At 64.6% G+C, this 57,178-nt stretch carries 49 protein-coding genes (2 of these 49 cut by a window edge); 26 read left to right on the top strand and 23 right to left on the bottom strand.

The genetic code is table 11. From position 1 onward, the window contains the following. From ACFSQT_RS13380 to ACFSQT_RS13360, 5 genes are all read left to right on the top strand, one after another. Window positions 1–144, top strand: partial view of an APC family permease gene (locus ACFSQT_RS13380; RefSeq protein WP_379019249.1) — the 3' portion only. It extends 1,305 nt beyond the left edge of the window; only the last 144 of its 1,449 coding nucleotides appear in the window; its start codon lies off the left edge, out of view; it ends in the stop codon at window positions 142–144. Window positions 145–208: 64 nt separating this feature from the next. Next, window positions 209–1,696 (top strand): aldehyde dehydrogenase, encoded by a 1,488-nt coding sequence (locus ACFSQT_RS13375; protein ID WP_379019247.1) that lies wholly within the window; start codon window positions 209–211, stop codon window positions 1,694–1,696. Window positions 1,697–1,948: 252 nt separating this feature from the next. Then, the gene (locus ACFSQT_RS13370; protein WP_379019245.1) at window positions 1,949–2,803 is read left to right on the top strand and encodes a MetQ/NlpA family lipoprotein; all 855 of its coding nucleotides are present in this window, start codon (window positions 1,949–1,951) and stop codon (window positions 2,801–2,803) included. Window positions 2,804–2,892: 89 nt separating this feature from the next. After that, window positions 2,893–3,981, top strand: coding sequence for a methionine ABC transporter ATP-binding protein (locus ACFSQT_RS13365; protein ID WP_379019243.1), 1,089 nt, complete (start codon window positions 2,893–2,895; stop codon window positions 3,979–3,981). After that, window positions 3,962–4,618 (top strand): methionine ABC transporter permease, encoded by a 657-nt coding sequence (locus tag ACFSQT_RS13360; protein ID WP_379019241.1) that lies wholly within the window; start codon window positions 3,962–3,964, stop codon window positions 4,616–4,618. The genes ACFSQT_RS13365 and ACFSQT_RS13360 overlap by 20 nt, the downstream gene beginning before the upstream one ends. A gap of 148 nt (window positions 4,619–4,766) precedes the next feature. Here ACFSQT_RS13360 and ACFSQT_RS13355 read toward each other — a convergent pair whose 3' ends face one another. From ACFSQT_RS13355 to ACFSQT_RS13340, 4 genes are all read right to left on the bottom strand, one after another. Further along, window positions 4,767–5,897 carry an aminomethyl transferase family protein gene (locus ACFSQT_RS13355; protein WP_379019239.1) on the bottom strand — a complete coding sequence of 377 codons (1,131 nt, stop codon included), beginning with the start codon at window positions 5,895–5,897 and terminating at the stop codon, window positions 4,767–4,769. Between the two features lie 54 nt (window positions 5,898–5,951). After that, complete coding sequence (locus tag ACFSQT_RS13350) at window positions 5,952–6,728, bottom strand: ABC transporter substrate-binding protein (RefSeq protein ID WP_379019237.1); 777 nt, start codon at window positions 6,726–6,728, stop codon at window positions 5,952–5,954. 116 nt (window positions 6,729–6,844) lie between these two features. Beyond that, a complete protein-coding gene (locus tag ACFSQT_RS13345) occupies window positions 6,845–8,584 on the bottom strand; it encodes a hydantoinase B/oxoprolinase family protein (RefSeq protein ID WP_379019235.1) in 1,740 nt (579 codons plus the stop codon). 1 nt (window position 8,585) lies between these two features. Next, on the bottom strand, window positions 8,586–10,670 hold the full coding sequence (locus tag ACFSQT_RS13340) for a hydantoinase/oxoprolinase family protein (protein ID WP_379019233.1): 2,085 nt from the start codon (window positions 10,668–10,670) through the stop codon (window positions 8,586–8,588). 220 nt (window positions 10,671–10,890) lie between these two features. Here ACFSQT_RS13340 and ACFSQT_RS13335 point away from each other — a divergent pair, with 220 nt between their 5' ends. The 5 genes from ACFSQT_RS13335 (at window position 10,891) to ACFSQT_RS13315 (ending at window position 17,249) form a co-directional block, all read left to right on the top strand. Next, window positions 10,891–11,718 (top strand): ferredoxin--NADP reductase, encoded by an 828-nt coding sequence (locus ACFSQT_RS13335; RefSeq protein WP_379019231.1) that lies wholly within the window; start codon window positions 10,891–10,893, stop codon window positions 11,716–11,718. A 150-nt stretch (window positions 11,719–11,868) separates the two neighbouring features. Further along, on the top strand, window positions 11,869–12,918 hold the full coding sequence (gene deoC, locus ACFSQT_RS13330) for a deoxyribose-phosphate aldolase (protein WP_379019229.1): 1,050 nt from the start codon (window positions 11,869–11,871) through the stop codon (window positions 12,916–12,918). 53 nt (window positions 12,919–12,971) lie between these two features. Then, window positions 12,972–15,344 (top strand): aldehyde dehydrogenase family protein, encoded by a 2,373-nt coding sequence (locus ACFSQT_RS13325; protein WP_379019227.1) that lies wholly within the window; start codon window positions 12,972–12,974, stop codon window positions 15,342–15,344. Window positions 15,345–15,645: 301 nt separating this feature from the next. Next, window positions 15,646–16,377: an SDR family oxidoreductase gene (locus ACFSQT_RS13320; RefSeq protein WP_379019225.1), complete on the top strand. Its 732-nt coding sequence runs from the start codon at window positions 15,646–15,648 to the stop codon at window positions 16,375–16,377. A gap of 26 nt (window positions 16,378–16,403) precedes the next feature. Beyond that, window positions 16,404–17,249: a fumarylacetoacetate hydrolase family protein gene (locus tag ACFSQT_RS13315; RefSeq protein WP_379019223.1), complete on the top strand. Its 846-nt coding sequence runs from the start codon at window positions 16,404–16,406 to the stop codon at window positions 17,247–17,249. 163 nt (window positions 17,250–17,412) lie between these two features. Here ACFSQT_RS13315 and ACFSQT_RS13310 read toward each other — a convergent pair whose 3' ends face one another. The 6 genes from ACFSQT_RS13310 to ACFSQT_RS13285 form a co-directional block, all read right to left on the bottom strand. Continuing rightward, entirely contained in the window at window positions 17,413–18,411 is a 999-nt protein-coding gene (locus ACFSQT_RS13310; protein WP_379019221.1) for an ABC transporter ATP-binding protein, read from the bottom strand. A 61-nt stretch (window positions 18,412–18,472) separates the two neighbouring features. Further along, window positions 18,473–19,534 carry a Gfo/Idh/MocA family protein gene (locus ACFSQT_RS13305; protein ID WP_379019219.1) on the bottom strand — a complete coding sequence of 354 codons (1,062 nt, stop codon included), beginning with the start codon at window positions 19,532–19,534 and terminating at the stop codon, window positions 18,473–18,475. Next, the gene (locus ACFSQT_RS13300) at window positions 19,531–20,370 is read right to left on the bottom strand and encodes a carbohydrate ABC transporter permease (protein ID WP_184872882.1); all 840 of its coding nucleotides are present in this window, start codon (window positions 20,368–20,370) and stop codon (window positions 19,531–19,533) included. The genes ACFSQT_RS13305 and ACFSQT_RS13300 overlap by 4 nt, the downstream gene beginning before the upstream one ends. Before the next feature lie 10 nt (window positions 20,371–20,380). Beyond that, window positions 20,381–21,310, bottom strand: coding sequence for a carbohydrate ABC transporter permease (locus tag ACFSQT_RS13295; RefSeq protein WP_379019217.1), 930 nt, complete (start codon window positions 21,308–21,310; stop codon window positions 20,381–20,383). Window positions 21,311–21,549: 239 nt separating this feature from the next. Further along, window positions 21,550–22,809, bottom strand: a complete 1,260-nt coding sequence (locus ACFSQT_RS13290) for an ABC transporter substrate-binding protein (RefSeq protein WP_379019215.1) — start codon at window positions 22,807–22,809, stop codon at window positions 21,550–21,552. A gap of 2 nt (window positions 22,810–22,811) precedes the next feature. Continuing rightward, on the bottom strand, window positions 22,812–23,771 hold the full coding sequence (locus ACFSQT_RS13285; RefSeq protein WP_379019213.1) for an N-acetylmuramic acid 6-phosphate etherase: 960 nt from the start codon (window positions 23,769–23,771) through the stop codon (window positions 22,812–22,814). Between the two features lie 198 nt (window positions 23,772–23,969). Here ACFSQT_RS13285 and ACFSQT_RS13280 point away from each other — a divergent pair, with 198 nt between their 5' ends. The 6 genes from ACFSQT_RS13280 to ACFSQT_RS13255 all read left to right on the top strand — a co-directional run bounded on the left by ACFSQT_RS13280 (window position 23,970) and on the right by ACFSQT_RS13255 (window position 31,095). After that, a complete protein-coding gene (locus tag ACFSQT_RS13280; protein ID WP_379019211.1) occupies window positions 23,970–24,851 on the top strand; it encodes a glucosamine kinase nucleotide-binding domain-containing protein in 882 nt (293 codons plus the stop codon). Beyond that, window positions 24,848–25,630, top strand: a complete 783-nt coding sequence (locus tag ACFSQT_RS13275) for a GntR family transcriptional regulator (RefSeq protein WP_379019209.1) — start codon at window positions 24,848–24,850, stop codon at window positions 25,628–25,630. The genes ACFSQT_RS13280 and ACFSQT_RS13275 overlap by 4 nt, the downstream gene beginning before the upstream one ends. A gap of 14 nt (window positions 25,631–25,644) precedes the next feature. Next, entirely contained in the window at window positions 25,645–26,679 is a 1,035-nt protein-coding gene (locus ACFSQT_RS13270; RefSeq protein WP_379019432.1) for an SIS domain-containing protein, read from the top strand. Next, window positions 26,676–27,848, top strand: coding sequence for an N-acetylglucosamine-6-phosphate deacetylase (gene nagA, locus ACFSQT_RS13265; protein WP_379019207.1), 1,173 nt, complete (start codon window positions 26,676–26,678; stop codon window positions 27,846–27,848). Before ACFSQT_RS13270 ends, nagA begins: the two co-directional genes overlap by 4 nt. A 9-nt stretch (window positions 27,849–27,857) precedes the next feature. Continuing rightward, entirely contained in the window at window positions 27,858–28,967 is a 1,110-nt protein-coding gene (locus ACFSQT_RS13260) for an NAD(P)/FAD-dependent oxidoreductase (RefSeq protein ID WP_379019205.1), read from the top strand. A gap of 76 nt (window positions 28,968–29,043) precedes the next feature. Continuing rightward, window positions 29,044–31,095: an ABC transporter ATP-binding protein/permease gene (locus ACFSQT_RS13255; protein WP_379019203.1), complete on the top strand. Its 2,052-nt coding sequence runs from the start codon at window positions 29,044–29,046 to the stop codon at window positions 31,093–31,095. A gap of 171 nt (window positions 31,096–31,266) precedes the next feature. On the opposite strand, the gene ACFSQT_RS13250 is transcribed toward ACFSQT_RS13255, so the two are convergent. The 5 genes from ACFSQT_RS13250 to ACFSQT_RS13230 form a co-directional block, all read right to left on the bottom strand. After that, window positions 31,267–32,781, bottom strand: coding sequence for a malonate--CoA ligase (locus tag ACFSQT_RS13250; protein ID WP_379019201.1), 1,515 nt, complete (start codon window positions 32,779–32,781; stop codon window positions 31,267–31,269). A gap of 183 nt (window positions 32,782–32,964) precedes the next feature. Continuing rightward, complete coding sequence (locus ACFSQT_RS13245) at window positions 32,965–33,711, bottom strand: GntR family transcriptional regulator (protein WP_379019199.1); 747 nt, start codon at window positions 33,709–33,711, stop codon at window positions 32,965–32,967. Window positions 33,712–34,097: 386 nt separating this feature from the next. Then, window positions 34,098–34,775, bottom strand: a complete 678-nt coding sequence (gene rpe, locus ACFSQT_RS13240; protein ID WP_379019197.1) for a ribulose-phosphate 3-epimerase — start codon at window positions 34,773–34,775, stop codon at window positions 34,098–34,100. 177 nt (window positions 34,776–34,952) lie between these two features. Continuing rightward, window positions 34,953–38,816, bottom strand: a complete 3,864-nt coding sequence (locus ACFSQT_RS13235; RefSeq protein ID WP_379019195.1) for a DUF7929 domain-containing protein — start codon at window positions 38,814–38,816, stop codon at window positions 34,953–34,955. 10 nt (window positions 38,817–38,826) lie between these two features. Beyond that, window positions 38,827–40,797, bottom strand: coding sequence for an NHL repeat-containing protein (locus ACFSQT_RS13230; protein ID WP_379019193.1), 1,971 nt, complete (start codon window positions 40,795–40,797; stop codon window positions 38,827–38,829). Between the two features lie 491 nt (window positions 40,798–41,288). Between ACFSQT_RS13230 and dnaK the strand changes: the two genes are divergently transcribed. The 6 genes from dnaK (at window position 41,289) to ACFSQT_RS13200 (ending at window position 47,339) form a co-directional block, all read left to right on the top strand. After that, window positions 41,289–43,205, top strand: a complete 1,917-nt coding sequence (gene dnaK / locus ACFSQT_RS13225) for a molecular chaperone DnaK (protein ID WP_379019191.1) — start codon at window positions 41,289–41,291, stop codon at window positions 43,203–43,205. Window positions 43,206–43,419: 214 nt separating this feature from the next. Then, window positions 43,420–44,550 (top strand): molecular chaperone DnaJ, encoded by a 1,131-nt coding sequence (dnaJ, locus tag ACFSQT_RS13220; RefSeq protein WP_379019189.1) that lies wholly within the window; start codon window positions 43,420–43,422, stop codon window positions 44,548–44,550. A gap of 206 nt (window positions 44,551–44,756) precedes the next feature. Further along, window positions 44,757–45,359, top strand: coding sequence for a phospholipid N-methyltransferase PmtA (gene pmtA, locus ACFSQT_RS13215; RefSeq protein WP_379019187.1), 603 nt, complete (start codon window positions 44,757–44,759; stop codon window positions 45,357–45,359). Window positions 45,360–45,524: 165 nt separating this feature from the next. After that, complete coding sequence (locus ACFSQT_RS13210) at window positions 45,525–46,121, top strand: NADPH-dependent FMN reductase (RefSeq protein ID WP_379019185.1); 597 nt, start codon at window positions 45,525–45,527, stop codon at window positions 46,119–46,121. A 41-nt stretch (window positions 46,122–46,162) separates the two neighbouring features. After that, on the top strand, window positions 46,163–46,876 hold the full coding sequence (pyrF, locus tag ACFSQT_RS13205) for an orotidine-5'-phosphate decarboxylase (RefSeq protein WP_379019430.1): 714 nt from the start codon (window positions 46,163–46,165) through the stop codon (window positions 46,874–46,876). A 175-nt stretch (window positions 46,877–47,051) separates the two neighbouring features. After that, window positions 47,052–47,339: a DUF1330 domain-containing protein gene (locus ACFSQT_RS13200; RefSeq protein ID WP_379019183.1), complete on the top strand. Its 288-nt coding sequence runs from the start codon at window positions 47,052–47,054 to the stop codon at window positions 47,337–47,339. Between the two features lie 32 nt (window positions 47,340–47,371). Here the strand turns inward: ACFSQT_RS13200 and ACFSQT_RS13195 are convergent, their stop codons facing one another. Then, window positions 47,372–48,118: a GntR family transcriptional regulator gene (locus ACFSQT_RS13195; protein ID WP_379019181.1), complete on the bottom strand. Its 747-nt coding sequence runs from the start codon at window positions 48,116–48,118 to the stop codon at window positions 47,372–47,374. Window positions 48,119–48,295: 177 nt separating this feature from the next. On the opposite strand from ACFSQT_RS13195, the gene ACFSQT_RS13190 reads away from it, so the two are divergent. The 4 genes from ACFSQT_RS13190 (at window position 48,296) to ACFSQT_RS13175 (ending at window position 50,306) form a co-directional block, all read left to right on the top strand. Further along, window positions 48,296–48,856, top strand: coding sequence for an autotransporter (locus tag ACFSQT_RS13190; protein WP_379019179.1), 561 nt, complete (start codon window positions 48,296–48,298; stop codon window positions 48,854–48,856). Between the two features lie 208 nt (window positions 48,857–49,064). Continuing rightward, window positions 49,065–49,385: an ArsR/SmtB family transcription factor gene (locus ACFSQT_RS13185; RefSeq protein WP_379019177.1), complete on the top strand. Its 321-nt coding sequence runs from the start codon at window positions 49,065–49,067 to the stop codon at window positions 49,383–49,385. Next, window positions 49,382–49,846 carry an SRPBCC family protein gene (locus ACFSQT_RS13180; protein WP_379019175.1) on the top strand — a complete coding sequence of 155 codons (465 nt, stop codon included), beginning with the start codon at window positions 49,382–49,384 and terminating at the stop codon, window positions 49,844–49,846. The genes ACFSQT_RS13185 and ACFSQT_RS13180 overlap by 4 nt, the downstream gene beginning before the upstream one ends. Window positions 49,847–49,889: 43 nt before the next feature. Next, window positions 49,890–50,306 carry a GFA family protein gene (locus tag ACFSQT_RS13175; RefSeq protein ID WP_379019173.1) on the top strand — a complete coding sequence of 139 codons (417 nt, stop codon included), beginning with the start codon at window positions 49,890–49,892 and terminating at the stop codon, window positions 50,304–50,306. Between the two features lie 23 nt (window positions 50,307–50,329). Here ACFSQT_RS13175 and ACFSQT_RS13170 read toward each other — a convergent pair whose 3' ends face one another. The 7 genes from ACFSQT_RS13170 to ACFSQT_RS13140 form a co-directional block, all read right to left on the bottom strand. Further along, complete coding sequence (locus tag ACFSQT_RS13170) at window positions 50,330–51,388, bottom strand: D-alanine--D-alanine ligase family protein (RefSeq protein WP_379019171.1); 1,059 nt, start codon at window positions 51,386–51,388, stop codon at window positions 50,330–50,332. Window positions 51,389–51,521: 133 nt separating this feature from the next. Further along, entirely contained in the window at window positions 51,522–52,397 is an 876-nt protein-coding gene (locus ACFSQT_RS13165; RefSeq protein ID WP_379019169.1) for an SMP-30/gluconolactonase/LRE family protein, read from the bottom strand. After that, entirely contained in the window at window positions 52,397–53,035 is a 639-nt protein-coding gene (locus tag ACFSQT_RS13160) for a 2-dehydro-3-deoxy-6-phosphogalactonate aldolase (protein ID WP_379019167.1), read from the bottom strand. Before ACFSQT_RS13160 ends, ACFSQT_RS13165 begins: the two co-directional genes overlap by 1 nt. Beyond that, a complete protein-coding gene (locus tag ACFSQT_RS13155) occupies window positions 53,032–53,991 on the bottom strand; it encodes a 2-dehydro-3-deoxygalactonokinase (protein ID WP_379019165.1) in 960 nt (319 codons plus the stop codon). The genes ACFSQT_RS13160 and ACFSQT_RS13155 overlap by 4 nt, the downstream gene beginning before the upstream one ends. Then, window positions 53,988–54,755, bottom strand: coding sequence for an SDR family NAD(P)-dependent oxidoreductase (locus ACFSQT_RS13150; protein ID WP_379019163.1), 768 nt, complete (start codon window positions 54,753–54,755; stop codon window positions 53,988–53,990). Before ACFSQT_RS13150 ends, ACFSQT_RS13155 begins: the two co-directional genes overlap by 4 nt. Before the next feature lie 219 nt (window positions 54,756–54,974). Then, entirely contained in the window at window positions 54,975–56,324 is a 1,350-nt protein-coding gene (locus ACFSQT_RS13145) for a putative bifunctional diguanylate cyclase/phosphodiesterase (RefSeq protein ID WP_379019161.1), read from the bottom strand. Between the two features lie 148 nt (window positions 56,325–56,472). Then, window positions 56,473–57,178, bottom strand: partial view of a GtrA family protein gene (locus tag ACFSQT_RS13140; protein ID WP_379019159.1) — the 3' portion only. 1,115 nt of this gene lie beyond the right edge of the window; 706 of the gene's 1,821 nt are visible here — the last part of the coding sequence; its start codon lies beyond the right edge, outside the window — the gene reads right to left on this strand; its stop codon occupies window positions 56,473–56,475.

Here is a 57,178-nt window from a genome sequence, read left to right as displayed (position 1 = left end):
CTGTCGGGCGCCAGCGGCTTCCTCGGCGTGTTCCTGCCGGGACTGGTGCTGATTGCCGCAATTGTCGGACTGCTGCTGGCAAGCGCGCTGAAGAGCCGCGATCCGGTCGCCTTCGAAAATCTCGGCCAGCCGCTGAAGGATTGAGCGAAGCCGGAGGGCGCGTATCACGCCACCCTCTGGTGCATGTTTCCCAGGGAGTCCGTCGCCAATGATCAGCCAGAACGCCATCGACACGCTGCGCAAGACGGAGATCGGCGCGCGGGGCCTGTTCATCGATGGCGCACACACCGATGGCATGAGTGGCGCGAGCCTGCCGGTCACGTCGCCGATCGATGGCCGGCCCTTCGCCAGCATCGCCGACGGCAATGCCGCCGACATCGACCGCGCCGTGAAGTCAGCACGCAAGGCGTTCGAGAACGGTTCGTGGTCGCGCTCGGCACCGGCCTTTCGCAAGAAGGTGCTGACAAAACTCGCGGAGCTGATCGAAAAGCATGCCGACGAACTGGCCGTGCTCGGTGTGCGCGACAACGGCACCGAGATCGGCATGGCCTACAAGGCCGAACCGCTGTCGGCGGCGGGCACCATCCGCTACTACGCCGAGGCGATCGACAAGATCTATGGCGAGATCGCGCCGACGGCCGACAATGTGCTCGGGCTGATCCACAAGGAGCCGCTCGGCGTCGTCGGTGTCATCGTGCCGTGGAACTTCCCGCTGATGATCGGCGCCTGGAAGATCGCGCCGGCTCTGGCCGCCGGCAATTGCGTGGTGGTCAAGCCGCCGGAGATCGCTTCGCTGACGCTGCTGCGGCTGGCCGAATTGGCAAGCGAGGCCGGACTTCCCGCCGGTGTGCTCAACGTCGTCACCGGGCGCGGCGCGGTCACCGGTGAAGCGCTCGGCCTGCATATGGATGTCGACGCCATCGCCTTCACCGGCTCGGGGCCGGTCGGCCGGCGGCTGCTCGAATATTCCGCGCGTTCCAATTTGAAGCGCGTCTTCCTCGAACTCGGCGGCAAGTCGCCCAACATCGTCTTTGCCGACGCCCCTAGCCTGAAACAGGCGGCTGTGGTCTCGGCCAACGGCATCTTCCGCAATTCCGGCCAGGTCTGCGTCGCCGGCTCGCGCCTGCTCGTTCAGGCATCGGTCTATGACCGCTTCATGGACGAGCTTGTCTCGGCGACCACGCGGCTGAAAGTCGGCGATCCACTCGATCTCTCGAGCGACATCGGCGCGGTGTCGAGCGCCGAACAGCTGGACAAGAACCTCGGTTTCGTCGCCAGGGCGCAAGCCGAAGGCGCCCGGCTGGTCACCGGCGGCGAACGCATCTTGGCCGAGACCGACGGCAGCTACATGGCGCCGACGATCTTCGAGAACGTCACCCAAGACATGCAGCTTGCCCGCGAAGAGGTGTTCGGGCCGGTGCTCGGCGTCATGCGCTTCGAGACCGAGGAGGAAGCGGTGCGCCTTGCCAATTCGACCGTCTATGGGCTTGCCTCGGCGGTGTGGACCGCCAACCTTTCCACCGCGCATCGCATGGTGCGCGCCATCAATGCCGGCGTCGTCCACGTCAACACCTATGGCGGCGCCGACATCACCGTGCCGCTCGGCGGCGTCAAGCAATCCGGCTTCGGCCGCGACAAGTCGCTGCATGCGCTGGAGAAATATTTGGAACTGAAAACGGCATGGATCGCACTTTGAGATCGGTGACAGTGCTGGTCTTTCTCCTAATCTGACCTTCCCGCCAGGCACGCGCAGGATCGCTCCAATCCACCGCGGTCGATCCGGCGGCGTCTTGTGCTCACGCTCTTGAAATTTTTGAGAGAATATTCCCGGCTTTGACGAGAACGGCGAAACGCGTTCTTTGATAAAATCGATAGAATTTCTGAGGATGTGACCAAGGCTCGGCAAATCCGCCCGGCTGCCATGACTTCACAACCGGAGAGATCAATCATGACTGACTTCAGAAACACTTTGCCATCTTCCCCCTGGTCAACCCTCAACCGGCGCAGTGGCCTTGCCTTGCTGTTTGCATCGGCCGTCGCGATCGGCAGCCTGATGGCGCCGCAGGCTTCGTTCGCCGAAGACAAGAAGGCGATCAAGGTCGGCATCATCAGCGGCGAGGACGAGGATGTCTGGCGCGTCGTTGTCGCGCAGGCGGCCGAAAAGGGCCTGGCCATCGAGACCGTGGTGTTCAACGACTATACCCAGCCCAACGAGGCGCTGGAGCGCGGCGAGATCGACGCCAACGCCTTCCAGCACCAGCCTTATCTCGACAACCAGATCAAGACACAAGGGTACCACATCGTGCGCGTCGGCTATACCGGCGTCTGGCCGATCGGCCTCTACTCGAAGAAGTACACCAAGGTCGCCGACCTGCCCGAGGGCGCTGTCATCGGCGTGCCGAACGATCCATCCAATGAAGGCCGTGCGCTGCGCGTGCTGCAGAACGAGGGCGTGATCAAGCTGAAGGACGGCACCGGCATTCTCGCCACCACCGCCGACATCGCTGAGAATGCCAAGAAGGTGGTGATCAAGGAGCTCGACGCCGGCATCGTCGGCCGGTCGGTCGAGGATCTCGACGCCGCCGTGGTCAACACCGACTGGGCGCTGAAAAGCGGCCTGACGCCGGAAAACCGCATCGCGCAGGAGCCTATATCAGACAATCCCTACCGCAACTTCATCGCTGTGAAGGTCGGCAATGAGAACGAGGCCTGGGTGAAGACGCTGGTGGCATCGTACCAGAACGAGGCGGTGAAGGCCGAATTCGACAAAGTCTACAAGGGCACCGGCCTCAGCGCCTACTAAAAGATATGCGGGCGCCGACAGGCCTGCTTTGACGGAGAGAGCGGTCCGCGCAACGCGCGGACCGCAATCGTATTTTTGGGGATCCGCGCATGAACCAGCATTTTACCGCAGCCGCCGTGGCCACGGACCCGCCGGGCGCAACACCGCAGGACGTGGTGCGCCTTGTCGACCTGAAACGCCGCTTCGGCGCGACGGCCGCACTCGACGGCGTCTCGCTGACGGTGCGCAAGGGCGAGATCCTCGGCATTATCGGGCGCAGCGGCGCCGGCAAATCGACGCTGATCCGCTGCCTGAACGGGCTGGAGCGGCCCGATTCCGGCGAGGTGTTCATCGAGGGGCGCGAGATCAGCCGGCTGGGCGAGCGCGACCTGCAGCCACTGCGGCGGCGTATCGGCATGATCTTCCAGCATTTCAACCTTTTGTCGGCCAAGACCGTCGAGGACAATGTGGCGCTGCCGCTGAAGATCGAGGGCCGGCCGAAGGCCGAGCGGCTGCAGCGCGCCGCTGAACTGCTTGACCTCGTCGGCCTGTCGGAGAAGGCAAAAGCCTATCCGCCGTCGCTGTCGGGCGGTCAGAAGCAGCGCGTCGGCATCGCCCGGGCGCTTGCCGCGCGCCCGGCGCTGCTGTTGTCGGACGAAGCCACCTCGGCGCTCGACCCGGAGACGACGCGTTCCATCCTTGCGCTGCTGAAAGACATCAACCGGCAGCTCGGCCTGACCATCCTGCTGATCACCCACGAGATGGAGGTGATCCGCTCGATCGCCGACCGGGTGGCGGTGATCGATGCCGGGCGCATCGTCGAGGAAGGGCCGGTGTGGTCGGTATTTGCCGATCCGCGGTTGGACATCACGAGAAGCCTGCTCGGCGCCATCCGGCCGCAACTGCCGAGCGAACTGGCAGCCCGGCTGGTACCGGCGGCCGGCACGGAGACGATCCTGCGCGTCGACGTGGCCGGCGAGGCGGCGCGAGGTCCTTTGCTGTCCGACCTTGCCACGGCTGTTCCGGGCTCCTTCCGCCTCGTCCATGGCGGCATCGACCACATCCAGCAGCAGCCTGTCGGCACGCTGTTCCTTTCTGTCCCTGGCAGCGATGCAAGCCATCTCGCTGCCGTCGTCACATTCCTGAAGGCCCGCCAGGCGCGGGTGGAGGTGCTTGGCCATGTCGCCAATCCTGTTTGAGCTTCTGCTGCGTTCGATCTGGGAAACCGTGCTGATGACGGCCGCCTCCGGCCTGATCTCGCTGGTCTTCGGCCTGCCGCTGGGGCTGGCGTTGATCGCCACCGAACGCGGCGGCATTGCCGAGAGCCCGTGGGTGAACCGTGCGCTAGGCGCCGTCATCAACGGCTTCCGGTCGGTGCCGTTCATCATCCTTTTGGTGGCGCTGATCCCGGTGACGCGGCTGATCGTCGGCACTTCGATCGGCACATGGGCGGCGATCGTGCCGCTGTCGATCGCCGCCACGCCCTATTACGCGCGCATCGCCGAAGTGTCGCTGCGCGAGGTCGACCACGGGCTGATCGAGGCGGCGCGGGCCATGGGTGGCAACCGCTGGACGATCATTCGCGAGGTGCTGGTGCCCGAAGCGCTGCCCGGCATCGTCGCCGGCTTCACGGTAACGCTGGTGACGCTGATCGGCGCTTCGGCCATGGCCGGCGCCATCGGCGCCGGCGGGCTCGGCGATCTCGCCATCCGCTACGGCTATCAGCGTTTTGAGACCAGCGTCATGATCGCGGTGGTCATCGTGCTGATCATCCTGGTCTGCGGCATACAGTGGGCCGGCGACCGGCTGGTGGCAAGACTGGATCGGCGGGGGTGATCGAGCCGGCTAACTAGGCTCGATGGGATGGGCGAGGCTCCGCGACTTCGTCATCCACGGGCGAAGCAGGAGCGAAGCGACGCAGCGCAGACCCGTGGATGACGAAGCGACAGGGGTTTCCGCCAATCGCCAAGGCATACAATCCGTCCTAGCCCCTCAGCCTGACACCTTCCGGGTCAAAAAACGGGATCGGCGCCACGACCGCGCGGGTCGGCTTGCCGTCGATGTCGATGCTGAGTTCGGTGCCGACAGCCGTAAACGGCAGCCGCAGATGCGCGGTCGCCAGCACCTTGACGAGCGAATAGCCGTGGTCGCTGTAGGTGACGATGCCGGCATCCTCGCCATCGGCCAGAACCCTGGCATCGGTTGCGGCCGGCTTTTCACCGTCGAGGATCAGCCCGACCCATTGCTCGTCGAGGCCCTTGTCGCGGACCTTGAGCAGGGCTCCGCGGCCGACGAAATCGCCCTTGTCGAACTTGATCCAGCGGTCGAGGCCGACATGAAACGGCGTGCGGCTCTCGTCCATGTCGATGCCATGCGCAGGATAGGCCTTTTCCAGCCCAAGCGTGAACATTGCCAGCACGCCGTAAGGCTTGAGGCCAAAGTCACGGCCGGTCCGCATCAGTGCGTCCCAGACCGAAGCCGCCTCGTCGGCGGGCACGAATAGTTCGAAGCCGAGCTCGCCGGTCACGCCGGTGCGCGAGATCATCACCTTCGTCTCACCAAGGCGCCCGGAGGTGAACGACCAGCGTTTCAAGCCGTCCAGGTCGGCATCCGAGATCAACGCCTTCAGCAGTTCGCGCGAGCGCGGGCCCTGGATGGTCGGGAAGGCGATGGCGGCGGTGATGTCGGTGACATAGGCTTTCCGCCCCTCAGCATGATGCTGCAGCCGGGGCAGCATCTTCAGGCGATTGACCGAGCCCGTCACCAGCATGAAATGCTGCGGCGCCAGACGGAACACGGTGAGGTCGTCCATGATGCCGCCATCCTCGCGGCAGACGGTGGAATAGCGCACCTGGCCCGGCTTCATCGCGGCCGCGTCATTGACGATGACATGGTTGACCAGCGCCTCGGCGTCCGGCCCCTTGATGTCCATCTTGCCCATGGTGCTGAGATCCTGCACGCCGACATTCCTGCGGGTGTTGAGGTGCTCGTCGGCAATGCCGGAGTAATATTTGGCCGAGATGAAATCGCCGCCGACCCGACCCATTGTCGCGCCCAGCCCGACGATGCTGCTGTAGAAGGGGGAGCGCCGCTCAGCCAAGAAAGTCTCCATCATTCACAAAAAATCGGCAGCGCCAGACGGCGCCGCCGACGTGGGTTGGTGCCGGGATCAACTCCCGTAGACGTCGAAGGAGAAATATCTGTCGTTGATTTCCTTGTACTTTCCATTGGCGCGCAGCGCATCGATGGCGGCGTTGAGCTTGTCGGCCAGCTCCTTGTCGCCCTTCTGCAGCGCGATGCCGACGCCGGGCCCGTGAATGGCCGGATCGGCCGTCAGCGTGCCCAGCAGCTTGCAGCAGGCGCCGTCTGGTTTCTTCAGCCATTCGGTCAGGATAATCGAGCCGTCCATCATCGCGTCGAGGCGGCCATTGGCCATGTCGGTGCGGGCGTCGTCGCCGGTCGGATAGGCCTTGACCGTCGAGCCTGAGTATTTCTGCTCGGCGAATTTCTGGTGAATGGTCGCGGTCTGCACGCCGAGCGCCTTGCCTTTCAGGTCGTCCGGCGAGGTGCCCGCGATGGTCGAATCCTTCGGCACCGCGATGGCCGGCGGCGTCTGGTAGTATTTATGGGTGAACTCGACCTTCTCGGCCCGCTCCGGCGTGATGGTGATGTTGATGATCGCATCGAACTTGCCGGCTTGCAGCGCCGGGATCGAGCCGTCGAAGTCCTGCACGGTGAACTCGCACTCGGTCTTCATCTCAGCGCACAGCGCCTTGCCGAGGTCGATGTCGAAGCCGCCCAGCGTGCCGTCGGCATTGGCGTAGTTGAAGGGCGGATAGGCGCCCTCGGTGCCGATCCTGAGCTTCTTGTCCTGGGCGCCAGCGGCCCCCGCAGCGAGAACCAGGGCGACCGAAGTAGCGAGCACGAGACGACCGAAAAGACGCATGTCCGAGATCTCCGTTGACCGGAGAAGTCTACGGTCTTTCGTGACCCCGGCGGAGACGGAAACGACATGTCATGCGCCGATCACGGCGCAGCGAGCGAGCCAAGCCGCCGGCAGTGTTAGCCGGCGCGCAGCTTGTCCGTTGCTTTCCGGTCGACGGCGAGCTCACCTGCCGACAGGACAACGCCGAATTTTGTGCTGGCTTCCTCTGGCGTATAGTACCCCAGCGCCACGTCGCGCAGCACCAGATCGGTATCGCGCTGCAACGGATCGCCATAGCCGCCACCGCCCGGCGTGCCGACGCGCACGCGGTCGCCTGCCTTCAGGGCGATGTCCTGCTCCTTGGACAGATGCGGCGGGACGTGCTCGTCGCCATTGCGGAAGACGGTCACCGTGTTGACCGCGCCGTCCTTGCCGCCGAGCGCGCCCTGCGGGCCGAAACGGCCATGGTCCATGACGAAGGAGGCGCGGGCATCGCCGCGCAGGATCTCGACCTCATAGGCGAGGCCAAAACCGCCGCGATGCTTGCCGGCGCCGCCCGAGCCCTCGCGCAAGGCGTAGTGGCGGTAGAGCACCGGGAAGGCCTGCTCCATGATCTCGACCGGCGGCGATTTGGAGATGCCGATGGTCGAGCAGCCATTGGTCAGGCCGTCATGGCCTGAATTGCCGCCATAGCCGCCACCGGAGATCTGGTACATGACGTAGTCGCGGCCGCGCGCCGGGTCGTTGCCGCCAAGCGCGAAATTGCCGCTGGAGCCGGCGGGGGCCGCCGTCACTTTGTCCGGCAGCGCCTGCACCATCGCCGCGAACACCGCCTCGGCGATGCGCTGCGACACCTCGGCGGCGCAGCCGGAAACCGGCCGCGGATATTTGGCGTCGAGGAAAGTGCCTTCCGGCCGCCTGACGATCAGCGGCTCGAAGGCGCCGGCGCTGATCGGCACGTCCGGGAAAATGTGGCGCATGGCGAGATAGACCGAGGACAGGGTGGTTGCCAGCACGCTGTTCATCGGCCCGGCGCACGGCTTTGACGAGCCGGCAAAGTCGAAGGCGAGCGTGTCGCCCTGTTTCTGAACGGCCAGCGCGATGGTCAGCGGCTCGTTGACCACCCCGTCGGAATCGACAAAGGCCTTGGAATGGTAGGTGCCGTCGGGGATGGCCGCTATGTTGGCGCGCATCTGTTCGGCGGCGCGGCGGCGCAGTTCGGCGATCGCCTCGACTACAGTTTCGTCGCCGTAACGATCCAGGATTCCGTTGAGCCGGTCCTGGCCGATCAACAGTGCCGCTGCTTGCGCCCGGATGTCGCCGATGCGCTGGTCGGCAACGCGGATGTTGGAGCAGATGATGGCGTAGATTTCCGCGTCGAGCGCGCCTTTCTTGAACAGTTTGACCGGCGGCAGCCGCAGGCCTTCCTGCTCGACCGCGGTCGCGGAAGCCGAGAAGCCACCGGGCACCGAGCCGCCAATGTCGGGCCAGTGGCCGGTGTTGGACAGCCAGCAGAAGATCTTTCCCGCCCGGTAGACCGGCATGGCGAAGCGCACATCCATCAGATGCGTGCCGCCGAGATAGGGATCGTTGACGATGTAGATGTCGCCGGGCTCTGGGGCCAAGCAGCGGCCGTCGGCGATCATCTCGATCACCGTCCTGGTCGAATACTGCATGACGCCGACGAACACCGGCAGGCCCTGCGACCCCTGCGCGATCAGCGAGCCGTCGACGGCCGAATAGATGCCGTCGGAGCGGTCGTTGGCTTCGGCGATGACAGGCGAGAAGGCGGCGCGGGAGAAGGTCAGGTCCATCTCGTCGCAAACCTGCTGCAGGGCCGCCTGGAGGACCGAAAGGGTGATGGCGTCGAGCTTCATCTCAGGCCTCGCCAATGTCGATGATGATGTTGCCGTCGGCGTCCGAGCGCGCGCGGTCGCCGGGTTCGAGCACGGTGGTCGCATCCATCTGTTCGAGGATCGCCGGCCCTTCGATGACGGCATCGAGCGGCAGTTTTTCGCGTGCGAAGACCGGCGTGTCGTGCCACTGGCCCGCATACCAGACCGGCCGGATTTCGCGCCGCGCCTCGTCGAGCGTTTTTTCGCGCCCGGCAGGGTCGATCAATCGCGACAGGTCGATCGCCGGCCGCACGCCGGTCACCGAGGTGTTGAGGTTGACCAGATTGGCGCGGATTTCCGGCAACTCGACCTTGAAGCGGGCGTAATAGGCTTTTTCGAACAGGGACTGCAACTCGTGCCGGGTCACCGACGAGGACGGCAGCGGCACGTTGATGATGTGGGTCTGGCCGACGAACTGCATGTCGGCGGAGTGGCTGACGCGGATCGTTTCCGGCTTCACCGCTTCCTTGCCGATCAGCTCCTCGCCTTCGTTTCTGTGCCGTTCCAATATCGAATGCAGCTGGGTCTCATCGAGCAGCGCCACCGGCTGATTGACGGTGTTGACGAAGTCGTGGCGCAGATCGGCGACGACGCAGCCGAGTGCGTTGGTGATGCCGGGCCGCGCCGGCACCAGCACCTTGGGCAGGCCGAGCTCGCGCGCCAGGGCGGTCGCGTGCAGCGGCCCGGCGCCGCCGAAAGCAAACAGCGCGAAATCGCGCGGATCATGGCCGCGCGACACCGAGACCATGCGGATGGCGCCGGCCATCTTCATGTTGCCGAGCCGCAGCACCGCGCCCGCCGCCTCGACGCCCGACAGGCCGGTCGCCCGGCCGATCTTCTCCTCGAAGATACCGGTGACGCGCTCGACCGTCACCGGGTTTTCGACCGCCAGCAGCTTCTTCGGCGCCAGCCGGCCGAGCACCAGATTGGCGTCGGTGATGGTCGGATCCGCGCCGCCGCGCCCATAGCAGATCGGGCCGGGATTGGCGCCGGCGCTTTCGGGACCGATCTGGATCAGGCCGGCCGCGTCGACGCGGGCGATCGAGCCGCCGCCGGCGCCGACCGTGTGCACCGCCACCATCGGCACATGGATCGGCATGGCGTATTCGATCTCGATCTCGTTAGACACCGCCGGCTCGGCGTTGCGGATCAGCGCCACATCGGTCGAGGTGCCGCCCATGTCGTAGGTGACGAGGTTTTCGAAGCCGGCGCGTTTTCCCGTATAGGCGGCGGCGATGACGCCCGAGGCCGGGCCGGACATCACCGTCTTGGCCGATTCACGTGTGACGAAGCGGGCCGAGATCATGCCGCCATTGCCGTTCATGATCAGGAAGTCGCGGGCATAGCCTTTTGCGCCCAATTCCTTGCGCAGCCGCTCGACATAGCGCTCGAGGATCGGCTGCACCGAAGCGTTGACGGAGGCGGTGACGCCGCGCTCGAATTCGCGCGCTTCCGACAGCAGCGCGTGGCCCGAGGTGATGTAGCCGTTCGGCCAGAGCTCGGCGGCGATCTCGGCGGCGCGCCGTTCATGCGCCGGGTTGGCGTAGGAATGGAGGAAGTGGATGACGAGGGATTCGCAGCCGGCCTCGACCAGCGTCTTCACCGCCGCGCGCATTTCGGCCTCGTCGAGCGGCGTGCGCACCGAGCCCGACGCCTCGACGCGCTCCGAAACTTCCAGCCTGAGATTGCGCGGAATGACCGGCACGAAGCTGCCGGTCATTCCATAGGCTTGCGGCCGCGTGCGCCGGCCGAGCTCGATCACGTCGCGAAAGCCGCGCGTGGTGATCATGCCGGTTTTCGCCAGCCGGCGTTCCAGCACCGCGTTGGTGGTGGTGGTGGTGCCATGCACGATGAGGTCGATGCCGCCGATCGTAAACCCGGTGGCGCCGAGCGCCGAAACGACGCCGAAAGCCTGGTTGTCGACCGTGGTCGGCGTCTTGGCGATATGCACCCGGCCGCCGTCGCGGCCGTCGATCAGAAGCAGGTCGGTGAAGGTCCCGCCGACATCGATACCGGCGACGACGCTGCCCAGGGAATCCGGCGGCTGCACCGAAAAATTCTCTTTCATTGTCGAAACCCGAAATGCGCGGACTACGGATATGTCACAGTTTGGAAAGCTGTTTCGCGGCGGTATCTTGACGCAAATATCGTTTGTATACTAATAAATTCCGGACACAAGAGCTTACCGCTTTGGAGTGAGCAGGCAGCACGCCGGAACCTGAATGGTTCGGGCGCGCAGGTGAAGGTTTGGTGCCCGCGTTCGCAATTGGGCCAGAAGGTTGGATTTGATGAACACCACATCCGCATTCAATACCGCCGGCGCCCGCCCGCTGCAGTTTCCGATTCCGGCCAATGTCTATGCCGAGACCGTCGTTTCGGTGAAGCATTACACCGACCGGCTGTTCTCCTTCCGCATCACCCGTCCGCAGTCGCTGCGGTTCCGCTCCGGCGAGTTCGTCATGATCGGCCTGCCCAATGCCGAGAAGCCGGTGTTCCGTGCCTATTCGGTGGCAAGCCCGGCCTGGGACGACGAGCTGGAATTCTTCTCGATCAAGGTGCCGGACGGCCCGCTGACCTCGGAACTGCAGAAGATCCAGGTCGGCGACACCGTCATCATGCGCCAGAAGTCGACCGGGACGCTGGTGGTCGACGCGCTGACGCCGGCAAAGCGCCTGTTCATGATTTCGACCGGCACCGGCATCGCCCCCTTCGCCAGCCTGCTGCGCGACCCCGACACCTATGAGAAGTTCGAGCAGGTCATCCTGACCCACACCTGCCGCGACAATGCCGAGCTCACCTATGGCCAGGAACTGGTGGCGGGGCTCGAAAGCGATCCGCTGATCGGCGAGCTGACTGGCGGCCGCGTCACCCTCTACAATTCGACGACCCGCGAAGAGTCGGCACGGATGGGCCGCATCACCGCGCTGATCGGGTCCGGCAAGTTCTACACCGACCTCGGCATCGACAAGCTCAATCCGGAAACCGACCGCATCATGATCTGCGGTTCGATGCATATGCTGAAGGACGTCAAGGAACTGGCCGAAAGCCTCGGCTTCGAGGAAGGCTCGCTGCATCATCCGGCGAGCTTTGTCGTCGAGCGCGCCTTCGTCGGCTGAGCCGGGACACCTTCAAAATCTGTATTTTGACCTTACGGTCAAAAATCAGCTGCTTTGGCAGCCTTTTTCAGCTATGACCCGCTGAAGGACTCGTGAAGCGTCAATTCACGGGCTATCTTCGGCGCAAGTCGATGAATGAAAGGGCAGGAGATGAGCAGCACAATCCGCGAAGCCGATCTTGGCTCGCCCAAGGTGACGCCGCTGCCGGCGCGTGCCGCAGCCAATACCCCCGCCCCGCTGGACCACCGCATCGCGCGCAACCCCGGCATGAAGCTCGACCTCGGCTTCATGGAATCGGTGCGCAGCGTCAACCGATCGGCGCTGGAACGCCGCGTCGCCAGCCTGACCAAACGGCGCTCGATCAAGGCCGACAACCAGGCGGCCTGGCTGCTGCGCGCCGTCGCCTGCATGGACCTGACGACGCTGAACTCGAACGACACCGAAGAGCGCGTGCGCCGGCTCTGCGCCAAGGCGATCAACCCGTTCCGCCGCGATATCGTCGAGGGCCTCGGCATTTCGGGCGAGACCATTCGCCCGGCCGCCGTCTGCGTCTACCATCCCTTCGTCGCCACCGCCGTCGATGCCGTGCGCGGCACCGGCATGCATGTCGCCGCGGTTTCCACCGCCTTCCCGCACGGCCTCGCGCCGCTGTCGACCCGCCTGCAGGAGATCGAGGCCTCGGTGAAGGACGGCGCCGACGAGATCGACGTCGTCATTCCGCGCGGGCTGGTGTTCGGCGCCAAGTGGCGAGAACTCTACAATGAGATCGTCTCGATGCGCGCCGCCTGCGGTGACGCGCATCTGAAGGTCATTCTCGGCACCGGCGACCTCGCCACGCTGCGCAATGTGATGCTGGCCTCGATGGTGGCGATGATGGCGGGCGCCGACTTCATCAAGACCTCAACCGGCAAGGAAAGCGTCAATGCGACGCTGCCCGTCGGCCTCGCCATGGTGCGTGCTATCAGGGCCTATTTCGAGGAGACCGGCTATCTCATCGGCTTCAAGCCGGCGGGCGGCATTTCCACGGCCAAGGCTTCGCTAGACTGGCTGGTGCTGATGAAGGAAGAGCTCGGCCGTCCGTGGCTCGAGCCGGACCTGTTCCGCTTCGGCGCGTCGAGCCTGCTGACTGATATCGAGCGGCAGCTCGAGCATCATCTGACCGGTCACTATTCGGCCAATCATCGCCACGCGATGGCTTGAGCACCCCACCCCGATCGGCTTTGCCGATCGATCCGGAGTGACGGAGGAACCCCATGAACATTCTCGACCGCTATCACGCCATGGAGTACGGCCCGGCGCCGGAAGCCCGCAACGAGGCCGATGCGTGGCTTGCCGCGCGCGATTTCGGCAGAGCGCTGTTCATCGGTGGCGACTGGAAGGCCGCTTCCGGCGGCAAGACTTTCGACACCAGCGAGCCGTCTTCCGGAAAACTGCTGGCCAAGGTTTCGGATGCAGGTGCCGCGGATATAGACGCGGCGGTTGCGGCGGCCACCAAGGCGCTGCCGAAATGGTCGGCGTCTTCGGGCTATATCAGGGCGAAAGTGCTCTACGCCATCGGCCGCGCCATGCAGCGCCACCAGCGCCTGTTCGCGGTGCTGGAATCGATCGACAACGGCAAGCCGATCCGCGAAAGCCGCGACATCGACGTGCCGCTGGCCATCCGCCATTTCATCCACCACGCCGGCTGGGCGCAGGCGCTGGACAGGGATTTCCCCGGCCACAAGGGCGTCGGCGTCGTCGGCCAGATCATCCCGTGGAATTTTCCGCTGCTGATGCTGGCGTGGAAGATCGCGCCGGCGCTGGCCGCCGGCTGCACGGTGGTGCTGAAGCCGGCCGAGTTCACGCCGCTGACCGCCATCCTGTTCGCAGAGATATGCGAACGTGCGGGCGTGCCGAAGGGCGTCGTCAACATCGTCCAGGGCGGCCCCGACGCGGGCGCGGCCATCGTCAACCACCCCGGCATCCAGAAGATCGCTTTCACCGGTTCATCGGAAGTCGGCAAGATCATCAGGAAAGCCACGGCCGGCTCAGGGAAAAAACTGTCGCTGGAGCTTGGCGGCAAGTCGGCCTTCGTCGTCTTCGAGGACGCCGATCTCGACAGCGCCGTCGAAGGGCTGGTCGATGGCATCTGGTTCAACCAGGGCCAGGTCTGCTGTGCCGGCTCGCGGCTGCTGGTGCAGGAAGGCATCGCCGATGCCTTGATCGCCAAGGTCAAGACACGGATGAGCCGGCTGCGCGTCGGCAGCCCGCTGGACAAGAACACCGATATCGGCCCGCTGGTCGACTTGACCCAGCTCGACCGGGTCAAGGGGCTCGTCGCCGAAGGCGCCAGGCAGGGCGCCGTCTGCTGGCAGCCGGACGCAGCACTGCCGTCTTCCGGGTACTATCACCTGCCGACGCTCGCCACCGGTGTTTCGCCGGCTAATATTCTCGCCCAGGAAGAGGTGTTCGGTCCGGTTCTGGCGACCATGACCTTCCGCAACACCGAGGAGGCGATCGAGCTTGCCAACAACACGCGCTATGGGCTGGCCGCGTCGGTGTGGAGCGAAAACGTCAACCTTGCCTTGCATGTCGCGCCGCAATTGAAGGCCGGCGTGGTCTGGGTCAACGGCACCAACATGTTCGACGCCGCCTGCGGCTTCGGCGGCTACCGCGAGAGCGGCTTCGGCCGCGAGGGCGGGCGCGAAGGCATGTTCGAATATCTCTTGGCAAAGCTGCCGCTCGGCCAGGTGATCAAGCCGGCGACGACCTCCGCGCAGCCCGTCGAGCAAGGTGACGGCGATGCGATCGACCGCACGGCAAAGCTGTTCATCGGCGGCAAGCAGGTGCGGCCGGACGGCAATTATTCGCTGGCCATCGCCACAGCCAAGGGCAAGCTCGCTGGTGAAGTCGGGCTCGGCAGCCGCAAGGACATCCGCGACGCCGTTTCGGCGGCGCGGGCCTGCAAAGCCTGGCCGGAGGCGACCGCCTACAACCGTTCCCAGGTGCTCTACTATCTGGCCGAGAATCTTTCCGGCCGTGCCGGCGAGTTTGCCGCCCGCCTCACCGAGTTGACCGGGGCGACGCCCAAGGCCGCGCGGGAAGAAGTGGAGCAATCGATCGAGCGGCTGTTCCTCTATGCCGGCCTTGCCGACAAGTTCGAGGGCCGCGTGCACCAGCCGCCGGCCCGCGCCGTGACGCTGGCGCTGCACGAGCCTGTCGGCGTCGTCGGCATCGTCGCACCCGACGCCTCGCCGCTGCTTGGCCTGATCTCGCTGGTCGCACCGGCGCTCGCCATGGGCAACACCGTGGTCGCGGTGCCGTCCGAACGCTACCCGCTGCTCGCGACAGATCTCTATCAGGTCATCGAATATTCCGACGTTCCGGCCGGCGCCATCAACATCGTCACCGGCCGCACGGCCGAACTTGCCGGCGTGCTGGCCAAGCATGACGATGTCGACGGGCTCTGGGTGTTCGCCGATGCCGACACCTGTGCCAAGGCGGAGGCCGAGTCCATCGGCAACCTCAAGCGCGTCTGGAGCGGCAACGGCCGCAGCCTCGACTGGGCGTCCGACGAGGCGGCCGGCGATGCCTTCCTGCGCCGCGCCGTGGAAGTGAAGAACGTCTGGGTGCCTTACGGCGACTGATGCATGTCGCCCAAAAGCATGCCCTCGGGCTTGACCCCGGGGTGCACAGCGGTTTTGGGACAACGACATGCATAAGACGGAGAACCAGACCGCGTCGTGCGCTTTGGGTGGTTTCGACGCGCTGCCGTGATGCTGATCGTCTTCGGACTTGACGCCCGGACAAGTGTTCTTTAACGAGAAAAAACATCTTTATCTGTGGGCTGACAGGCGCGCAGGCCGCATGATGGCGTCCGACTGGCCCATGACGCCCCGGCCGACTGCCGATAGACCCGAACGATCCCAAGCGGGCGAGGAGAAGAGCATGGCTGATCTGGCAGGCAAGGTCGTTGTCGTCACGGCGGCGGCGCAAGGCATCGGCAGGGCGAGCGCGCTGGCCTTCGCCAAGGTGGGTGCTGACGTCCATGCCACCGACATCAACGAGGTGCTTCTCGCCGAGCTCGCCAAGACCTCGGGCATCAAGACCCACAAGCTCGATGTGCTCAACGACGAGGCCGTCAATGCCGCCTTTGCCGAGATCGGCGTTGTCGACGTGCTGTTCAATTGCGCCGGTTTCGTCCATTCCGGCTCGATCCTCGAGATGAAGGACGCCGATCTCGATTTCGCCTTCAACCTCAATGTCCGCGCCATGATCCGCACCATAAGGGCGGTGCTGCCCGGCATGCTGGAGCGCGGCGACGGATCGATCATCAACATGTCGTCGGTCGCCGGCGCCGGCAAAGGCGTGCCGAACCGCTTCGCCTATGGCGTCACCAAGGCCGCCGTCATCGGCCTGACCAAGGCGATCGCCGCCGACTATGTCGGCAAGGGCATACGCTGCAACGCCATCTGCCCCGGAACGGTCGAGAGCCCGTCGCTGCAGGACCGCATGCATGCGCAAGGCGATTACGACGCCGCCCGCGCCGCCTTCATCGCCCGCCAGCCGATGGGCCGGCTCGGCACGCCTGAGGAAATCGCCGATCTCGCCGTCTATCTGGCCGGCGCCACCTATACGTCCGGGCAGGCCTATAATATCGACGGCGGCTGGTCGATCTGAACCAATCTGACTGAGGAGAGCATACCATGAAGCTGCTGCGCTATGGCGAGGCAAGGAGCGAACGCCCCGGCCTGCTCGATGCGGATGGAACGATCCGTGATCTCACCGGCCACGTCGCCGATATCGGCGGCAAGGCACTCGATCCGGCATCGCTGGCGACGCTGGCCAAGCTCGACCCGAAGTCGCTGCCTGCGGTTTCCGGCAAGCCCCGCATTGGCGCCTGCGTCGCCGGCACCGGCAAGTTCATCTGCATCGGCCTCAACTATTCAGACCACGCCGCCGAGACCGGCGCCACCGTGCCGCCCGAGCCGATTATTTTCATGAAGGCAAGCTCGGCCATTGTCGGGCCGGACGATGACGTGCTGATCCCGCGCGGCTCGGTGAAGACCGACTGGGAAGTCGAACTGGCCGTGGTCATCGGCAGAAAAGCCAAATATGTCAGCGAAGCCGACGCGCTCGACTATGTCGCCGGCTATTGCGTCGCCCATGACGTGTCCGAACGCGCCTTCCAGGCCGAGCGGCAGGGCCAGTGGACCAAGGGCAAGTCCTGCGACACCTTCGGCCCGATCGGCCCGTGGCTGGTGACCAAGGACGAGGTCGCCGACCCGCAGAACATCAAGATGTGGCTGACCGTCAACGGCAAGACGATGCAGAACGGCTCGACCAAGACCATGGTCTACGGCGTCGCCTACCTGGTTTCTTACCTCAGCCAGTTCATGTCGCTGCATCCCGGCGACATCATCTCGACCGGCACGCCGCCCGGCGTCGGGCTGGGCATGAAGCCGCCGGTGTTCCTGAAGGCTGGTGATGTTGTCGAACTGGGCATCGAGGGGCTCGGCCAGCAGAAGCAGACGTTCAAGGCGGACGTGTAGGCGCATAACCTCTGAGGTTGCGCCGCCCCTCATCCGCCTGCCGGCACCTTCTCCCTGTAAGGGACGGGGAGAAGGGACAAGCTCCGGCGCTGACGACCCCCTCTCCCCGTTCTTCACGCGGAAAGGGTGAGGGTGAGGGGCAGCGCCAACCTATGCAGCCAAATTACTTCAACGCCTTCCCATCAGCGCCAAACCGATACGTCTTGGCCGGGTCCGGCGTCGCATAGAGGGTGGCACCCGGTTCGGCATCGTAGACGCCGAAGATGCGCACGGTGATCAGCCCGGCCTTCTCGCAATCGAGATAGAGGTTGGTGTCGGCGCCGAGATGCTCGGCGTGGACGACCGTACCCTTCCAGGCGCCGGATTTCGGATCGACGGTCAGGTGTTCCGGCCGCACGCCGATGGTCTTGGCGGTTTCACCAAGCCTGGCGCCGTCGACGAAATTCATCTTCGGTGAGCCGATGAAACCGGCGACGAACTCGTTCGCCGGCGAATTGTAGAGCTCCATCGGCCCGCCGATCTGCTCGATCCGGCCGGCGTTCAGCACGACGATCTTGTCGGCCAGCGTCATCGCCTCGACCTGGTCGTGGGTGACGTAGATCATCGTCGCCTTCAGCCGGCGATGCAGCTGCGCGATCTCCAGCCGCGTGTTGACGCGCAGCGCCGCATCGAGATTCGACAGCGGCTCGTCGAAGAGAAAAAGCTTGGGCTCGCGCACCACGGCGCGGCCGATGGCGACACGCTGGCGCTGGCCGCCGGAGAGTTCCGCCGGCCGTCTTTGGAGATAGGGCTCCAGCGACAGCATCGACGAGGCAATGCCGATGCGGCGATCGATCTCGGTCGCTGGCGTGCCGGCCTGCTTCAGCCCAAGGCCCATATTGTTCTTCACCGTCAGATGCGGGTAGAGCGCATAGGTCTGGAACACCATGGCGATGCCGCGCTTGGCCGGCGGCGTGACGGAGACGTCCTCGCCGTCGATGACGACGCGGCCCGAGGTCGAATCCTCCAGCCCTGCGATCACCCGGAGCAAGGTCGACTTGCCGCAGCCCGACGGGCCGACGAAGACGACGAATTCCCCGTCCGTCACCTCGAGGTTGATGCCTTTCAGCACCTCGACCGGCCCGAAGGCCTTCTTCACGTTCTCGATGTTCAGCGAGCCCACTTTGTTCCTCCGGATTGGAATCTGAGCGCCAAGGCACCCCCCTTTGACGACAAATCCCTGGTCACAATCGCACCGTCTTTCCGCTGCGCACGCTCTCGTCCGCGGCAAGGCAGACGGCGAGCGATTTGACCGCGTCGTCCACGTGTTTGGTGAGATCCAGATCCTCGCGGATCGCCTTCAGCACGAAGGCCTGTTCGAGATCGCAGAGATCCTGGTGGCCGGGCTCGCCTGCCATCGAAAGCATTTCGTCGGCCTTGGCGAACTTGCCGTCCGGGCCGGTCGCCGCACTGTGCAGGCGAATGGTCGAGGTCTTGGTGTGGGTGTCGATGTCATCGGACTTGACGCCCTCCTTCATGACGATGGACACGCAGCCGTTCGGCGAAATCACGTCCTTCACGAAGAAGGCCGTTTCCGAAATCATCGGCCCCCAGCCGGCTTCGTACCAGCCGACGGAACCGTCATCGAACAGCACCTGCAGATGGCCGTAATTGTACATCGAGGGCGCAACCTCCTCGGTCAGCCGCAGCCCCATGCCGCGCACCTCGATCGGCCTGGCGTCGGTGATCTGCAGCATGACGTCGAGATAGTGCACGCCGCAGTCGACGATCGGCGACGTCGTCTGCATCAACTGCTTGTGCGTCTCCCAGGTGGGACCTGAGGATTGCTGGTTGAGGTTCATGCGGAAAACGTAAGGGCCGCCGAGCTTGCGCGCCTCGGCGATCAGCCTGATCCAGGACGGGTGATGGCGCAGGATGTAGCCGATCACCAGCTTCCTGCCGTTGGCCTTGGCCGCCGCGACGACGCGTTCGGCATCGGCCACAGTCGTTGCCAGCGGCTTTTCGACGAAGACATGGCAGCCGGCCTCGAGCGCCTTCACCGCATAGTCGGCATGGCTGTCGGAATAGGTGGCGATGCAGGCGACATCGGGCTTTTCATCGCGCAAAGCCTCGTCGAAGGAGCGCCTGATGCCATAGAACGAAAGCCCGTCCGGCAGCGGCACGTCGGAGCGGTTGACCAGTGCCGCGATCTCGAAGCCCGGATTGCTGTGATAGGCCAGCGCGTGGCTGCGGCCCATATTGCCGAGGCCAGCGACGACGACGCGAAGGGGTGCTTGCGAACTCACTTGACGGCTCCCGAGGTGATGCCGCGGATCAGCTGCCGCGAGAAGATGACGTAGAGGATCAGCACCGGCATGATCGCCAGCGAGAGTGCGGCCAGGATGGCGTTCCAGTTGGTGACGAACTGGCCGAGGAACAATTGCGCGCCGAGCGTCACCGTCTTGGTCTCTTCCGACGGCGCCAGGATCAGCGGGAACCACAGATCGTTCCAGATCGGGATCATGGTGAAGACGGCGACGGTCGCCATCGACGGCCTGACCAGCGGCAGCACCAGGCGGAAGAAGATGGTGTATTCGGACAGCCCGTCGATGCGGCCGGCGTTTTTCAAATCGTCGGACACCTGCTTCATGAATTCCGACAGGATGAAGATGGCGAGCGGCAGGCCTTGCGCGGTGTAGACCAGGATCAGCGCCGTCAGCGTGTTGACCAGCCCGCTCGCTACCATCAGCTGCAGGATGGCGACGGTGCCGAGGCGGATCGGGATCATGATGCCGAGCGCCAGATAGAGCCCCATCAGCGAGTTGCCGCGAAAGCGGTATTCCGACAGCGCGAAGGCGGCCATGGCGCCGAACAGAAGCACGAAGAACAGCGAAGCGACGGTGACGACGAGGCTGTTCTGGAAATAGTGGATGAAGTCGCCCTGGCCGATCACCGTGGTGTAGCCGATCAGGTCGAAGGTGCCGGGCGTCGGCGGCGTCAGCGGCGCGCCGAAGATGCCCGCGCGAGACTTGAACGAATTCATGATCACCAGGATCACCGGAAACAGCGCGATCGCCGTGTAGGTCAAAAGAATCGCGTGGGCGCCGATGGTGCGGGGCAGGGAACGGGTGGCGGTGCTCATCTCTTGCCCCTCAGAACTGGTAGCGACGCAGGCGCGTCTGCACGAGGAAGAGATAGACGCAGACGCCGCCGAGGATGATCAGGAACATCATCGTGGCGATCGCCGCGCCCATGTTGGGATCGCCGACCTGCAGCTGGAAGCCGAAGAAGGCGCGGTAGAGGAAGGTGCCAAGAATATCGGTCGAATAGTTCGGCCCGGCGAGCGCGCCTTGCGCGGTGTAGATCAGGTCGAAGGCGTTGAAATTGCCGACGAAGGTGAGGATCGAGATGATGCCGATCGACGGCAGGATCAGCGGCAGCTTGATCTTCCAGAACTGCGACATGCCGGTGATGCCGTCGCATTCGGCCGCCTCGATCACCTCTTCGGGGATCGACAGCAGGGCGGCATAGATCAGCATCATCGGGATGCCGACGAACTGCCATACCGAGATCAGGCTGAGCGCCGTCAGCGCGTATTCTTCCTTGCCCAGCCAGGGCGTGAACAGGCTTTTCAGGCCGACGAGGTCGAGCAGATGCGGCGCCACGCCCCACAGCGGCGACAGGATCAGTTTCCAGGCGAAGCCGACGATGACGAAGGACAGGATGGTCGGCACGAAGATCGCCGTGCGGTAGAAGGCCGAGAATCTCAGTCTTGGGCTGGACAGCAACGCGGCCAGCATGACGCCGATCGGGTTCTGCACCAGCATGTGGATGATGAAGAACCAGGTGTTGTTCCTCAGCGCATTCCAGAAGTTGACCGACCAGTTGGGGTCGCCGAACAGCGTGCGGAAGTTTGCCAACCCAACGAAGACCTGATGCTGCTCGATGTTGCGGAACAGCGAGAGCTGCAGCGTGCCGGCCAGCGGCAGGATCATGATCGCCGTGTAGACAAGCACCGCCGGCGCCAGGAAGACGCCAATGTGCCAACGGAACGGTCTTTTCGGTCTGATATCTGCGGCCATGAGTTCGGTCCCCGCCGTCTCTCGGTTCCAAATGGGTGTTGATCTAGATGATGCCTCGATGCACGGCCCGAACATTCTTGCCCCATGCGGCAAGAACAAAGGCCTGCGACTGATCAGCTAGCCTTCCCCAAGAAGAGCAAGGGTAGGGCCGAGAGGCGGTGCCGACAATCGCTATCTGAAATCCAGCATAGTCCGAGACCGGCCAGGCGTACGCCCGGCCGATCTCGTTGCCTGAGCCCTTACTTCGCCGGCTTGTACCAGCTGTCGAGGCCGGCCTGCAGCTTCTTGGCGGCAGCTTCCGGCGTGTCGGTGCCGTTGATGACGTTGGCCGATTCAACCCACGTCTCGTTCTCGAGGTTCGGCGTGCCGCGCGACAGGATCTGGTAGGTCGAGCGGATCGTCGACTTGCACTTGTCGCGCCAGGAGACGAATTCCTGCGCCAGCGGGTCTGCCATCTTCACCGGCGAGGAGTTCAGGCTGAAGAAGCCCGGCAGCGCGTTGGCGTAGATGGTGGCGAAGTCCGGCGAGGCGACCCAGGACAGGAAGGTCTTGGCCGCATCGGCGTTCTTCGAAGCCGCATTCAGGCCCATGCCGATATCGGTATGGTCGGAGATGTAGCAGGTGTCGCCGGCCTTCTCGACCGGCGGCGGGAAGGCGCCCATCTTGAACTGGGCCTGGGTGTTGAACAGGCCGATTTCCCACGAGCCGGCCGGGTAGATGGCGGCGCGGCCAAGCGTGAACAGGTTCTGGCTGTCCGGATAGGTCTGCGCCTCGAAGCCGTCGCCGAGATACGGCTTCCACTTGGCCAGTTCCTCATACGGCGCGACCCAGTCCTTGTCGGTCAGCTTCTGCTCGCCCTTGATGAGGGCTGCGCGGCCGTCCTCGCCCTTCCAGTAGTTCGGGCCGATGTTCTGGTAGCCCATGGTCGCGGCTTCCCAGAGATCCTTGGTGCCCATCGCCATCGGGATGTAGGTGCCGTCGGCCTTGATCTTGTCGAGCGCGGCGAAGAATTCGTCGCGGGTCTGCGGCACCTTGATGCCGAGCTTGTCGAAGGCGTCCTTGTTGTAGATGAAGCCGTGGATGACCGAGGCCATCGGCACGCAGAAGCTCACCTTGCCGTCGTCGGTCTGCCAGGCGGACTTGGCCACCGGCGAGAAGTTCTCCATGCCGGGCAGCGCCGAGAGGTCGGCGAGGTTGCCCTTCTTGAACAGCTCGAGCGACTTGTCGAACGGGCGGCAGGTGATCAGGTCGCCCGCCGAGCCGGCGGCAAGCTTGGCGCCCAGTGCGGCGTCATATTCGGTCGGCGCCGATGGCGCGAAGACCACCTTGATGCCCGGGTTCTTGGCTTCGAAAGCCGGGATCAGCTTGTCCTTCCAGATGGCAAGGTCGTCGCCGCGCCAGCTTTCGATGTTGAGCGTTACGTCGCCGGCATAAGCCACCCCGGCCGAGCCGAGAATGCTGGTGCCCAGAAGCAGTGCCGTCAGTAGTTTCGTTGTCATGCTCAGTCTCCCTGTTGACCTTTTTCAGGTTCGGTTTTGATGAGAACGGAGGCAGTGCGCCCCTTGCTCCCCTCGATCGCGGAAAGCGCCGGCCTCAGCCTCTGGCCGGTTCCTTCCAGCAGTTTCTCCGCCGCATCGGCGCTGTCGGCGCCGGCGGCGAGCAGAATGGCGGTCTTGACCGCGCCGCCGCTCTTCTCGAGCAGCCGGGCCGCTTCGTCCGTGCCGCGCCCGCTGACGGCGGCGACGATGCGCGCCGCGCGGTCGCGCAGCTTGATGTTGTCGGCCGTCAGGTTGACCATGTAGCCGTCATGCACATGGCCGAGATGGATTGCGGTCAGCGTCGACAGCATGTTGAGCGCGATCTTCTGGGCGGTGCCCGCGCCCATGCGCGTCGAGCCGGCGATCAGTTCCGGCGGCGTTTCGAGCAGGATGGCGGTTTCAGCCTGCCGCAGCAGAGCCGAGTCCGGGTTGTTGGCGATGCCGATGGTGGCGGCACCGCGAAGGGCGGCCTCCTCGATGGCCCGCACCGCATAGGGCGTCGCGCCGCTGGCGGAAATGGCGATCAGGCAATCGCCCTTGCCGATCCCGGCATCGATGACGGCTGTTGCGGCCTCCTCGGCATCATCTTCCGGCCCGCCGGCCAGTGTCTTGAAGGCTTCGTCGCCGCCGGCGATCAGGATGGCGATGCGGTCGCGGTGGATGCCGAACGTACCGGGCAATTCAAGCGCGTCGGCCAGCGCCATCAGGCCGGAACTGCCGGCCGCGGCATAGGCAAGCTTGCCGCCGCCCTTCAGCCTGCCGGCGACGATCTCGGCCGCTTTGGCGATTGAGGGAATGGCATTGCGCACGACCTTGGCGGCTTCGAGCTGCGCATCGGCCAAAGAAGAAAGGATGGCGTCCGGGGTCTGGATATCCAGCCCCTCGGCATTTTGGTGAAGCGCTTCGGTGCGCGTTTCGGCCATCCCGGTTCCTCCAATGCGGAAACAATACCAAAAAAATACCACTTGTCCACACGCATTCACGAATTCGCTGGTCGGAAATCGCTGAGCCGGCGAAATGCATAGGGTTTTCAACAAAATACGGCTTAATCTTTTTGAAACGGAAATTAATCCTTGGCTATTGGTATTTTATTGGTATTATCCGCCCGGAGGAGAAATCGCGTGAATTTCGTGCTCGGTATCGATGGCGGCGGCACCAGCTGCAGGGCCGCCCTGGCGACAGCGGACGGCACCGTCATTGGCCGTGCCAAGAGCGGCGCCGCCAACATCCGCACCGACCTCACCGGCGCCCGGTCGAACATCGTCGAGGCCGCGAGGCAGGCGTTCATCGCCGCCGGGCAGGATCCGGAACTGATCCCGCAAACACCAGCCATTCTCGGCCTTGCCGGCGCCAATGTCGGCACCTACCGGCAGCAGCTCGAGGCGATCCTGCCGTTCAGCATCAGCCGCGTCGAGACCGACGCCGAGATCGCGCTGGAAGGCGCCGTGGGCTCCGGCGACGGCGCCATGGCCATCCTCGGCACCGGCACCGCCTATATGGCGCGCAAGAACGGCAGGTCGCGCGCCATCGGCGGCTGGGGCTTTCAGGTCGGCGACCAGGGCAGCGGCGCCCGCATCGGCCGCGACCTGCTCGAACAGACGCTGCTTGCCTATGACGGCGTCCGCGAGGGTTCGCCGCTGACGCAGAGCATGCTCGCGGTTTTCCGCAACAATCCGCAGGACGTGGTCGAATTCACCACCAACGCCAAGCCCGGCGATTTCGGCGGCTTCGCGCCCAAGGTGTTCGAGCATGCCGAAAGGGGCGACAGCGTCGCCAACTGGATTTTGGACAGGGTGGTCGCCGATGTCGAAGCCTCGCTCGGCGCGCTCGACCTTTCGGATGACGCGCCGCTGTGCCTGCTCGGCGGGCTGGCGCCGCTTTACGCGCCGCGCCTGTCGGCGCGCTACCGGGCGCTGCTGAAGCCACCGCTCGATGATGCATTGGGCGGTGCGGTGCAGATGGCGGCTCGCCTTTTCGCCGGGACAGCGGAGGCGGCTCGATGAGCGACGCCGCCGACCAGATCTTCGCCACGCTGAAACAGTCGTCGCAAAGCGGCGCGCCGCTCTATCTGCAACTCAGGAAGAGCATCGAGGACGCCGTCAACCGCGGCCTGATCGGCCCCGGCGATGCACTGCCCTCCGAGCGCGACATCGCCACCAAGGCCGATATTTCGCGGGTGACCGTGCGCAAGGCGGTGCAGGACCTGGTCAAGGGCGGCATCCTGGTCCAGCGCCACGGCTCCGGCACCTTCGTGGCGGCGCGTATGGAGCGCGTCGAGCAGTCGCTATCGCGGCTGACATCCTTCACCGAGGACATGGCGCGGCGCGGCATGGCGGTGCGCTCGGCCTGGCTCGATCGCGGCCTTTACGCGCCCTCGCCCGACGAGATGATGGTGCTCGGCCTGTCGTCGAACGAACTGGTGGCGCGGGTGGCGCGCCTGCGCATCGCCAACGACACGCCGCTGGCGATCGAACGCGCCTCGCTGTCGGCCAGCGTGCTGCCTGATCCGGCCGGAATAGGGTCCTCGCTCTATGCGGCGCTGGAGACGACCGGCAACCGGCCGGTGCGGGCGGTGCAGCGTATTTCCGCCGCCAATCTCGGCGATGGTGACGCGCGCCTGCTTGAGGTGCCGCCAGGCGTCGCCGGCCTGCACATCGAACGCATTTCCTATCTGGCGAGCGGCAAGGTGATCGAATTCACCCGCTCTATCTACAGGGGCGACGCCTATGATTTCGTCGCCGAACTGCGGCTGACAGGGCCGAGCGAAGAGGGCCGACCATGACTACAGAGCCGACGATGCCGACAGCGCCTACCCATATGCGGCGCGAGATCGAAGAGATCCCGCAAGCCGTCGCCCGCCTGCTCGACGGCTCCGGCGCCGTGCTGACCGAGGCCGGACGCGGCATCCGCGAACGCGACCCGCAGTTTGTCGTCACCGTGGCGCGTGGTTCGTCCGACCATGCCGCCACCTTCATGAAATATGCCGTGGAGCTGACCGCGGGCCTTGCCGTGGCTTCCGTCGGCCCCTCGATCGCCTCGATCTACGGAGCCGAGCTCAGGCTCGGCCGCTCGGCCTGCCTGGCGATCTCGCAGTCGGGCAAGAGCCCCGATATCGTCGCCATGGCCGAGACGGCACGGGCCGGCGGTGCGCTGACCATCGCCATCACCAACACCGCCGATTCGCCGCTGGCGCGCGCCTCGGATTATGCGATCGATATCCTGGCCGGGCCGGAGCGCAGCGTCGCGGCGACCAAGACCTTCATCAATTCCGCCGTCGCCGGGCTTGGCCTGATGGCGCATGCCACCGGCGACGAGGCGCTGCTGGCAGCGCTTTTCCAATTGCCCGAGCATTTCGGCAAGGCGATCGCATGCGACTGGATGACGGTGCTGTCCGAAACGATCGAGAAGCAGAAGTCGCTGTTCATCCTCGGCCGCGGCCCGTCGGCGGCGATGGCCAACGAGGCGGCGCTGAAGTTCAAGGAGACCTGCGGCATGCATGCCGAGGCCTATAGTGCGGCCGAAGTCATGCATGGCCCGCTGGCGCTGATCGGCCCCGACTTTCCGGTGCTGGCGCTGGCCGCGCGCGATGCATCCGAACCGTCCGTCGCCGAAGCCGCCGACAGCCTGGCGGCCAAGGGCGCGCCGGTGTTCGTCACCTCCGCACTTGCCCAGCGCGCCGTGCGCCTGCCGCATGTCGCCACCGGTCATCCGCTGACCGACCCGCTGGCGCTGATCGTCTCCTTCTACATGTTCGTCGAAGCCTTTGCCCGCCATCGCGGCCTCGATCCGGACACGCCGCGCAATCTTCGCAAGGTGACGGAGACCGTATGAGCGACCGCTTTGCCCTGACTGGCGCCCGGATTTTCGACGGCGACGACTGGCATGACGGCGCCGCACTTGTCGTGCGCGATGGTCTTGTCGAGGCCATCCTGCCCACAGGTGCCATTGCCTCCGACATTCGCGTCGTCGAGACCGGCGGCGGCATGCTGGCGCCCGGCTTCGTCGACCTCCAGGTCAATGGTGGCGGCGGCGTCATGCTCAACGACCACCCCGATGTCGCCTCGCTCGAAACCATCTGCAAGGCACATGCGCCCTTCGGCACGACGGCGCTGCTGGCGACGCTGATCACCGACACGCCCGCCATCACCGCCGCCGCAATCGCTGCCGGCGAAGCAGCGGCGCTGCGGAAGGTGCCAGGCTTTCTCGGGCTGCATCTCGAAGGACCGCATCTGTCGATTGCCCGCAAGGGCGCGCATGATCCGGCGCTGATCCGGCCGATGCTCGACGCCGACCAGGCGCTGCTGATCGCGGCGCGGCAAAGACTGCCGGTGCTGCTCACCACCATAGCACCCGAATCCGTCGAACCGGCGCGCGTCTCGGCGCTGACCAAGGCCGGAATCATCGTCAGCCTCGGCCATTCCGACACCGGCTACGCCACGGCCAGCACCTTTGCCGCGGCCGGCGCCTCGATGGTCACCCATCTGTTCAACGCGATGAGCCCGATCGGCAACCGCGAGCCAGGGCTGGCTGGCGCGGCCATCGACATCGGCACATTGTCGGCCGGTCTCATCGCCGACGGCATCCATGTCGATCCCGCGACCATCAAGATCGCGCTGCGGGCCAAGCAGGGACCGGCCCGGATCGTGCTGGTCAGCGACGCCATGGCGACGATCGGCACAGACATGACCTCTTTCACGCTCAACGGCCGCACCATCTACCGCCGGGATGGCAGCCTGCGGCTCGCCGACGGAACGCTGGCGGGTGCCGATCTCGACATGATCTCGGCCGCTCGATACGTCCACCGGGTTGTCGGACTGGACCTGTCGGAGGCCTTGCGGATGGCCTCGCTCTACCCGGCGCAAGCGATCGGCCAGTCGCACCGGCTCGGGCGTTTCGCCAACGGCACGGCAGCCGATATCGTTGCGCTGTCGGACGATCTCGACATCGCCAGCGTCTGGATCGGCGGCGACAAGGTTTTTGCAGCCGACAACGCTCGATGACATCAGGCCATGCATGACGTCGATTGCGTCATTGCGGGAGCGGGTGTCGTCGGGCTGGCCATCGCCAGGGCGCTCGCTCTGTCGGGACGCGAGGTGCTGGTGGCCGAACAGGCCGGCGCGATCGGCACCGTCACCAGTTCGCGCAATTCCGAAGTCATCCACGCCGGGCTCTACTATGCGCCGGGCAGCCTGAAAGCCCGACTCTGCGTCGAAGGCCGCGAGCGGCTCTACGCCTATTGCGGCGAGCACGATGTCGCCCATGCCCGCCCCGGCAAGCTGATTGTCGCCGTCGATCCGAACCAATTGGACAGGCTGGGCGCGATCAGGGCCAACGCGCGGAGTTGCGGGGTTGGCGATCTCGAGCTTTTGACGCAGGCACAAACCGAAAGCCTCGAACCCGCGCTGCAATGCGCCGGCGCGCTGCTGTCGCCTTCGACCGGCATCGTCGACAGCCAGGCGCTGATGCTGTCGCTGCGCGGCGACGCGGAGGCCGCCGGCGCTTCCTTTGCGTTCCTCACCACCGTCTCCAGCGCCGCCCTTGAAGTCGATGGGATCCGGATCGAAACGCGAGATGCCAATGGCGAAACCTTCACGGTGCGGGCCGGCGCCTTCGTCAACGCCGCGGGCCTCGATGCGCAGGCCCTCGCCGGCCGCATCGAAGGCTTCCCGCAAGGTCTTGTTCCGCCGCTGTGGCTGGCGCGCGGCAATTATTTTTCGCTCTCGGGACGGTCGCCCTTCTCGCGGCTGATCTATCCCGTGCCGGTTAACGGCGGTCTCGGCGTCCATCTGACCCTCGATCTCGCCGGCAGCGCGCGCTTCGGCCCGGATGTCGAATGGATCAACAGCGTGGACTATTCGGTCGATCCCACCCGTAGTGCGGCCTTCTACGACGAGATCAGGCGCTATTGGCCCGATCTTGCCGACGGTGCCCTGCAGCCGGCCTATGCCGGCATCAGGCCGAAACTGTCCGGCCCCGGCCAGCCGGCGGCCGACTTCATGATCCAGGGTCCGGCCGACCATCGCGCCGGCCAAATCGTCAACCTGTTCGGCATCGAAAGTCCCGGCCTGACGGCAAGCCTGGCGATCGCCGACCATGTCGTCGGGCTGCTGTACCCGTAGTGACAGCCGCTCTCGGGAGTTGTCATCTCGAGCGGACGTCATGAAACCTTTTGATTTTTAAGCCGTTATCGCCGTTATGTCCGGGGATAAATCCAAGCCGAAATCGGTTGACGGCACCAACCCGAACGGTGCTGAAAAGTCGCGCCAAGAAAGGTCGGGCGAAGAGAGGTCGCGCGAGGAGAAGATATCGGCTGTCGAAGCCGCACCTGAGGTCAACGGCCAGGCCGCACCGCCGCCGGAGGCCGTCGAACCCGATCCGCAGCTGACGCCCGAGCAGGCCGAGCAGGCGCGCAAGAAATATCTGCTGCGGCGCTTCTGGATCAGCGCGCGCGGTTACTGGAGCCGGCGCGGTGACCGGCTCGCCTGGCCTTTCACCATCGGGGTGCTGCTGCTGATCTGCATCAATATCGGCTTCCAGTATGGCATCAATGTCTGGAACCGCTCGATCTTCGACGCGCTGGAGCAGCGCAACGCCCGCAACGTCTATTTCCTCAGCGCCGTGTTCGTGCCGCTGGTGATCTGCAGCGGCAGCCTTGTCGTCGCGCAGGTCTATCTGCGCATGACGATCCAGCGCCGCTGGCGTTCCTGGCTCACCACCGCGGTCATCGCACGCTGGCTGGCAAGCGGCCGTTACTATCAGCTGAACCTCGTCAGCGGCGACCACCAGAACCCCGAGGCCCGCATCACGGAGGATCTGCGCATCGCCACCGAGTCGCCGGTCGATTTCATCGCCGGCGTCCTCAACGCGTTCCTGTCGGCCTCGACCTTCATCGTGGTGCTGTGGACGATCGGCGGCGCGCTCTCCCTGCCGATCGCGGGGTCGAGCATCACCATTCCCGGCTTCCTGGTCATCACAGCCATGATCTATGCCGCCATCACCTCCACCTCGATGGTGGTCATCGGCCGCAACTTCATCCATCTCTCCGAGCAGAAGAACCAGGCGGAGGCCGAATTGCGCTACACGCTGACGCGCGTGCGCGAAAACGGCGAGAGCATCGCCTTGCTCGGCGGCGAGGAGGAAGAGCGTAGCGGCATCGACAGGAATTTCGGCCATGTGCTCAGGCAATGGGCGCTGCTGACCGGCCAGCACATGCGCACGGCGCTGGTGTCGCAGGGATCGAGCCTGTTTGCGCCAGTCGTGCCGATCCTGCTTTGCGCACCGAAATTCCTCGAAGGCGACATGACGCTTGGACAGGTGATGCAGGCTGCCTCTGCCTTTGGCATCGTGCAAGGCGCGTTCGGATGGCTGGTCGACAACTACCCGCGCCTTGCCGACTGGAACGCCTGCGCGCGGCGCATCGCCTCGCTGATGATGTCGCTCGATGGGTTGGAGCGCGCGGAACAGAGCGACACTTTCGGACGCATCAACCGCGGCGAAACCGCAGACGGCGCGATGCTTAGCCTGGACAATCTCTCCGTGACGCTCGACGACGGCACCGCCGTGGTCAAGGAAACCGGGGTCGAGATCGGACCGGGCGAGCGGGTGCTGGTGGCCGGCGAATCCGGTTCGGGCAAGTCGACGCTGGTGCGGGCCGTCGCGGGCCTGTGGCCGTGGGGCGGCGGCAGCGTCAATTTCCACGCCGACCGGCGGCTGTTCATGCTGCCGCAACGGCCCTACATCCCCTCCGGCACGCTGCGCCGCGCGATCGCCTACCCCGCCGCCGCCGACAACTGGACGATCGACGAGATCAAGGCCGCCCTCAACAAGGTCGGCCTCGCCTATCTCGCCGCCAAGATCGAGGAGGACGCGCCCTGGGACCAGACCTTGTCGGGCGGCGAAAAGCAACGGCTCGCCTTCGCGCGTCTGCTGCTGCACAGCCCCGATATCATCGTGCTCGATGAAGCGACCTCGGCGCTTGACGAAAAGAGCCAGGACAAGATGATGGAGACGATCATCCACGAACTGCCGAAGGTCACCATCATCAGCGTCGCGCATCGCGCTGAGCTGGAAGCCTTCCACAGCCGCAAGATCACGCTGGAGCGGCGCGAGGGCGGCGCCAAGCTGGTCAGCGATATCGAGCTTGTCCCGCGCAAGGGCAAGCGCAACCTGGTCGCGCGCGCCTTGTGGGGCTCCGGCGCTCCGTCCAAGGCGCCCGGCTCCGGCAGCAAAGCAACTCCAAAAAGCTGACCTATCGCTGGCGAACCGGCGTTTGTCGAGTTCCCAAACCTTGCCCGTGAAGCTTGAACGGTCCGTCGCGAAGAGCGGGGGATATTCCCGGATCGTGTCGTCAGCCGGGGTGGCCGCCACGGTTCCAGCCGTCAAGGGCCCCATCCCGATCCCATCGGGATGGAACAGGCTCTAGGATGTGTAGAGATCCCGGTAGGTGTCGCGCAAAAGATTCTTCTGCACCTTGCCCATGGTGTTGCGCGGCAGTTCGTCGACGAAGATCACCCGCTTCGGGTGCTTGTATTTTGCAACGCGCTCGGCGATGGCGCCGAGGATCTCGGCTCCGGTGATCTGCGATGACGGTGCCCGTACGACGACAGCGGTGACGCCTTCGCCGAAATCCGGGTGGGCAACGCCGATGACGGCGCTTTCGGCGACGCCGTCAAGCGCGTCGATCTCGCTTTCGAGTTCCTTCGGGTAGACGTTGTAGCCGCCGGAAATGATCAGGTCCTTGCCGCGGCCGACGATGTGGACGTAGCCGTCTGCGTCGATCATGCCGAGATCGCCTGAGATGAAGAAACCGTCGGCGCGGAATTCCGCTTTGGTCTTCTCCGGCATGCGCCAGTAGCCGCCGAACACGTTCGGGCCCTTGACCTCGATCATGCCGACCTCGCCCTGGGCAAGCGGCCTGCCAGTGTCGGGATCGGCGATGCGAAGCGCTACGCCCGGCAAGGGGAAGCCGACCGTGCCGGCGCGCCGCTCGCCGTCATAGGGGTTCGAGGTGTTCATGTTGGTCTCGGTCATGCCGTAGCGTTCGAGGATCGCGTGGCCGGTGCGGGCGCGCCATGCCTTGTGCGTCTCGGCCAGCAGCGGCGCCGAACCGGAAATGAACAGGCGAATGTTTTTTGCCGCCTGACGGTCCAGCCCGTCCTGCTGCAGCAGGCGCACGTAAAAGGTCGGCACGCCCATCAGGGCGGTGGCGCGCGGCAAAAGCGAGACGATGCGGGCCGGGTCGAATTTCTGTTCGAACAGCATCGAGGCGCCGGCCATCAGGACGACGTTGGTGGCGACGAACAGGCCATGGGTGTGGAAGATCGGCAGCGCGTGGATCAGCACGTCATCGGTCGTGAAGCGCCAGTGGTCGACCAGCACCCGCGCGTTCGAGGCGAGGTTCTCGTGGCTGAGCATGGCACCTTTCGAGCGGCCCGTAGTTCCCGACGTGTAGAGGATCGCCGCGAGATCGCCCTCGCCGCGCGCCACATCGTGGAAGTCCGCCGGCAGCCGCGAGGCCTGATCCGTCAGCGACCCCTCGCCATTGCGGCCGAGCGTGACGGTGATGGCGCCCGATCTTTCTGCCAGTGCGCCGATGTCGACCGCTCTGGCCGGATCGCAGACGACCAGCCGTGGTGCCGCGTCGCTGAAGAAATACTCCAGCTCGGCCAGCGTGTAGGCGGTGTTGAGCGGCAGGAAGACGGCACCGGCACGCAGGCAGGCGAGATAGAGCAGGACGGCTTCGGGACTCTTCTCGACCTGAACGGCGACCCGGTCGCCGGGCTCGACATCCAATTGCAGGAGCGCATGCGCAAGCTGCGCCGACCGCGCCAGCATATCGCCATAGGTGAACGAGCGGCCGTCATCGGTTTTCATCAACAGGCGCCCGGGCGCCGGCATCCGGGAACGGAACGCGTCGAACAGATGGTTGCTCATAAAGTCTTCCCGGGGTGGCGGAAACAGCGGCGCCGAGCATGCTTTGGCATGCTTTGGCGGCGAACAGTTCGCGGTTCTTGGCCGCGCCGTCAAGACCGCGGACAGCGGTTGTCCCGTCGCGCCAATTGGTTGCGGGCAATGGGGGTTGCGAGCAATGGCCGCAAAAGATGCCGGGAAACGACGTTACCGCCGGGCGCGTTCGGCCTTGCCGGCGACCGCCTTCGACGCTTCGCTTTGCTGGAAGCGCTTCATGCATATGGCAGCGGTCAACTGGTAGTGATTGATCAGGGCTTCGACGGCGCCGTCGGCATTGCCGTCCAGTGCATATTCGGCGATCTGGCGATGCTCGCCGAAATCGTCGCGCTGGACGCTTTCGCCGTCATTGGCCATTTGCCGGTAGCGGTAGGCGTGATCGGAAAGCTGCTCGCAGAATCCCACCAGCCATTGCGACCGGCAGGCCGAAATCAGGACCCGATGGAAGATGCGGTGCAACCTCTCCCAATCCGGATCGAGCGAGTAGAGATTCTGCGGCGAAAGACGTGACGCACGCCCCAGGCGATGCAGGGCCAATACGAGTTGTTCCTCCCATTCGGCGGTGCGGTGGGCGATGGATTCGCAAAGCGCCCGCTCCTCGAGCCAGCAGCGGGTGCGCGTCAGCTCCTCGAGCTCCGAGGCGCTGATCGGCATGATGAAGAAGCCGCGCTGGTCGTGCCGGCCGAGAAGCCCCTCCGAGGCGAGTCGATTGAGAGCCTCGCGGACAGGGGAAGCGCCAGCCCCATACTTGGAAACCACCCATTCGACCCGCAGCTTGCTTTCGGCTTCAAGAACACCACCGAGAAGGTCGTCACGCAATTGGTGGTAGACCGTGCTGGCAAGGGTGCTCTTGGATCCTGCGCCGTCGTGGTTCAGATTGGCAGCTCCGTATGTCATAGCGACTCCTTATCCCCAATTTGTGTTGGGCAATTCGAGTCCGAAACCAGTCCCCTTTCGTACATGTATCTTATCGCGCCTACCCTCAGGGGCTCAAGCAGAAGATCGCGTTATTGTACTTAAGCACGAAGGAATATACGGTCTTCCGCTGTTCGAGGCCGCAAATTCGCGTATTTCTACAACCTTCGGAAACTTAACATGTTTTGTATGCACGCAGGGATCATCTGTTCTTGTATGCATGCGCGATCGTCTTTTCTGGCGCGCGCAAAGGGAGGCCGAATCAGGCCTCTCCTCCACCTCGATGCTTCGCGAATCAGACCCGGCGGACCGTGTCAGGCATGGGAGCCGGCGGCAGCAAATGGAGTTTGAAGACGGGAGTTCGCGGATTAGCCGGCTGCGTTGTCGGCAGCCGTCCTGATCGCCTGAATGTTTTGCCGGTAGGCGTCGACGCCGCCACCCCTGAAGATGGCGGCGCCCGCCACCAGCACGTCGGCGCCGGCGGCGGTGACCAGCGGCGCGGTTTCGGCCGACACACCGCCATCGATCTCGATGCGGATCGGCCGGCCGCCGATCAGCGCCTTGACCCGCTTCACCTTGTCGACGATCGCCGGAATGAAGGCCTGGCCGCCGAAGCCCGGATTGACGGTCATAATCAGGATCAGATCGAGCCGGTCGAGCACATATTCGACCGCACTTTCCGGCGTTGCCGGATTGAGCGACACACCGGCCTTCTTGCCGAGGTTCCTGATGGTCTGCAGCGAGCGGTCGAGATGCGGCCCGGCCTCGGCATGCACCGTCATGCCGTCGCAGCCGGCCTCGGCAAAGGCGGCCAGATAAGGGTCGGCCGGCGCGATCATCAGATGGCAGTCGAAGAAGGCCTTGGTGCGGTTGCGGATCGCCTTGATCACCGGCGGGCCAAAGGTGATGTTGGGAACGAAATGCCCGTCCATCACATCAAGGTGGACCCAGTCGGCGCCGGCAGCCACCACCGCTTCGACTTCATCGCCGAGTCTGGAAAAATCCGATGCCAGCACCGATGGTGCGATCAAGGTCTTTTTGCTCATAAAGGCGGCCTTTCCGAGCGCCCTTCTCATCCGGCCACTCTATCGCCTGCCTAATGCGCAGCAGGTGACTTGTCGAGTGCGCAGGCGGGTGGCTGCACAGGCTGGTGCGACGCCGCGATCCAAACAAAAACCCGCCGGATTGCTCCGGCGGGTTTCTGGCCTGTATCAGGCAGACGGTTACGGCTTCAAGTTCTGGATGTTTCCAGCCGGGGCGTCCTGCGGTTGTTGCTGGTCGATTTGCGTCTTGCGCCGCGGCAGCAGCTGCTGCAGGACGTTTGGGTTCAGCAGGCCGGGTTCCAATGACGGTTGCTGGCGGATCGGCCTGCAGTTTGGATACCGCCCGATCGTGCCTTCCGGGCAATGCCGCCTGATGATCGGCTGGCACTGGCCATTGATCATCAGCGAGCCCGGTGCGCACTCCTCTTGCGGCCTGGACCTGCGGCATGCGCCGTCGATCACCTCGGTCCCACGCGGACAGACACACTCGCCGCGCTTGTTGTGGATCTGGCCGCGTATCTCGCACTGCTCCACCGGCGGCTGCTTGCGCCGGCAGGCATTGCCTTGCACCTCGGTACCCCTTGGGCAGACACAATTGCCGTTGGCGTCGTGGACCTGGCCACGGATGGTGCATTGCTCGGGCTGCGGCCGGATCGGGCGGCAGGCATTGCCCCTGACCTCCGTACCCTTCGGGCAGACGCAGTCGCCGTTGGCGTCGTGGACCTGGCCACGGATCGTGCACTGCTCAGGCTGCGGCCGGATCGGACGGCAGGCATTGCCCCTGACTTCCGTACCCTTCGGGCAGACGCAATCGCCGTTGGCGTCATGGATCTGGCCACGAATCGTGCACTGCTCGGGCTTCGGCCGGATCGGACGGCAGGCATTGCCCCTGACTTCCGTACCCTTCGGGCAAACGCAATCGCCGTCCGAGTTGTGGACCTGACCGCGGATGGTGCATTGGTCAGGCTTGTCGGTCTTGACGCATCTTCCGTTTTCAAGCCCGGTTCCGCGTGGGCAGACGCAACGTCCGTCCTCGGTGCGGATCTGGCCTTCGAGCAGCACGCAGGGCCTCGGCTTCGGCTCGACGATGACACCGCCATCAGGCGAGCACTGGCCGTTGCGGAAGGTGGTGCCTTGCGGGCAGACGCATCTGCCGGCGTCGTTCATGACAAAACCTGGCGAGCACTCTTTCTTCACCTCATGCGTGATGGTGAAGGGGTGGCAGGCATAGGCCTTGCCGCGATCGCCCTGCACATTGGCCTGGTCGCCGGGAAGCACGTCGCCGCCTTGCACCCGTGTGTCGGGAGACAGGACGCCGACGCAGTTCTGGCCGCTGACATTGCCCTGCAGATTGGCCAGTCGGCCGTCGTCGGGAATGACCACGGTGACCTGATGCACCTGGCTTTCCCCGGCGCCGAGCGTCAGGTTGGCAATGCAGGACAGCGGCAAGGTCGCCGGCTCCGGCGAGCAGCCGAAGGGCGGATCGATCGAGGTGATCGCAACGCCGTCCAGCCTGCCGAGCCCTTCGACGCCGATCGCATCGCCGATGCGAACCGGACCGGAGAAGGGACTGGTCCCATCATTCGTGATGGTGATCTCGAACGAGCAGGGTTGGCCGAGCCTGCATTCGCGGTCGCCGGTCTTTTCGACACGTATGGTCGAAGGGCCGCCGCCCTTGGCGCAGGCCTGGCCGATCGGATAGACGACGTCGTCGCCTGGCGCCGGACCATACGAACCGCGCGCGCAGTTCTCGAACTCGCCGTTTGCCGAAACCGTCACGTCGAAGTGGCGGCTGGTTCCGGGTGTCATGACGGCACCGGGAATCTGGCACGACAGCGCATTGGCCGGAACCGGTCCGCACGCCCATTCCGCGCCGTCGGGAGTGACGGTCTGGATCTGGACGGGCGCGCCGCCCGCCACCAGCGTGGCGGCGTCGTTGACCCGCACTGGACCGGTGGGGGCAGCCGTGCCGGCATTGACGACGGTGATGCGGCAAGAGACGACCGCGGCACCGGCCAGCGAGCCATTGCACACCTTGGTGATGCGCAAGGCCGGCTTGCCGCCATTGGGGTGACGGATGCGTTCCTTGGCGCAGGCCTTGTTGTTGGTGAGATCGTCTTCACCAGGGATGGCCTTCACCTCGGCGCAGTTCTCCACCGTGTCGGACTGGTAGCCGGCCGGCATGACCGCCTTGACGAAGATCGGCGTCGAGGCGCCCGGTGCGAGCGAGATGCCCGCATTGTCGCAGCGGAACAGGCCGGGGCCGGTCGGGCCGCAGGTCCATGGCGGGGTCGGGCCGAAGGTCGATGAGGCCGGCGCGCCGCCCGGATAGCTGTCGATCACCGTCAGCGGCCCGTTGTAGGTGAAAGTGCCGTTGTTGATGACGTCGATGACGAAGGTGCAGATGCCGTCGGCCGTGCAGACCTCTGTGCGGGCACGCTTCTTCAAGATCAGGTCGACCTTCTTTTCGACCGGTGGCTGGCATTCACGATCACGATCGCTACGCCGGCAGATCGGGATCGAGGCGCAGCCGCGATCGTTCGACTGGCTGCCGAACAGCGGCTTGCCGCTGGCGGCGTAGTTGTAGCTGGCGCAGTTGCGCAGGACGCTGCCTTGCCAGCCGCCAGCCGGCCTGAAACCGAGCTTGAGGTCAACGAAGGCTCCCGGATTGAGCGTGGTCACCGGATAGGTGCACGTCATCGGGGTGGTGCCGGGTACGCAGACCCAGGGCGGATTGGGCCCTGAATCCAGCGTCGAGCCGGCCGGCAGCGTCACCTCGTCGAGCACGATCTTGCCATGGTAGGCACCGGTGCCGACATTGGTGACCCTGATGGTGAAGTCGCAGCCGCCGCCCATCGTGCAACGCGGGACTTCGGCACGCTTTTCAACCTTGAGGTCCGGTTCCTTGTCCTTGGGCGGGCATCTCTGGTCGCGCGGGATGACGATGTCGATGGTCTGCGTGCAGCACAGGCCCCAGCCTTCCTTCGGCCCGGCATAGGTTTCGATGCCGGTGACGATGAGGTGGATGACGTCGCCGGGTGACGCACCGACGATCTTCCAGTCGAGCACGCCGCCGCCCGCCGGCACCAGCTGGGTGTCGGGGATGATGGTGATGCCGGGTGTCGTGGTCGAAACCTGCACCCACTTGCCACCCATCTCCGGGCCGACCGCCATGTGGTAGATGAAGGCGCCGCCACCGGGCACGCAATCAACCGTGCCGCGTTCCACCTTGAAGCATTCCTTGCCGGGAGGTGGCGGCGGCGGATTGCACTTGGTGACGTCGATCCTGATCGAGGTCTTTTCCCCGGTCTTGAAGTCGCCGTCGTCGGGCTTGCTCGGATCCTGCGACGGGATGATGATCCCCGTGCCGGGTTCCGGCGTCACCTTGATGATGCCCTGGTTGTCGACGATAACAGGCGAAGGAAACGCCGCATGGTCGATCTTGGCCGTGATCTGGAAGGTGATGACGCGCTCGTTGGGAGCGCCGACACCGTCGAGATCGGACGCGGAAATCCGGAAATCGGAAACCGTGGCCGTATCGTTCGGATTTGCCGAGGTGCTGATCGCTGCACCCGGCAATGGTCCACCGGCCGCATCCGTGCCGTCGCCGGACACATTGACGTTGACGATCTCAAGGCCATGCGGAAGCTGGTCCTTGAAGTCGAGCCGGGCTTTTTTCAGTCTGGCCGCGAAGCCTGGGTCGGCAAAACCCTGCGGGTCGCCGCGCAAGCCGAAGCTCAGGGAATAGACGACATAGTCGCAACCTCTCTGAGTGCCCTTCTTGGTGAAGAAAGGCACGACCCGGCCCGGTTCCGGATTGACGATGCGCGGATTGTCGAGGTCGAGTCTGGGCTCCGTAATGACGGTGTAGACCTCTTCGGCGAAGCCTTGCACCGGGGTCAAGGTGGCGACCGCGATACCGGCCGCCATCAGCCAGCGCGCGCCGCGCCTGGCGAGTGACAGGGGTTTCATGATCGTCTCCAAGACGGTTGGCTGCTTTGACTGGTTGCTCGTTGCGAGCGGGGAAAGCGCGAGATTTTTCATCTTCCCCTCCTCAACGTTCGCAGCTGACGGCTGGGGTTTTGAGCGGCAAAGTCATCTTGCAGCAAGGGTAGTAGCCACCCTTGTCCTTGTCGGACTTCCTGTAGAAGCAGAGCCCGACATCGACTGTGTCGCCCGGATAGTGGCCGGTGATGCCGATCGTGTATGGCGTGCCGGGCGCATGCGACATGGGGGAAGTCACCCCGACGCCTGGCGTCCTGGACAGGGCCTTGATCGAATCGCCGCCGAAGCCGGCATGGTCATGGAGATAGAGATCGGCCTCGAGACCCGAAGGCGTGCAGTAGTACTGGACGTCCTCGACATCGAGACAGGGAGGCAGATTGCCGGGCGGTGGGAAGTCCGGCGGGTAGAAGGGTGGCAGATAGCCGCCGGGAATTTCTTCATAGTAGCCGGCGCGGCCCTCGCAGGGATGCCAGACGGCAACGTCGCCGACATGGCCTTCCACTTCGGGATCTTCGAAATAGCCGTCGAAATCGACGAACCAGGAGCCGAACGGCGGCACATTGGCCGGCTTGACCAGCTCCTTGGGCGTGATCTGCACACCATGCACGGCCAGCGGCCCGCCGGCGGCGAGCTGCTCGGCGAGAGCCGGATTGTCGCGCAGCTTGTCGCCGGTGTTGACCAGCGTCTGGGTGCAGACCGAGGTATCGAGATTGCCGTCGGCGTCATAGCCATATTGCAGGTCGAGACCGCCGGCCGACTGCCGGTTGCCTTGCGGGAAGCCGACGGCATATTCCTGCGGCACTTCGACCCAGATCGATTCCGTCGCCGGATCGTCCGGATTTTCGCGCCAGTAGCGGATGACCTCGCCCTTGCCGGAATCGGCGAACTGGCTGTAGTCGTAGCGGTTTTCGACCGGCCCGCGCTGGGCCAGGTACATGAAGCCGCTGTTGTCGAAGGCGATGTCGGTGACGGCGTAGTCCTTGTCGGCCTTGACCGTCAGTTCCCAGCGCGGGTCGCCGGCAAAGGTGCCGTCGCGGGCGATGCCCACCGACCAGATTTCCGACTTTTCGCCGACCGAATAATAGAGCCGGCCGCCATGATAGGAGACGCCCCAGATGCGGCGCTCGTCCTGCGTGTAGCCCCAGCTGTCGGGGTCTTCGCTGTCGAAGGCCGCGCCCTGAATGTCCATCACCGAACCATCGTCGGCGACCGGAGCCAGCCCATGCGCCGGACGCCCGGCAACGCCATGGTCGAAGCTGTCGATCAGCCTGCCGTCGGCGTCGATGCGGTGGATCAGGCCGGTGTCGAGGTCGGAGGCAAAGAACTGGCGGTGAAGGGGGTCGAAGGTGAGGTTGCCGATGCCGGGACCGCTGTTGGTGTCGATGTCGGCAAACTTGGAGACCTGGCCGGTGATGCCGTCGATCTTCCAGATGGTACCCGGCCCGCCGCCGTTTTCGGTGCCGAACTGGCCATCCATGAAGGTGGCGCCGGCCGTGCCGCGGCGCTGCCGCTCCGGCCTGCCATCGTCGTCGGCATCCGGGGTGACGATGCGGATGCCGTGCAGCGAGGTGGCGCCGGCATAGAGATTGGGAACGCCCGACGGTAAGCCGTCGCGCACGCCGTCATCATAGGTGAGGCCGAACACCTGGCCGATCTGTTCGGCCGTGACCTCGAAGGGCGGCGGCGTGAAGACGAGCTGGCCGGCGGCCGGCCCGCCGAGATGCGAGACGTCGAACACGCGCAAGGTGGCGCGCGTGGTGTCGATGAAGGTTTCGTCGACCGGATCGACGCCGGGCGGCAGGCCCGCGTCGAAATTGGGAATGATGGTGCCGGAAAATCCGGTCACCGCCATCGAGCCGGGATAGATGATCTGGCTGTCCTGCGCCCGTGCCGCGCCACCCAGCCACAGACCGGCGGTGAGCGTCAGCGCCAGCAGTCCGCCCGGATGCATGGCGCGGCGCAGGCCGCCGTTGAGAGAAGAGTTGAGAGAAGACACGAACGTGCCGCGGACGCGAGACATGAAGCTACCCCCGTTAGCCACGGGAGAAACATCCGGCGTTACCGCGCAAGCCAGGGCAAGGCGCGGTGGTCCGGCACGTTCGTCCCTGATCGAATTGTCTGCTTTCCTCATCGTCACGATACGCCTGCTCTTACGCAGGGTCAACGGAATCAGCGGGAAGCCCAGCGCATCGACCCCGTCCCGAAGGCGGTGGTCGCGCCGAGCTCCCGTTGTTCCCGGAGACCGCGGAGTCTCTGGGTTAATGGTCATGGGGGGCTTCCTTTCCGGGCCGCACCATGCGGCGCCTGGACATCAGTCGCGGGCGGAGGTGGAAAGGTTCATGGCAGGCCTTGCGCAGAATGCTTGCGCGCGATGCTGCCTGTTCTTATATACGCGCCAAGCCGTTCGGCGCCGGAATGCCGGTTGCCGGAACGGAATTTCTTGTGAACAGGGGCTTTCGTCGGAACGCCTGTAGGGGTCCTGAGAGCCTGCTTAGCGGAGAGACTAGAAAAATGGCAAAAGTAATCGGTATCGATCTCGGCACCACCAACTCCTGTATCGCCATCATGGATGGCAAAGAGCCTAAGGTGATCGAGAATGCGGAAGGCGCGCGCACGACGCCTTCCATCGTCGCCATCAGCGGTGACGGCGAACGTCTCGTCGGCCAGCCGGCCAAGCGCCAGGCGGTCACCAATCCTGAAAACACCATCTTCGCGGTCAAGCGCCTGATCGGCCGCCGCTATGACGATCCGGTGACGGAGAAGGACAAGAAGCTTGTCCCCTACAAGATCGTCAAGGGCGACAATGGCGATGCCTGGGTCGAGGCCGGCGGCAAGAAGCAGTCGCCCAGCCAGATCTCGGCCATGATCCTGCAGAAGATGAAGGAAACGGCGGAAGCCTATCTCGGCGAGAAGGTCGAGAAGGCGGTCATCACCGTTCCGGCCTATTTCAACGACGCCCAGCGCCAGGCGACCAAGGACGCCGGCAAGATCGCCGGCCTGGAAGTGCTGCGCATCATCAACGAGCCGACCGCTGCAGCACTTGCCTACGGCCTCGACAAGAAGGATGGCAAGACCATTGCTGTCTATGACCTTGGCGGCGGCACGTTCGACATTTCGGTGCTCGAGATCGGCGACGGCGTGTTCGAGGTCAAGTCGACCAATGGCGACACCTTCCTCGGCGGCGAGGATTTCGACATGCGCCTGGTCGAGTACCTGGCGGCCGAGTTCAAGAAGGAACAGGGCATCGACCTGAAGAACGACAAGCTGGCCCTGCAGCGCCTCAAGGAGGCGGCTGAAAAGGCCAAGATCGAGCTGTCGTCGACGACGCAGACCGAAATCAACCTGCCCTTCATCACCGCCGACGCGACCGGTCCGAAGCACCTGACGCTGAAGTTGACGCGCGCCAAGTTCGAGCAGCTGGTCGACGACCTCGTCCAGCGCACCATCGACCCGTGCAAGGCCGCGCTCAAGGATGCCGGCCTGAAGGCGGGCGAGATCGACGAAGTCGTCCTGGTCGGCGGCATGACCCGCATGCCCAAGATCCAGGAGATCGTGAAGCAGTTCTTCGGCAAGGAGCCGCACAAGGGCGTCAACCCGGATGAGGTCGTCGCTCTCGGCGCCGCCATCCAGGCCGGCGTGCTGCAGGGCGACGTCAAGGACGTGCTGTTGCTCGACGTGACGCCGCTGTCGCTCGGCATCGAGACGCTGGGTGGCGTGTTCACGCGGCTGATCGAGCGCAACACGACGATCCCGACCAAGAAGAGCCAGGTGTTCTCGACGGCCGAGGACAGTCAGTCGGCCGTGACCATCCGCGTCTTCCAGGGCGAGCGCGAAATGGCCGCCGACAACAAGGCGCTCGGCCAGTTCGACCTGGTCGGCATCCCGCCGGCGCCGCGCGGCGTGCCGCAGATCGAAGTCACCTTCGACATCGACGCCAACGGCATCGTCAACGTTTCGGCCAAGGACAAGGGCACCGGCAAGGAGCACCAGATCCGCATCCAGGCATCGGGTGGTCTTTCGGACGCCGACATCGAGAAGATGGTCAAGGACGCCGAGGCCAATGCCGAGAGCGACAAGAAGCGGCGTGCGCTGGTCGAGGCTCGCAATCAGGCCGAGGCGCTGGTGCATTCGTCCGAGAAGTCGCTGAAGGAATATGGCGACAAGGTTTCGGAAGCCGACCGCACGGCGATCGCAGACGCGATCACGGCGCTGAAGGCCGCGGCCGAAGGCGACGACGCAGCCGACATCGAGGCCAAGTCGCAGGCGCTCGCCGAGGCTTCGATGAAGCTCGGCCAGGCCATGTACGAGGCTTCGCAGAAGGAAGCGGCGGAAGCCGACGCCAAGGCGGACGCCGCCAAGGATTCCGATGTGGTCGACGCCGATTTCGAGGAAATCGACGAGGACGACGACAAGAAGAAGTCGGCCTGAACCGTTTGACGGCAAGATAATGCTGAAAGCCCGGCACAAGGCCGGGCTTTTTTGCAACCCCTTGCGGAAAAAACAGCGGACCTCGCCAAAAAATTGCGGGCAAAGCCGCGTCGACACTGGCATCGCGGTTCCATCGCACCTAAATCGAAGCGTCAGTGCCGGCAAAAGACGCAACAATGCTTCAAGACGTTGAGCATCCGGACAGCGGGAAAAAATGAAAGCTGATTTCTACGAAACGCTGGGCGTGCAGAAAGGCGCTGACGAGAAGGAGCTCAAGAGCGCTTTCCGCAAGCTCGCCATGCAGTTCCATCCCGACCGCAACCCCGGCGATCATTCCTGCGAGCACAAGTTCAAGGAAATCAACGAAGCCTATGAGACGCTGAAGGACCCGCAGAAGCGCGCGGCCTATGACCGTTTCGGCCACGCGGCCTTCGAACAGGGCGGCATGAATGGCGGCGCGCAGGGCTTTGGCGCCGGTGGCTTCGCCGACATTTTCGAGGATATTTTCGGCGACATGATGGGCGGGCGCCAGCGCCGCTCGTCGGGTGGCCGCGAGCGCGGCGCCGATCTGCGCTACAATATGGAAATCTCGCTGGAAGAGGCCTTTGCCGGCAAGACCGCGCAGATCCGCGTGCCGGCGTCGATCTCCTGCTCGGAATGCTCGGGCAGCGGCGCCAAGCCGGGCACCCAGCCTGTCACCTGCTCGATGTGCAACGGCCACGGCAAGGTGCGCGCCACGCAAGGCTTCTTTTCGATCGAGCGCACCTGTCCGCAATGCCAGGGGCGCGGCCAGACCATCAAGGACCCATGCCCGAAATGCGCCGGCCAGGGCCGCGTCACCGAAGAGCGTTCGCTGTCGGTCAACATCCCGGCCGGCATCGAGGACGGCACCCGCATCCGCCTTGCCAATGAGGGCGAGGCCGGCCTGCGCGGCGGACCGTCGGGCGACCTCTATATTTTCCTGGCGGTGAAGCCGCATGAGTTCTTCCAGCGCGACGGCGCCGACCTCTACTGCAAGGTACCGATCTCGATGACGACGGCGGCCCTAGGCGGCTCCTTCGAGGTGACGACGCTGGACGGCAGCCAGACCAAGGTGAAAGTGCCGGAAGGCACCCAGAACGGACGCCAGTTCCGTCTCAAGGGCAAGGGCATGCCGGTGCTGCGCCAGCCCAATGTCGGCGACCTCTACATCCAGACCGCGGTCGAGACGCCGCAGAACCTCACCCGCCGCCAGCGCGAGCTGCTGGAGGAGTTCGAACAGCTCTCCTCACAGGACAATTCGCCCCAGTCGAGCGGCTTTTTCGCCCGCATGAAGGATTTCTTCGAGTCCTTCGGCGAGAGTTGATGCATGTCGCCCAAAAGCGGGAACCGGTTTTGCGACAACGAGATGCATGGACCAGAAATCCAAAGCACGCCCGCGTGAATCCATGAAATGCGTCGCGTCTTGAGACGGGACGAAACTTATCTTATCCACGACATGCGTCTGGTCGCATCTTGCCTTGCGCCGCTCAGGTGTTAAGTAACTTACGGGGAGTGCTGAGGAGAACTTGCATGACACGTCCCGGACTGCGAAAGGCGCTTGCCGAAAAGTTCGATGACGAGCTCAAATTCTTCAAGGGCTGGATCGACAAGCCAAAGACGGTCGGCTCGATCGTGCCGACCAGCTCGATCACCGCCCGCAAGATGGCCTCGATCGTCGATCCGAAATCCGGCCTGCCCGTGCTCGAGGTCGGTCCCGGCACCGGCGTCATCACCCGCGCCATCCTGGCCCAGGGGGTACGGCCCGAAAACCTCTACGCGGTCGAATATTCCACCGATTTCGTCCGGCACCTGCGGCAGCTCTATCCCGGCGTCAACGTCATCGAGGGCGATGCCTTCAATCTCAACGCCACGCTCGGCGACAAGAGCGGGATGATCTTCGATTCCGTCGTTTCCGGCGTGCCGCTGCTCAACTTCCCGGTCGCCCAGCGCATCGCCTATATCGAGAGCCTGCTCGACCGCATCCCGGTCGGACGGCCGATCGTGCAGCTGACCTATGGCCCGATGTCGCCGATCCCGGCCGGCCGTGGCGACTACACGGTCAAGCATTTCGATTTCATCTTCCGCAACATCCCGCCGACGCAGCTGTGGATCTACCGGCGCGAGGCGCATTAGGGGTGTGTCGATATTCAGGCGAGGCCGCCCTGCAAACCTGCGGCGCGGCCTGACCTGAATCTCAACACACCCGTCACGCATGTGGCCCAAATCAGGTTCGAATCTTGGGCCGATGCGTTGATTTGAGCTGCCCTTGCCTGTACCTGTCCGGGAACAAGGTGGCCAATGGCAGTGATCCCGAAAATCCTCGTCTTCGCCGGCTCGGTGCGCAGCGGCGCCTACAGCGGCAGGACCGCCGATGTGGCGCAAAAGGAACTTGCCATGCAAGGCGCCGAGGTGACCCGCATCTCGCTCGCCGACTATCCGCTGCCGATCCTCGACGAGGACCTGGAAAAGGAAAAAGGCGTTCCCGAAAACGCCCTGAAGCTCGGCCGCCTGGTCATCGCCCATGACGGGCTGCTGATCGCCACGCCCGAATATAACGGCTCCATTCCGCCGCTGCTCAAGAACACGATCGACTGGGTGAGCCTGATGCGCAGGGATGGCGGCAGGCCGGTCAGGCCGCTTGCCGGCAAGGTGGCTGGCCTCTGCTCATCCTCCTACGGCCGCTTTGCCGGGATCCGCTGCATCAACCACCTGCGCGCCGTGCTGGTGCGTTGTCAGATGGAGGTGGTGACGCCGGAATGCTCGGTGCCCGAGGGCGGCAGCGCCTTCGACGAGGACGGCAATTTCCGTGACGAAAGACTGTACAAATCGATGGAGCACCTATGTCGCACGCTGATCGAAACCTCGCGCATGCTGTCCACCCGGGTCGAGGCGTGATCGCCGATACCATGCGGACCAAATCCATGCACACCAAACCCATGCAGGCCCAATCGATACAGGCCCAATCGATGCAGCAGAGACTGATCGTCGGCCTCGACGTGCCGACCGTGCAGGAGGCCGAGAAGGCGGTGCGCGAACTCGACGGCGTCGTCTCCTTCTACAAGATCGGCTATCAGCTGGCCTTCGCCGGCGGGCTCGACTTCGCCAGGGAACTGGCCAGCGGCGGAACGAAGATCTTCCTCGACATGAAGCTGCTCGACATCGACCACACGGTGGCCAAGGGCGTCGAGAACATCGTCAAGATGGGCGTGACCATGTTGACCGTCCACGCCTATCCAAAGGCGATGCGCGCGGCGGTGGACGCAGCGCGTGGCAGCGAGCTTTGCCTGCTGGCGGTCAGCGTGCTGACCTCGATGGACGAGCAGGACATGATCGATGTCGGCTATGAGTATGACCCGCACACGCTGGTGCTGAGGCGATCGGAGCAGGCGCTGCATGCCGGTATGGGCGGTATCGTCTGCTCGGCCGCGGAAGCCGAAGCGGTGCGCCTCATCGTCGGGCCCGACATGGCGGTGGTGACGCCCGGCATCCGGCCGGCGGGCAGCGACCATGGCGACCAGAAGCGCGTGGTGACGCCGGCACAAGCGATCCGCAACGGCGCCAGCCATCTCGTCGTTGGCCGACCGATCGTCGCGTCGGTCGACAGGCGCGCGGCGGCGGAAGCCATCATCGCCGAAATGCGCTCGGCGTAAGGACCAGTTCTGAAACTCTACTCCGGCGGTCGCCTGACGGCGTTTTCTGCGCTTCCGGTGCTCACGTACTTTAAGTACGCTCCGCTCCGGTTCTCGAAAACACCGCCAACCGTCTCGCCGGAGCGACTTTCAAAACCGGTCCTCGTCTGCACCGACAGAAACAGGGAGAAGAAGAATGCCCAAGGGATACTGGATCGCGCGCGTCGATGTGCGCGACGCGGAAGGCTACAAGGAGTACGTCGCCGCCTCAAAGCTGGCCTTCGACCGCTTCGGCGCGAAATTCCTGGCGCGCGGCGGTGCGCATGAGCTTGCCGAGGGTGTCGGGCGGGCGCGCAACGTTATCATCGAGTTCGAATCGCTCGCGGCGGCGCATGATTGCTACCACTCGCCTGAATATCAGCGCGCGGTCGCCATCCGCCAGAAGGTCGCCGACGGCGAGATCGTGCTGGTCGAAGGCATCTGAGGCCTATCCCGGTCAGCTAGGAGCGGCAGACTTCAGACGAAGTCCTGAAGGTTCACTTCCCTCAGCTTCGCCCCGCCGAGCAAGGCCCCGATCAGCTGGTGTTTGAGGGCGAGGCAGTGCGAGCGGGCAAGTTTCACAATGCCGGGAACGTCGCTCTTCTCGCAGGCCTGCAGCAATTGCTTCTGCTGTTCGATGATCAGCTGGGTGAAATCGCGTGACTTGAATCCGAGATGGAGCGCCCGTTCCGACTGGTCGAGGATCTGACTGAGGAGCTGTGCCAGCCGCAGGTTCCCGGAAAGCTCGGCAATCGCCAGGCGAAAGGCACGGTCAGCCGCGAGGAATGCAACATGGCTGCGCAGCGTTTCGGGTTTCAGCACCTTTCTTGCCGCCAGCCTGATGTCATCCAGCCCGCGCTCGGTGATGCTGGAAGCGGAAACCCTGAACACTTCCGGCTCGATCAGGCCGCGGACGTCAAAGATCTCGCTGACGTCGCGCAAGGTCAGCGTGGTGATGATATAACCACGACGCGGCTCGCTCCTGACCAGCCCTTCCTGCATGAGGCGGGCCAGCGCCGAGCGGATCGTCGCCTTCTTGATCCCGTAGCGGGCCTCGATCTGCTTCTCCGTCAGGGCTTCGCCAGGCGACAGGACGCAGGCGACGATGTCGCTCTTCAACTGCTCGTATGCCTGCTCGCTGCGCAGGACGTCCGCCGTCGACAGCGCCGTTGTCCCGCCCGGGGAATCAGGCGAGTTCGATGGCGTGGCTTTCGTCGATTTCATGTTTCCGCACTGTCCACTTGTTTGGGCATGGTCTCTGGACAAACGGAAACCGTTTGTCCGAGAAAACCGGATTCCACTTTTCGGGATCATCTGGCTCCGATTGACGTCTTCATCGGTATTGGCTAGCGTTGACCTTCCTAGATATCTTAACTGAGCATCTCAGATAGGATTTGTGGAATGCCCCTATCCGCCGACTCCCCTCTGTATCCTGCCATCACGGACATCGTCAACGCGGCGGCAGGCCCCGCTCCCTTCGAGCAAGTCAAGGCCGTGCTGAGCTTCTACACGAACCGTTTCCATTCGCTGGGCAGGCTGGTTCACGAGGAGGAGGACGACGAGCTGCTCCTGCACGTGAGCCCCAGCCTGACGATCTATCACATCACGCTCTCTCCCGGCGTGCAGTATCCGCCGCACAACCACCTGATGGATGCGCTGATCGGCATCTACCGCGGCAGCGAGACAAACTTCATCTACCCGGCCACCGGCGACGAAATAGAGGCTCCTGAGCGGCAGGATTTCGTCGCGCCCGCTGTGACGCACATGGCTCCCGACACCGTTCACTCGGTTGCAAATACGGGCGGCGGCCGTTCCGGAGCGCTTCACGTTTACCTGGGTGATTTGCCAGGGACCAGCCGCCAGCTGTGGAGCCTGGCCGACAGCCATGCGGAACCGTTCGACAACGACCGCTACATGGCCGGCGCACGGCCTATCCAGCAATCGACCGCCAAGCCTGAATAGTCTTTTGTCCAAATGATCGCGACGGCGTGGGCCGCTAGAGCCGGATGACTTCAGGTCGAAACGACCTGAGGTCTGAATCCGCCTCTAAATCAATGAGATAGAGCATGATGTCGTCCGAAGACCGCTTCACGCTTTTCGGCATCGCGCTCCAGTTGACATGCAGGTATTTACCTGCATATATAGCCTCACAAACAAACGAGTGAGGCCGATGGACGCCGACAAGGTTTTCAAGGCACTGGGCGACCCGACACGCAGAAGGCTGCTTGACCTTCTGTGTGAGAAGAACGGGCAGGCGCTCGGCCAGCTCTGCGAAAACCTGGACATGGCGAGGCAATCCGCCACCCAGCACATCGACCTACTGGAGGCAGCCAATCTTGTGAGCACGGTCAAGCGCGGCCGCGAGAAGCTGCATTTCATCAACCCCGTGCCGCTGCACGAAGTCTACGAGCGGTGGGTGCGGAAATTCGAACGGCAGCGGCTCAGCCTGCTGCACGATCTGAAACAAGAACTCGAAGGAGAGGACCAATGACCCGAGAGACGACCAGCTTTGTCTACGTGACCTACATCAGATCGACGCCGCAAAAGGTGTTCGAGGCCATCATCAAGCCTGATATCGCAAGGCGCTACTGGGGCCACGAGAACGTCTCCGACTGGAACCCTGGATCGAAATGGGAACATATCCGCGCCAATGATCAGCGGACCGTCGAACTCGTCGGCAAGGTCGTCGAGATCTCGCCGCCGACCCGCCTCGTCATGACCTGGGCGAACGCTTCGCAGGCCGACGATCCATCACAATACAGCCGGGTGACGTTCGGCATCGAGGAATACGACACAATGGTGCGGCTGACCGTCACCCATGACGAACTCGAAGCCGGCAGCGGCATGGCGAAAGGCATCAGCCAGGGATGGCCGGCCGTGCTGTCCAGCATGAAATCCTTCCTCGAAACCGGCAGCGGCATCGACATTTCCGCCAAGCCGAAATCAGCCTGATGCCCCGCGATATCATGCAGAACCAGGCCAGTGGAGAACGACAATGACCAAGCGCTATACCGGCGGCTGCGCATGCGGTGCGATCCGCTATGAAACAAGCGGCGAGCCGATCTTTCAGAACCACTGCCAATGCCTCGATTGCCAGAAGCGCGCGGGCACCGGCCATGGGTCCTATCTGACCTTCGGCCGCCGGGCCGATATGGCAATCACCGGCGAGGCAAGCACCTGGCGGGTTGCGGGCGACAGCGGCAGCGAAAAGGTCCATGCCTTCTGCCCGACCTGCGGAACGCCGGTCTACCTGACATTCGTCGCCATGCCCGAGTTTATCGCCGTCCACGCAACCAGCCTCGACGACCCCGGCGATTTCGAGCCGCAAGTCGTCACATACACCGTCCGCGGCCATGCGTGGGATGTGATCGACCCCTCGTTGCAGGCATTCGAGGGAATGCCTCGGGGATAGCGATCCATTCCGGCGCGGCGTTCCTAACCGGTCAGCCGGCTGGCCGCGGTTTCGGCCATGGCGTCGGCAAGCTCCAGGCCCCATTGGTGGCGGCAGTAGGCCCGGAAATCGAAGCAAGGCAGGCCGGGGCAAACCTCGAACTCGATGAGGTGGACCTTGTCGTCGGCCTCGACGCGGAGATCGATGGAAAACACGTCGCGCAGGCCGAGCCCGCTCATCAGCCCCCCGGCAATCGTGCGAATCCTGGCGTCGGCGAGCGGCTGGCTGTCGGCGACCGCGACGAGCTCCGGTTCGGCATAGTGTCCTGCCGCCTTCGCCGCCTCGCCCGTGTCGCCGTAAAGCGCCAGGCTGTCCGCCATGGTCTGGAAATCGGCGCCTGAATCGACAAAGGCCACGCCAAGCGCTTCGACCCCGGCGGCTGGCGCCAGGCCGAGGAAACTGGCGCGCACGTTGCGGCCGGCGACATAGGGCTGGACGACGACGTCGTCGCGATAGGCGGCGAACACGCGCCGGCTAAGCTCCAGTGCGTGGCCGAGATCGCTGGTGCGCGAATCCGCCCAGATGCCGATCTTGGCGCCAAGCCGGTTGGGCTTGACGAACCAGCCGGCGGGCGACGCGGGCGGCTCGACCAGCCACTTGCCGTCGCGCGCAAGACCGGCCTGCGGCACTGGCAGGCCGAGGGCGCCAAGCACGGCGCCGGCACGGAACTTGTCCTGGCAGAGCGCGAACAGCGAATCGTCCGCGCCGATCGTTTTGAACCCGCCGAGTCTCGCAAGGGCGGGTGCCGCGCCGCCGCGGAAATAGGCGATGCCGTCGGTCAGCGTCCAGACCAGCGTCGTGCCCAGATGCTCGCCGGCGAGCACGCTTGCGGCATCGTCGAGCGCCACCGGTGCGAAAGACAGGCCGCGTGCGAGGCAAGCGGCGGCAAGCGCATCGAACTCGTGGGCGAGATCGGTCGACTGCGCCAGATAGGAAGCGATTTCGGCGGCACGCCCCGGTTGATGACCGTCGGCGACGAGACGGTCGAAACAGGCCTTTTCCGGCTCATGGACGAGGATCAGTCTTGGCTTGTGGCTCGTCATGGGCTTGCACGGTTTTCCAGCGGTAGGCGTCGCCTACCATCGCACGGGAAGCGCAATCGGCTCCCGCGAAACCGACCGGGCCGGACGGTTGCGTGACAACGCAGCGGGCAAGCGCGGTTCAATCGGGCGCGGTTCAGGCGATCAGCACGCGCGGTTCGAACCGGCCGTTGACGGGGGTGTCGATGAGGAAGGTCATGCCCGCCTGCGGGTCGAGCTTGCGCTGCTTGTCGTCCTTGCCCTTCCAGGCCGAGGTCACCGCCAGCCGGTCGGCCTTGGCACCGACAAAGGCCGGGCAGGACGCCTGCGTCGCCGGCATGGCAATTTCGCGCAACAATGTGCCATCGGGCGAATAGGCCTTCACCGCCGCGCCGCCCCAGACGGCATTCCACAGCACGCCATCGCGATCGACGACGGAGCCGTCGACGTAGCCCTTCGAGGAGCGGTGGTCGACGAACACTTTCGACTCGCCAACCGGCAGGCCAGTCGTTGGATCGCAGGCGACGCGCATCAACAGGCCGGTCGAGGTGTCGGTGTAATAGGCGATCGTCCCGTCCTCTGAAAAGCAGATCGAGTTCGACACGGTGATGTCCGAAAACAGGCGGCGCAGCTCGCCCTTGAAGAACCAGTAGATCGAGCCCGCACCCTTGCTCTCGTCCTTACCCATCGTGCCGACCCAAAAGGCGCCGCAGGGATGGACGCGGGAATCGTTCGAGCGGGTGAGCGGATTGTCGGCCTCGACCGGCGTGTGCAGCGTCATGGCGCCGGTCGCGACATCGCGGACATAAAGCCCGGTCTCGGTGGCGATCAGCTGGCGCTGGTCGTCGATGATGGCGATGGCGCTTGCCATCTGGCCAAGCTCGTGGATTTTCAGCGCGCCGCCGGCCACGGGCCTTTCCAGAAGCTGACCGTTGACGATGTCGAACCAGAACAGCGCATCGGTGGCGGGATCGTAGCTCGGCCCTTCGCCGAGCTGGCAGATGTGATCGGAAAAAACCGAAACCTCGCTCATCATGCTTCTCCGAACACCGCGTCCCAGGCCGTGACGGCGGCATGCGCGCGGACCGCCACCTCGCCGACGCTCATGCCCGGCTTGAACAGGCTGGAGCCGAGGCCAAACACCGTCACCCCCACCGCCTTGTAGCCGGCAAAGTCCTTTTCCGAGACGCCGCCGACCGCGCCGACCAATGTCTGCGCCGGCAGCACCGCCCGGATTGCGGAAATGCCTGCCGCGCCGAGCACGCTCGCCGGGAAGAATTTCAGCGCCGAGGCGCCGAGCCTGATCGCCTGGAAGGCCTCGGTCGGCGTGAACACGCCCGGCATCGTCACCATGCCGTAGTGCATCGCCCGCGCCATCACCTCGGCATCGATGTTGGGGCTGACCAGCAGCCGCCCGCCGGCCTTGTGCAAGCCATCGACATCGGCCGATGTCAGCACCGTGCCGGCGCCGACCAGTGCCGTTTTCGGCAGCACTTCGACGATCCGGGCGATCGACGAGAACGGCTCCGGGGAATTGAGCGGCACCTCGATCGCCTCGATGCCGGCGTCGAACAGCGCCTGGCCGATCGCGATCGCCTCAGTGGGCTTGAGGCCGCGCAGGATAGCGACCAGGCCGCGCTTGAGCTTGGGAAAAGGTGCGGTCTGGCTCATCGGGCTGCTCCGGTTCTGGCGATCATGCCGTTCTCACGCGCCGCTTCGATGAGACCGGCGCGCACCGCCTCATCGGCATCGACGGTGCGGACCTTAAGTCCGGCGAGGCCGAGTGCGGTTTGGTAAAGCGCTCCGAGCGCGCCGGAGGCGACCAGCACGACCGGTTCCGCGCCGGCGCCATGACGGCGGCTGGCGGAAGCGATCTCGCCACCGATCAGCAGGCCGGACAGGCAGGCGGCGGCATCGTCCGCTTTCAGATCCTGCAGCAGGCCGGCGGCGCGGATGGAAAACAACCTCGAAGTGACATCGCCGGCCTCAGTCAATGCGGTTTCGCACCAGCTGCGGAAGAACGGATTGTCCGAGGTGACCGGCTTGGGATGCTCGCCGAGCGAATGGCGCAGGATCGAGTGCGCGGCAAGCACCGAGAACAGCTCGCCGGTCGGCCAGGTGCCGAAACCGGTGACAGTGCAGTCCTCGACCAGCACCCATTTCGAATGAGTGCCGGGCATGCAGACCAGCTCACGTCCGTTGACCGGAAGGCCGGCGCCGGCAAGCTGCGTTTCCTCGCCGCGCATGACGTCGGGGGCATCGGCCAGGCGCTGGGCAAGGCCCGGCACGATGCGGATGTCGCGATGCTGGCCGGGCACCCGGGCGGCACCCGCCAGGATGGCACCGATCGGCGCCGGAACCACGACATAGGGCGCCTCGAGCCAGCCCTGGCGCGAGCCGGCCATGCCGCAGATGATGACGGGCAGTGCCTCCGGCGCGGCCATGGCCGCCAGATGCCCTTCGAGAATGGTGGCAAAGCCTTTCTGCTGGGCGGTGATCAGGCCATCATCGCCGCGACGTTCGGCAACAACCTTGCCGTCCCTGTCGATAAGCCAGACCCGCATGCGGGTCGTGCCCCAGTCGACAGCCGCTACCGCCGGCGCGTTGCTGGCAAACCCTGGGCTCACAGGAAACCTCCATCGACTATCAGCATCTGCGCGGTCAGCATGCGCGAGGCGTCCGAGGCCAGGAACAGCACCGTGCCGACGATATCGTCCGGCTGCATCACCTGCTTGATGCACTGCTTGGCGACATGGGCGGCCAGCGCCTGTTCGGTCACCCAGAGTTCTTTCTGCCGCTCGGTGATCACCCAGCCCGGCGCAATGGCGTTGACGCGGATGCCGTCCACGCCGAGCTTGCCGGCCAGCCCCTTGGTGAGGCCGAGAATGCCGGCCTTGGCGGCGGTGTAGGCCGGCATGTCGGGGTGATTGATCAGATAGGATGTCGAGGTGAAATTGATGATCGAGCCACCGCCGGCCCTCTTCATGCCGGGCGCCACCGCTTGCGCGGTGAAGAAATGCGGCCGCAGATTGATCGCCTGGTTGTTGTCCCAGAACTCCACCGTCACGTCTTCGACGGCATGGCGCTCGTCGAGGGCCGCATTGTTGACCAGAACGGTGACATCGCCATGCGCCTGCGCCGCGCTTGCGGCGGACGCACGCAGAGCCTCGACGTCGCGCAGGTCGGTCTTGAGATACAGCGGCCGGCGGCCGAACGCTTTCTCGATGCGGTCGGCAAGCGCGATGCTGGGGCCATCGGCGATGTCGATGAAGGCGACATTGGCGCCCTGGCGCACAAAACCCTCGGTCAGTGCCGCGCCAATTCCGGAGCCGCCGCCGGTGATCAGCACCGAGGCTCCTTCGAGGTCGGCAAAATGCGCCGATGGCATCATATCTGTCGTCTCCCAGCGCATGACCCCGACCGCGCCCTTTGCACGTCGTGAAGGACGCGCGGCGCCGTAGTCGGACCGGCGCGCATCCTAGCCAGACACGTCGTGCGGGCAAGGGCGAAACGGCGGATTTGCGGGCTTATGTCGGACAAAACGACAATGCGTCGCACCGGACGCGCAAAGCGGCCTCATCGGGATTGCGGACCGCTTCGCGATCGCCGGTCAGATCGCCTTGGCGCGCAAGGCACCGCGGAAGGAATCGCGGAGATAGCCGAGAGTGGCATCGGCATCGACCGGCTTGCCGAACAGATAGCCTTGCCCGCCGGCGCAGCCGAACTGGACCAGGCGGTCGGCCTGCGCCTCCTGCTCGATGCCTTCGGCGACCACGTCCATGCCGAGCCCCTCGCACATGGCGAGAATGGCGCGAATGATGTGTTCGGACGGACGGTCGTCGAGAATGGAGGAGACGAAGGCGCGATCGATCTTGAGCTTGTCGAAATGAAATTCACGCAAGCGGCCGAGCGAAGACTGGCCGGTGCCGAAATCGTCGAGCGAAACGCGGATACCGACGCGGCGCAGATCCTCGACGATCTTCTCGGCCGAGGCAGGATCGTTCATCAGGCCGGTCTCGGTGATCTCGATCTCCAGCCGGCTCGGATCGAAGCCGGTGCGGTCGAGAATCGCCAGTATGTGCAGGCCGGTGTTCTGGTCGACGAGCTGCGAGGGCGACAGGTTGAACGACAGGAACAGGTCCTTCGGCCAGCTTCTGGCCGCTTCGGTCGCCTTGCGCAGCACCAGCTGCGACAGCGGGCCGATGATACCGCGTTCCTCGGCGATGGGAATGAACACTGTTGGCGGCACGGAGCCGAGGTCGCGATCGGTCCAGCGCGCCAGCGTCTCGAAGCCGATGGTGCGGCGCGTGTTGAGGTCGACGATGGGCTGGAAGTGCGGCTCCACCTCGCCGGCCGAGACAGCGCGGCGCAGTGCCTGTTCGATGCGGGTGACGCGCTTGGCCGCCTCTTCCATCTCGCGGGTGTAGACGACGACGCGGCCACGGCCGGAACGCTTGGCGTGATAGAGCGCAGTCTCCGCCTTGTTGACGAGGATCTCGGTGGTCTCGTCGCCCGAATAGAACAGCGAGCAGCCGACCGAGGCCGAAAGCCTGGCGGTGCGTTCGCCGACATCATAGGGCGCCGAAAGAATCTCGATCAGCATGCGGGATTTTTCAGCCGCCGCCTCCTCGCTGAACACCATCGGGTAGAGGAAGGCGAATTCGTCGGCGCCGATGCGGCAGACGGTGGAATGGCCGTCCATCGAGGCGCGCAGCCGCATCGCGACCTGGACCAGGATATCGTCACCGGCCTTGTGGCCGAACAGGTCGTTGATCGGCTTGAAGCCGTCCAGGTCGAGAATGCCGACGGTGAACGGCGCTGGGTCGTCGGCACGGTCGCTGATCAGGCGATCGACCTTGTCGAAGAAGCGGCGATGGTTGCCAAGCCCGGTCAACGGATCGGTGAACGCCAGATCCGTGCTCTCCCTGTTTGCCTGACCGGTGCCAAACGAAGTTTGCATCGGTGTCCCTGTTTTGTGACGTCGGAATTTGGTTTTTAGACTGGCAGTAAACCCTTTAGGAAACGTATCGCCAAATCGATTATTCGCGGGTAAAGCGCATTGTTTTCAAGAGGGTCGACGCGACGCGCGTCAAGCCTTCACGCGGATCTCAGCCATTGGGCCGGACACGATAGAGTTCGAGCGCGGCACCACTTGTTTCCGCGATCGGTTGCAGCCATTCCGGCACGTTGCCGCGCATCAGCCCGGCAAGAAAACCGCCCGGCGCGGTGAAGGCGAAAAGCTGGCTTTCCGGGTTGCCGCGGCACAGCGCCACAAGGCCGACATGATGATCCCCGGCGATCGACCTGGCTTGCGCGTCGGAACCGAGGAAAGCGTCGAGCGCCAGCAGGTTTCCGGCGACGTTGCGGTGGTAGGGCCCGGCGAACACGCGATGCCGGGAGTACACCAGGATCGGCGATCCGAGATTGGAGACGGCGAGCACGGTGGTATCCGGCAGCCTACCGAGTGCGGCGAAGCTGGCCTTGGCCTGGCAGGACGGGTCGGCGCCAGCGTCGCTTGTGATCCCCGCACCGGTCGCGAGCGCCGCCGATGCCGCATGGGCGGCGCCTGACCAGATTGAGTTCACCGAGATGAGCCAGGCCGCGGCCATCCGCAGCACCGTGCCGCGCGACGGACTGGTTTCGGCCCGCCGCCGCCATTTGGCGATCCACCCAGAAAGCGGGATCACCGCGAAGGCAATCGAGAATGTCGAGCCGCGCACTTGCCAGACGCTGACCAGGAAGGCCACGGCCAGCAGCACGGCGACAAGGCTGTCCTGGCGCCGCCAGCCGCCACGGCGCAGGTGCAGCGCCATC

Origin of the sequence: Mesorhizobium calcicola (genome assembly GCF_042682105.1) — a bacterium.
GTDB classification, from domain to species: Bacteria; Pseudomonadota; Alphaproteobacteria; order Rhizobiales; family Rhizobiaceae; genus Mesorhizobium; species Mesorhizobium calcicola.
This window is presented reverse-complemented; position numbering and strand designations above follow the sequence as displayed.

Excerpts from the sequence above, each read along its gene's own strand:
- ACFSQT_RS13190 (WP_379019179.1), top strand. The coding sequence starts at position 48,296 with ATGCCCCTATCCGCCGACTCCCCTCTGTATCCTGCCATCACGGACATC.
- ACFSQT_RS13345 (WP_379019235.1), bottom strand. The coding sequence starts at position 8,584 with ATGAAGCTCGACGCCATCACCCTTTCGGTCCTCCAGGCGGCCCTGCAG.
- ACFSQT_RS13290 (WP_379019215.1), bottom strand. The coding sequence starts at position 22,809 with ATGACAACGAAACTACTGACGGCACTGCTTCTGGGCACCAGCATTCTC.
- ACFSQT_RS13325 (WP_379019227.1), top strand. The coding sequence starts at position 12,972 with ATGAACATTCTCGACCGCTATCACGCCATGGAGTACGGCCCGGCGCCG.
- ACFSQT_RS13250 (WP_379019201.1), bottom strand. The coding sequence starts at position 32,781 with ATGAGCAACCATCTGTTCGACGCGTTCCGTTCCCGGATGCCGGCGCCC.
- ACFSQT_RS13320 (WP_379019225.1), top strand. The coding sequence starts at position 15,646 with ATGGCTGATCTGGCAGGCAAGGTCGTTGTCGTCACGGCGGCGGCGCAA.
- ACFSQT_RS13375 (WP_379019247.1), top strand. The coding sequence starts at position 209 with ATGATCAGCCAGAACGCCATCGACACGCTGCGCAAGACGGAGATCGGC.
- ACFSQT_RS13295 (WP_379019217.1), bottom strand. The coding sequence starts at position 21,310 with ATGGCCGCAGATATCAGACCGAAAAGACCGTTCCGTTGGCACATTGGC.
- ACFSQT_RS13285 (WP_379019213.1), bottom strand. The coding sequence starts at position 23,771 with ATGGCCGAAACGCGCACCGAAGCGCTTCACCAAAATGCCGAGGGGCTG.
- nagA (WP_379019207.1), top strand. The coding sequence starts at position 26,676 with ATGAGCGACCGCTTTGCCCTGACTGGCGCCCGGATTTTCGACGGCGAC.
- ACFSQT_RS13165 (WP_379019169.1), bottom strand. The coding sequence starts at position 52,397 with ATGAGCGAGGTTTCGGTTTTTTCCGATCACATCTGCCAGCTCGGCGAA.
- ACFSQT_RS13160 (WP_379019167.1), bottom strand. The coding sequence starts at position 53,035 with ATGAGCCAGACCGCACCTTTTCCCAAGCTCAAGCGCGGCCTGGTCGCT.
- pmtA (WP_379019187.1), top strand. The coding sequence starts at position 44,757 with ATGACACGTCCCGGACTGCGAAAGGCGCTTGCCGAAAAGTTCGATGAC.
- ACFSQT_RS13210 (WP_379019185.1), top strand. The coding sequence starts at position 45,525 with ATGGCAGTGATCCCGAAAATCCTCGTCTTCGCCGGCTCGGTGCGCAGC.
- dnaJ (WP_379019189.1), top strand. The coding sequence starts at position 43,420 with ATGAAAGCTGATTTCTACGAAACGCTGGGCGTGCAGAAAGGCGCTGAC.
- ACFSQT_RS13365 (WP_379019243.1), top strand. The coding sequence starts at position 2,893 with ATGAACCAGCATTTTACCGCAGCCGCCGTGGCCACGGACCCGCCGGGC.
- ACFSQT_RS13315 (WP_379019223.1), top strand. The coding sequence starts at position 16,404 with ATGAAGCTGCTGCGCTATGGCGAGGCAAGGAGCGAACGCCCCGGCCTG.
- ACFSQT_RS13235 (WP_379019195.1), bottom strand. The coding sequence starts at position 38,816 with ATGAAAAATCTCGCGCTTTCCCCGCTCGCAACGAGCAACCAGTCAAAG.
- ACFSQT_RS13195 (WP_379019181.1), bottom strand. The coding sequence starts at position 48,118 with ATGAAATCGACGAAAGCCACGCCATCGAACTCGCCTGATTCCCCGGGC.
- deoC (WP_379019229.1), top strand. The coding sequence starts at position 11,869 with ATGAGCAGCACAATCCGCGAAGCCGATCTTGGCTCGCCCAAGGTGACG.
- dnaK (WP_379019191.1), top strand. The coding sequence starts at position 41,289 with ATGGCAAAAGTAATCGGTATCGATCTCGGCACCACCAACTCCTGTATC.
- ACFSQT_RS13275 (WP_379019209.1), top strand. The coding sequence starts at position 24,848 with ATGAGCGACGCCGCCGACCAGATCTTCGCCACGCTGAAACAGTCGTCG.
- ACFSQT_RS13175 (WP_379019173.1), top strand. The coding sequence starts at position 49,890 with ATGACCAAGCGCTATACCGGCGGCTGCGCATGCGGTGCGATCCGCTAT.
- ACFSQT_RS13270 (WP_379019432.1), top strand. The coding sequence starts at position 25,645 with ATGCCGACAGCGCCTACCCATATGCGGCGCGAGATCGAAGAGATCCCG.
- ACFSQT_RS13260 (WP_379019205.1), top strand. The coding sequence starts at position 27,858 with ATGCATGACGTCGATTGCGTCATTGCGGGAGCGGGTGTCGTCGGGCTG.
- ACFSQT_RS13180 (WP_379019175.1), top strand. The coding sequence starts at position 49,382 with ATGACCCGAGAGACGACCAGCTTTGTCTACGTGACCTACATCAGATCG.
- ACFSQT_RS13245 (WP_379019199.1), bottom strand. The coding sequence starts at position 33,711 with ATGACATACGGAGCTGCCAATCTGAACCACGACGGCGCAGGATCCAAG.
- ACFSQT_RS13355 (WP_379019239.1), bottom strand. The coding sequence starts at position 5,897 with ATGATGGAGACTTTCTTGGCTGAGCGGCGCTCCCCCTTCTACAGCAGC.
- ACFSQT_RS13255 (WP_379019203.1), top strand. The coding sequence starts at position 29,044 with ATGTCCGGGGATAAATCCAAGCCGAAATCGGTTGACGGCACCAACCCG.
- ACFSQT_RS13360 (WP_379019241.1), top strand. The coding sequence starts at position 3,962 with ATGTCGCCAATCCTGTTTGAGCTTCTGCTGCGTTCGATCTGGGAAACC.
- ACFSQT_RS13185 (WP_379019177.1), top strand. The coding sequence starts at position 49,065 with ATGGACGCCGACAAGGTTTTCAAGGCACTGGGCGACCCGACACGCAGA.
- ACFSQT_RS13335 (WP_379019231.1), top strand. The coding sequence starts at position 10,891 with ATGAACACCACATCCGCATTCAATACCGCCGGCGCCCGCCCGCTGCAG.
- pyrF (WP_379019430.1), top strand. The coding sequence starts at position 46,163 with ATGCAGGCCCAATCGATACAGGCCCAATCGATGCAGCAGAGACTGATC.
- ACFSQT_RS13300 (WP_184872882.1), bottom strand. The coding sequence starts at position 20,370 with ATGAGCACCGCCACCCGTTCCCTGCCCCGCACCATCGGCGCCCACGCG.
- ACFSQT_RS13230 (WP_379019193.1), bottom strand. The coding sequence starts at position 40,797 with ATGTCTCGCGTCCGCGGCACGTTCGTGTCTTCTCTCAACTCTTCTCTC.
- ACFSQT_RS13340 (WP_379019233.1), bottom strand. The coding sequence starts at position 10,670 with ATGAAAGAGAATTTTTCGGTGCAGCCGCCGGATTCCCTGGGCAGCGTC.
- ACFSQT_RS13200 (WP_379019183.1), top strand. The coding sequence starts at position 47,052 with ATGCCCAAGGGATACTGGATCGCGCGCGTCGATGTGCGCGACGCGGAA.
- ACFSQT_RS13350 (WP_379019237.1), bottom strand. The coding sequence starts at position 6,728 with ATGCGTCTTTTCGGTCGTCTCGTGCTCGCTACTTCGGTCGCCCTGGTT.
- rpe (WP_379019197.1), bottom strand. The coding sequence starts at position 34,775 with ATGAGCAAAAAGACCTTGATCGCACCATCGGTGCTGGCATCGGATTTT.
- ACFSQT_RS13170 (WP_379019171.1), bottom strand. The coding sequence starts at position 51,388 with ATGACGAGCCACAAGCCAAGACTGATCCTCGTCCATGAGCCGGAAAAG.
- ACFSQT_RS13370 (WP_379019245.1), top strand. The coding sequence starts at position 1,949 with ATGACTGACTTCAGAAACACTTTGCCATCTTCCCCCTGGTCAACCCTC.
- ACFSQT_RS13145 (WP_379019161.1), bottom strand. The coding sequence starts at position 56,324 with ATGCAAACTTCGTTTGGCACCGGTCAGGCAAACAGGGAGAGCACGGAT.
- ACFSQT_RS13150 (WP_379019163.1), bottom strand. The coding sequence starts at position 54,755 with ATGATGCCATCGGCGCATTTTGCCGACCTCGAAGGAGCCTCGGTGCTG.